Below are 56,593 nucleotides of genomic sequence, written 5' to 3' on the forward strand. Positions count from 1 at the left end.
GTATCTCCTGGGGCCCCGAGGAACTACCGGTGCCAGACCTGTGGCAGGCCCGGGGCGATTCCGTACAAGGAGATCCAGTCGCGAAGTATTGAACTCTGCAACTGGTGCGTCGGTCGCCGCATGTATGAGGACGGTCTGGCGCGGGACCCAGAGCACTGGCTGATGGACCAGAGCGACGTGGCCCGAATGGTCCGCGAAGCAGGTTTTGAGATGGTGGATGGGTCTGGGAGGACGCTTCCCGAGAGTCAAATGGTCAGCCGTATCGGGGAAGTTTGGGAGCCGATCGATGTCGTGTGCGTACTCTGTGCTGCCCCGAACACCTTCAACGCCGTCCACATACTTTCGAGTTCGAGTAAGCCATGGACGCATTGCTATGCATGCTTCACGTCAAAGTTCGCTGGTTGGCAAAAAGAGTTCTATGGCAAGTTCGGATTGATTCGAGAGCACGACGGGTATGCGAAGCTAGCGGATCCAGTCTCTGCGCACTGTGCTGAGCCCGACTGTGGTGCGAGCAGGAAGGTCTCCATCTGCGCGCTCGCTGCTGGCGCCCCTCCTTGCTTGCGGTGCGCAGAGGGGATCGACCCGGATCTCCCTCACTGGGTATATCTGATCCACTTTCTACCCCTTGGGCTGATCAAGGTCGGAATCACGCATAGCGAGCCGAGGGTGTATGACCGCGTCGCTGCCCACATCTCTCGGGGCGGTGTCCTGATTGATCGGTGCCTCGTTCCGAATCGGGAGGCTGCTCGCACTGTCGAGGATTGTGTATTGGAGTTGATGCGCCAGCATCTACGCTCTGGAGATCCGAGAGACTTCCCTCAAGGAGGGTGGACTGAGACCTGGGTCGACAGTGCTCCCTCCTTGGACCTCGGCGCGGTGATTGATGAAATTGCTACCCAGAAGGCTCCTGGATTCGATCGAGGGTCAAGGGTGGAAGACTCCCCTTCTTCGCCGGCAGTGGACGGCAGCATGCACGGTAGGTTCGTGTTCTCTGAGGAGGTTTCGGAGAGTGGAGAGGTCACTCATACCGTGACCTTTTTTCACCCACTGCTTGAGTGATCAATTTCTGTCTTAGCTTCGCTGTATTGGAGTTGGACAGGTGGGGTGGAGTGGTACGAAGTAAGGCGCCAGCATGGGCGTATGACTGATCTTGATCACCAATGAGCGACTCTGTCGGCGATCTTGAGGTTCCCCGGCGGATGAGCATGATCAACCGGCATGCTCGACTCGGTTTCCAAGGTGAACGACCGTCGTCGAGGTGTCTGTTGTCTGTTCGTCCCCGCTCTGGTGTGCAGGTTCCCGCTCTGACCGCGCAGGTTGCCCGTGCAAGCAACCCTCGTGGGACGACGGCGATGTGGGTGCGCGACCGGCTGGACGGCCTGTGGCGGGACGAGGACTTCGAAGCCTGGTACCCGCGTGACGGACGTCCCGGGTTATCGCCTGCCCAGCTCGCCACCGTCTGTGTCCTGCAGTTTCTGCTGAATCTGTCGGACCGGCAGGCGGCGGAAGCGGTGCGCTGTCGCATCGACTTCAAATACGCCCTCGCCCTGGAGCTGGATGATCCCGGCTTTCGCCACAGCGTGTTGGGCGACTTCCGCGACCGGCTGGCCAAGGAGGACCGCGCCGATCAGCTTCTCGACCTCGCCCTGGAGCGGTTGAAGGCCGCCGACCTGGTCAAGGCCCGGGGACGGCAGCGCACCGACTCCACCCACATCCTCGCCGCCGCCCGCGAGCTGACCCGTCTGGAGCTGGTCCTCGAAGCGGTCCGCGCCGCCGTGGAAGAACTCGCCCGCACCGCTCCCGAGCTCCTCGACGGACTGGTCACCGCCGAGTGGGGCGAACGCTACGGACGCCCGGTTCGCATGTGCAGCCAGCCCAGCCACCCGGCCACCCGCCTCACCCAAGCCGGCACCGACGCGGCCGACCTACTCACCCGTTTCCAGCAGCTGCGCCCCGGCCGTGTGCCGGGGCCGCAGCTTCAGGCCCTGCGCCAGATCATGGTGCAGCAGTTCGTCGTCGATGCCCGCGGCCGACTGCGGCCGCGCCGCGAGAAGGACGGACAGCCGCCGGCCGGACTGCAGATCCGCAGCCCCTACGACCTCCAGGCGCGCTTCGTGCTGCGCGGCAACACCCGCTGGACCGGCTACCTCGCACACGTCACCGAGACCTGCGACGACAACAGCGTGAACGTGATCACGGATGTCGCCACCCTGGTCTCCAGCGGTGACAGCCGGGCCCTGCCCGGTATCCACGCCCGCCTCAAGCAGCGCCGACTGCTGCCCGCCGAGCACCTGGTCGACGGCGGCTACACCTCGACCGCCGGGTTCGACGCGGCCTCCCGCGCCCACAAGGTCACTCTCGTCGGGCCGCTGCCCGCGAACAGCTCCCGACAGCGCGAGACGGACAACGGGTTCGCCCGCGAGAATTTCATCATCGACTTCGATCGCCGCGAGGTCACCTGCCCGAACGGCAAGGTCAGCGGGAACTGGAACGAGCTTCCGGCCATGGCCCCGTACACGGTGGTCCGGTTCGACAAGCGGCAGTGCCAACCGTGTCCCGAGCGGTCCTCGTGCACCCGCGGTGCGGCCCGGACGGTCAACTTCCTGCCCCGGCACCTGCACGAGATCCAGGCCCGCAACCGCACCGACCAGCAGGATCTGCAGTGGAAGCGGCTGTATGCCTCCCGTTCCGGTGTCGAGGGCACGGTGCACGAACTCGTCAGCGGCCACCGAGCTCGCCGCTGCCGCTACCACGGCACGGCCAAGACGCATGTGCAGCACGTCCTGACCGCGATCGCCATCAACATCGAGCGCCTCAGCGGACAAGAACCCGAGGGCTCCACCTACCGCCCGCGACAGCCCACAGCCTTCCAGCAGTACCTCGACGCCCACGGGCTACCCCGCCCCCTGTGGTGGCGTCAAGGAAAATGACCTTGGAACCTCAAGATCGCCGACAGAGTCACTCAATCGTGGTCCTCGCCGTCGACGCGGTGAGGAATCCGACGTGTGCGTCACGATGGGCTGCGGCCACACCTGCCCGTCTTCCCCGGCAAGCGTTACCTCGACTGGAAGTTGGACGGCCCCTGCCGGCCAGGGCGTCGAGGCCGCATGTCCCATCCGCGACCAGATCAAGACGATGGTCGTAGACCTGATCACCGGGATCGCGCTGGCGAAACCGGAGGCCACCGCGTAGGCGCCTTACACGCGGCACTGACCGGATCGGTTGGGCAAGTGCAAGCCAGCAACGTCGGCTCTTGCCAGTGTGGTTCGGGATGCAGACCCACGATGCCTTCCGGAACACATACAGCACACATGAGGCCGGGAAGCGCTGCGAACATGCGAGAACTGGCGAGGTGTGTTTCCGCAGGTCAACCGCGCTTCTTTGATAATTTACGCAGGTCACAGCCTCGCCCAAAGAAAACTCCTAAAGCGGGTGTCGCAGGTTCGAATCCTGCCGGGGGCACAGAGCAAAGGGTCGGCTCGGGAGGAGGTTCCTCCCGAGCCGACCCTTCGTCGTGTCCGGGGTCGTGCCACGTCGGCTTCGCTGTCAGTCCCGGCACGTACGGTCCCGCCCATGGCTGAGAGACCGACTACAGGCTGGCGTCACGGCATAGCGGAGGAAGCCGCGGAGATCGCCGCCGGCACCCTGGACCCCGAGTGCGCCTGCATGGCTGGGCTGTTCCCCGAGAAACTACTCAGGGCCACCGATGCAGTCCTCGACACCTTCGAGGACCGGCTTGCCGAACTTGGCAATGCCGGTGACGAGCAGGTCTTTGCTGTGGTGGAGCGCGTCGTCCTGGCCCTCAACGCAGTGGACGAAGCCCACAACGGAAGCGCCTTCGAAACCGACGAGCGCGAGGAGCTGTGCGACTACATCGACCAGTCGCTCACCGAGCACGGCGTCGACGTCGTCGCACTGACCGCCCGCCACGGACTGGGCCGCTACCAGCTCACAGACAAGTGGCGGAAGTGGTAGGGACGCACACCCTGCTGGGCGTCGTACTACCACCCCACCACAAACGCACCAGGTCGAGCGGGAAACAGCGGGCACCCACGGTCAAAAGCAGTCGGCCGCGAGGACGCCTCACCGCTGCTGTACACCCAGGTAAGCGACCGAACCGTCCGTGTGGGATCGCAGGCTCCCCAGCTGAGGTTCCCGGTATGCCGGCGCAGACGGAGCCGTAAGGTTCCACTCATGGTGACTGCGACTGTCCGCGAGTGGCACGACGAGGAAGGGTGGGGCGTGCTCGACTCCCCCGAGACTCCCGGCGGATGTTGGGGCCACTTCTCCCACATCCAGATGAAGGGCTTCCGAACGCTGTCGCCGGGACAGCAAGTGGACCTCCAGTGGGAAGCCCCTGGCTTCGAGCAGGACGGGTACAGCTACCGGGCCGTGAACATCGTTCCTCGACCCGCCTGACCTCCACGGCTGACATCAACGAGCGCGGTCACTGACGACCGGGGCGCCTCTTCCCGCGCAGCCGGTCCATGTGGCTCATGGCCTCGCGCTGGGTGTCCTGCACGACGTGCGTGTACACGTCCATGGTGATGCTGATCCGGGAGTGCCCCAAGATCTCCCTCACGACGCGGGTGAAGGACCGGTGGAGGTTCCGCGGCTCGACCGGGCGCCCGGTGCGGGTGGTGAAGACGTGGTCCGACTCCCGTCAGGTCTCCCCCGCTCTCCCCCGCTCTCGCCCGAGCCGCCACCTGCCGCATCCGGTGCCGACGCCGTTGGGGTTCCGTTTGCGCTGATGGGCCATTAGGTCACCGCCTCCGGTTCGTCGGCGGGGGGCCTGGACGTAGGCCTCGTCGTCGGTCACCCCTGGTCGTGCTTCTGGACGGGGACGGCGTACACCAGCAAGTTCCGCTGGTATCCGCCGCGTTCGCGGTCGTACGGGGGTGCGCAGGTGACCAGGGTCAGGACCGGCCGTCCGTGGCGCCGGAACACCTCGTCGGGGAGCCTGTCCTTGTCGACCACCTCGCGGGCCGTCACCTTGTACCTGACGGGGGGCGCGCCCTCGCGGGCTACGGTGGCGTCGTCGCCCTTGCGGACCTCGTACAGCTTGGCGAAAGCGCCCAGGTCGCCGGTGCGGTCGTCCACATGGCCGACGAGGACGGCGGATCCGGCGGGGGCGCCCGGCGCGGGGCCGTAGCGGTACCAGCCGGCCTGCCCCACGCTGTCGGGGATCTCCGCCGTTCCGTCGTCCTTGACGCCGACGTCCTGGAGCCGGGCGTCCAGAGAGACCCGTGGGATGCGCAGCGCCGTCGGCTCGGGTGCGGGGCCGGACGCGTTCTCCCTCTCGCCCGGTCCCCTGTCATGGCCCCCGAACGAGGGCCCGGCCGTGGGCTCCTGGGCCTGCGGCCGGATGCCGAAGTCCGACGGCACCGAGGCTCCGGACGGCCACAGCGACCGGAGCAGCAGCACCGCCAGGACGACGGCGACCACCGCGGCGGCCCCGACGGCCGCCGCGGAGGGCCGCCCGCCCCTGGGGGAGGAAGGCATGGCCGTCAGTCGCTCCGGGTGTGCCGGCGGCGGGCGGCCAGCAGACCGGCGACCGCGACGGCACCCGTGGTGCCCCAGGCGAGCCAGACGGTGGCGGACTCGTTGTCGGTGGCCATCGCGCCGCTCTCACCGGCGTCCACACCGCGCGGCGCGGAGTCCATGCCGCTGATCGTCTGCGTCTTCAGCGCGAGGTTCTCGTCCTCGGCGCTGCCCCAGGCGTAGACGACCGTGCCGGCGCCCTCGGCGAGGTCGAGGTCGGCGGGGCCGATGACCACGGTGTCGGTCCCGGCCAGGACGACATCGGCGCTCACCGTGCCGGCGGGCACCTCGAGCGACTTCTCGTTCGGGTTGGTCAGGCCCTCGATGACCGGTTCGCCGTTCGCACGGACGTCCACGGCGGGTGCCGCGGCCACGTGACGGACGGTCAGCCGTGACTGACCGGCCGGGACCTTGGAGGTGTCGTTGACGAACGCGGTGAGCACGGGGGTGCCCTGCGCGTCGAGGTGGGCCGCGAGCGTGGCGTTCGCCCCGGCCGGGATCTCGACGCTCTTCTGGATGGCGGGATCGCCACCGGGGCCCTCGCCATCGGCGAAGACTTCGATGTCGTAGGTGCCCGGGTCCAGGGACTGGGGTTCGGTCAGGGTGCCGGGCTCGAAGTCGGGAAGCAGTTCCTTCCCGTTGGCGTACACGTCGACGGTGAGGCCCGGAACGCCGTGGAAGACGGACACGGACGCCTTGCCGTCCTCCTGCGCCGTACCGCCCGCGGAGGCGGGGACGGCCACGGCGAGGGACAGTGCGCAGGCACTGGCGGTGGCGGCGGCGATCTTCCTGCTGCGCGAGTTCGTCATCGGAACTCCCTTCGTGGGGGTGCCCCGGTCACACATGGGGCCCGGCTTCCGGAGGAGCGGCTTCTCGGACTGCGTCACGCGGTGAGTTCTTCGATCGGGTGTCCAGCGATCCCTCACTGGCGTCCCGCGACCGTCGTGCTGTCGCACGCGGCCGCGGTCGGTGTCACGGGTGCTGTCGGGGGTGGTGCCACTGGTGGTGTCGGCTGTGCTGTGGGAAGTGAGGGCGGGCTGCCCGGGCGGGTCCTTGAACGGAGCCCGGTACTTTCGATCCCGGCCGCCGCGGGGCGACGCGGACGCTCTTCATCGAGCGGCCTGCTTCCTGTGACGCCCGATCCAGTGTGGGGTGCCCTGCGAAAGTTCGCCACTTATGCCCCACACGCCCCATCGGGAAGCGGCACGCCGACCCGGCCGGCCCCGCCCGGGACCCGGACCCGGCGGATGGCCCGACCCCTGGGCGAGGCCCGCGGCTGGAGCCGTTGAACCCTCGGCGGCGTCGACGGAGACGCGACGCGCGTCACGCGACACGCGTCACGCGAAAAATTTTCGACCGACTCCGCACGGCCTTGAGCGGGAGGGGTGGCCGGCGTTCTTCACCGGTACGGAAACCCTGCCCCGGCGGACCGTGGACGTGCCTGCCAGGGACGGGGCAGCCGGGGTGGCACTCGTCGTCGATCTGCCGGCTTGTCCGCCTCAGGCCGTCTGCCCCCTGGCCGAAGTGCGCCGACACCGGACATCGCGGAAAGTGGAAGCCAGGAAGGGAGCGTTCCATGAGTTGCTGGTGTGGACACGGCCCCTGGCACCACGCGGGTGTGGACACGGCCCCTGGCACCCCTGTGTCCACACCCGTACCCGCCGCCCCATGACCACTGTCCGGCACCCCGTCCTTGCGCACCGCCGCCGGAGCCTCGCGTCCGCGCCGCAGACGCGGAGGGAAACAGGGACCGCCTGCGACAACTCCAGGACGAGATCGCCGGGTTCCGGCGGGACGTGGAGGAGCCGAGACGCCGGTCCAGCAAGCCGAGGCAGTGACCGTTGCTCGTAGTGGTGGCGTGCCACGTCACTCGGGGAGGGCCACCACCGCGGCGACCGACCTGTATGACATCTCAAGAAAGCAGGCCCTCTCATGGCAGCCACGCCCGTCATGCAACTGCCAGTCATCAGCGAATGCGCAGCCGAGAACTGTGCCTACAACCAAGACCACACCTGCCACGCCGCGGCGATCACCGTGGGTGACGTCAGCACCCCCGTCTGTGAGACGTTCGTGAGCGCGGACATGGAGGGAGGAGAGCCGTCCGTCACCGGCCGGGTCGGCGCGTGCAAGATGGCCGACTGCCGACACAACACCGGGCTGGAGTGCCACGCCCCGTCCATCACCGTCGGTTACGAGCACGAGCAAGTCGACTGCCTCACCTACGCGCGGGCCTGAGCGGCACGGGCCTGAGCGACGGTCGCAGCCATCGCGAACTGCCAGGGTTGCCGTACAGCAGCGAAGCACAGCGCCCCGGCAGCCGTTCCGGTCCGGCAGCACCCGTCGGAAGCCAAGCGCACGGGCCCGGCGCAGTCACAGATCGCGTGGGTGGTCGCTGGGGGCGAAACCGTACGCCGCGCGGAAGCCCCGGTACGGCGCGAAGCGACTGCGGCCGGCCACCCGGGCCAGGTCGTCGGCGGCGATGTTCTCGGCGAATCGTCGCCTCAGCGGACCGCACCCGGTCGTCGGCCTCCGGATCCTGTCCCGCGGCCGTACCGCTACGCAGGGTCCGCCGATGCCCGCTGCAGCGATACCGCTCCGGGCCGGTGTCCGGTCCGGTCGCCGACGTCGCCCTCCACGTGCCGCTCACGGCAGCCGGGACACATCGGCACGGGCTCCGGTACACCGCTGTCCGCCTTCACCGGCCCGGATCGTCGTCCTCGTGGCCGAAGTCGGGGATTTACGGGCCGGCGAGGTCTGGACAGCATTATATCTGCATCCGCGGGGTGAGAATTTCACGGAACCGTGCAGGCAGTTTCCTTGCAGTAACGGCCGGAGCAGAATTATTCCGCGCACACGGACCGCCGCAACGTGCTACTGTCGGTCTCAGTTGCAGTTGTGGTTCCCGAATTCCAAGTTCTTCCCAGTCGGCCTCCGTGCCACGGGAAGCGCCTTTTGGCACCGGTCTTTTTCCGGGCGGGGTGATCATCGCGGCGACACGGCGTCCGCACCGTGCGGATGCCGACTCACTGCCCCGAAGGAGACAAGACATGGCTACCGGCACCGTGAAGTGGTTCAACGCGGAAAAGGGCTTCGGCTTCATCGAGCAGGACGGTGGCGGCGCCGACGTGTTCGCCCACTACTCGAACATCGCCGCCCAGGGCTTCCGCGAACTGCTCGAAGGCCAGAAGGTGAGCTTCGACATCGCGCAGGGCCAGAAGGGCCCGACGGCCGAGAACATCGTTCCCGCCTGACGTCGGCGCGCACTGTACAGCTGGGGCCCGCATCCTTCGGGGTGCGGGCCCCAGCTGCACGCACGTCCCGTAGGGGTTTCACCTGCGGGACGACTGCGGGGAATCCACGGACTCACGCACACGGATTCCCTTTCGGGGATGCCGACGCATCTCCCCTCAATCACATTTTGGCGCACGATTTGTTTTCGTGCCCCACTCGGCCCGTTCTTGCAATTCTCCATGCTGCGCACTGCTGCGGGAATTCCTTGACATGTGCCGCATCAAGGAAGGTCCCGCATGAACCGCACACGCACGAACGACCGCTTCGCCCGCACTCGGAACGGCAGCACCGCCCCCGGGAAGAACGGCAAACGGTTCGGCTCGTCGTCCTCGGGCCGCTCCGGCGGACCGGTTCGTTCCCACGGTCACGGCCGCCGCCCCGCCGCCTCGCAGGGTGAGTTCGCCCTCCCGAAGACGATCACCCCGGCGCTGCCCGCCGCGGCGAGCTTCGCCGATCTCGACATGCCCACGGAGCTGCTGGCCGCGCTCGACTCACAGGGCGTGACCGCACCGTTCCCGATCCAGGCCGCGACGCTGCCGAACTCCCTCGCCGGCCGGGACGTCCTCGGCCGGGGGCGCACCGGTTCCGGCAAGACCCTCGCCTTCGGGCTGGCCCTGTTGGCCCGTACGGCCGGGCAGCGCGCCGAGGCCGGGCAGCCGCTGGGGCTGGTCCTCGTACCGACGCGTGAGCTGGCGCAGCAGGTCACCGACGCGCTCACGCCGTACGCCCGCTCCGTGAAGCTGCGCCTGGCGACGGTCGTAGGAGGGATGCCGATCAGCAGGCAGGCCGGCGCGCTGCGCCGCGGCGCCGAGATCGTCGTCGCCACCCCCGGACGCCTCAAGGACCTCATCGAACGCGGCGACTGTCGACTGGACCAGGTCGTGGTCACCGTCCTCGACGAGGCGGACCAGATGGCCGACATGGGCTTCATGCCGCAGGTCACCGCCCTGCTCGACCAGGTTCGTCCTCAGGGTCAGCGCATGCTGTTCTCCGCCACTCTCGACCGCAACGTCGATCTGCTCGTGCGCCGCTACCTGAGCGACCCCGTCGTGCACTCCGTCGATCCGTCGGCCGCCGCGGTCACGACGATGGAGCACCATGTGCTCCACGTCCACGGCGCCGACAAACACGCGGCCGTCACCGAGATCGCCGCACGCGACGGCCGCGTGATCATGTTCCTGGACACCAAGCACGCCGTCGACCGCCTCACCGAGCACCTCCTGAACAGCGGGGTGCGGGCCGCCTCCCTCCACGGGGGCAAGTCGCAGCCGCAGCGCACCCGTACGCTGACGCAATTCAAGAACGGACACGTCAACGTGCTGGTGGCGACCAACGTCGCCGCGCGCGGCATTCACGTCGACAGCCTCGACCTGGTCGTCAACGTCGACCCCCCGACCGACCACAAGGACTACCTCCACCGCGGCGGCCGCACGGCCCGCGCCGGCGAGTCCGGCAGCGTCGTCACCCTGGTCACCCCGAACCAGCGCCGTGCCATGACCCGTCTCATGGCACTGGCCGGTATCGTCCCGCACACCACCCAGGTCCGCGCGGGCGCGGAGGCCCTGCACCGCATCACCGGCGCCCAGGCCCCCTCCGGCATCCCGGTCGTCATCACCGCACCGGTGGCCGAACGCCCCAAGCGCGGCGCCCCCTCACGCGGTCGGCGCCGCCCCGCCTCGACGACCCGGCGCGCGCCCGCACGACGGTCCGTCTCCGACGCGGCCTAGAACCGTCTTGATCAGGAAACTGACACATCTCTGCAGGAGGCACCTCTTGACGCTGGTCCAGATGCATTCCCGCTCAACCAGCACCAACACCGTGCCCAGGACGGTCGCCGATGCCATGGACCCGGCCGGGCCTCAGGTCTGGGACACCATGACCGTCGAGGTGGCGCTGTCCGTCATGGCCGCCGCCCGCACGGGTCACCTCGTCGTCTGTGACGAGGACGGCCAGTACACCGGCCTGGTCACCCAGGCCCGGCTCACCGCCGTGCGGGACGGTTTCGGATACACCGACCGGCTCCGCCTGCGCGACATCTCCGACAACGACGGACCCTTCGCCTCACCGCTGACCACGGTGGCCGAAGCCGAGCACGTGATGCGCCACCGGCGGCTCGGGGCCCTGCCCGTGGTCGACGAGCACGGCAACGCCCTGGGCGTCGTCGCCCTCTCCCGCTGAACCGCCCCACCACGGTCGGCCCCTTCCCTTCCCCTGGTGAGGCGTCGTGCGTGGTGTCTGAGACTCGGTGGCCGGCCTGATCGGCTGCCGGCCGCGGGCCCGGTGGGCCGCCGCCCGCCGTGCGGGTGCGGGTCAGGCGTCCGTCTTGTGGCTGGACCCGGTCTCACCGCGTCGCAGTTCTTCGTTGATGCGCCGGGCTTCTTCCAGTTGGTCTTCCAGGATGATGATGCGGCAGGCCGCCTCGATGGCGGTGCCCTGGTCGACCATCTCCCGGGCGCGGGCGGCGATGCGCAGCTGATACCGGGAGTAGCGGCGGTGGCCGCCCTCGGAGCGCAGGGGCGTGATCAATCGGGCCTCACCGAGGGCCCGCAGGAAGGCGGGCGTGGTACCGAGCATCTCCGCCGCTCGTCCCATGGTGTAAGCGGGGTAGTCGTCGTCGTCGATCCGGTCGAGCGGTGTGTCTGTGGTCATCTGCACCTCTGATGGGGAATGCGTCGAGGGGCCTTGGTGCCGTACGGCACCAAGGCCCCGAGGGATTTGTAACACCATCGACCGGACTTCTACGATACCGGCCTGCTGTTTCCGCACCGGCCCCCGACGGGGGGCGGAGAGTGCGGGGATCGCGGATGCGTGACCGTGGGACCACCTTCCGTTCCGGGGCCTGCGGTACCCGGGCGGACCCTTCCTGCCCGGGCGATCCTGATGGCGTCCTCCTCCTTCTCTCTTCCTTCTGACGAACCTCTCACTCCTGCGTACTGTCGGCAGCCCTCCTGTGGCCACCGGGCCCGGCGATCAGCGGGGGGACCCGAAACCCTCTTTGGCCCCACCACTCCACCGCCGTGCCAGAACCTCTTTCTCCGTGCGGGCAGTTCGTGTCTGCCACGCCTCACTGACTTCCTGGCTACAACAGACAAGCTAACCTCATCGCGCGTGCATGTCTACAGCAGTCACGACAGATTTCAGCCCGTGCGAGTGAAAGGTCCTCCGCCAGCACCCGTGTGCCGCAGCCGCTCGGTTTCGGCCGGGGCATGACGCGTCGGAACGGCGACCGCCCCCGTCGCACGGCCGCCGCGACGACGTCACCGGCTGCATCCCTGCCCTCGAGGCCGCGCCGGTCGCACGGCCGGCACGGCCGGCGTGCTGACACGGCGGGGCCGACAGGGGTCACGACCGACGCGTGCCACCGCCCCGTCCGTACCCCTGGGGCGAATCCGCTGGCCACCCCACGCCATAGGCGCACGACTCCGGGCTCCGCACCCGACGTCGGTCCGCCGAGCGCGCCTTTGCCGTCGCCCTGAAGCCAAGCCGGGCGGGCCCCTGCACGAGCTCGACGGTCGTCCTCGGGGAGGAGACCCGCCAGGACGGATCCGGCACACAGGAGGCCGGGAAGGCCTGCGAACACGCGAAAACCACTGAAGCGTGTTCGCAGGCTTTCCCGGGCCAGACGCACTCGAGGCAGCGTTCACCCGGGTCAGGGCCTTGACCTGAGAGAACTCCTCAAGCGGGTGTCGCGGGTTCGCATCCTGCCGAGACGTCGCATCCGAACCGGGGCAGGACGAACTGCGGGAGATGGCCGAGAAGTTCGGCTTCAAAGAGGACGTCCACTCCGACGACTTCGGCGACCTGCTCGCCACCGGGAGCCTCTGCCCCGAGAACCTCGACGTGCCCGGTACCGCGCTCACCGGCATGGGACAGGGCGGCCTCGCCAGCACGCCGATGCAGATGGCCATGGTCACCGCCGCGCCGGCCAACGACGGAAAGCTGAGGCAGCTCCCCCTGCGAGGGGCCCGGATACAACCTTCGCGGCCCGTCGTGAGTCAGAGACGCCGCGATGAGGTGAGGGCCTCCGCGTCACCGGACCACAGCAATGGCATACGATGCGCGCGCCCCTCATAAAGATCAGATAAGAGGATGTACACGTCATGGCAATCCGTGCCCCGCACCGTTCCCTTCGCGGCATATCCGCCGTTGTCGCCCTGCTCGCGATCGGCGCGGTGGGGTGCTCGGAGGTCTCCGACGCCGTCGACAGCGCCAAGGACGGCGCGAAGAAGGTGGCGCGTCAGCGCTCGGTGTTCTCGCTGGACGTCGGCGACTGCTACAACCCGAACGGCAAGGCCGAGGGGACGGCGTACGCCGTCGAGATCGTGCCCTGCGACGAGGCGCACGAGGGCCAGGTCGTCGGCGAGTTCGCGATCGACGAGGGCAAGGAGTACCCCGGCGACGACGGGGTCTCGGCGATCGCGGACGAGCGCTGCCCGGTCGAGGCGCAGAAGTACGCCCCGGACACCTGGGCGCTCCCCAAGGGCGTCAGCCTCTTCTACTACACCCCGACCAAGGAGAGCTGGGCGACGGGCGACCGCGCGGTGAGCTGCACCTACACCTCGGAGAAGGGCACGTTCAAGGGCTCGCTGGACACCGCGAAGTCCCTCAAGCCCGAGCAGACCACGTACCTCGAGGGTTCGAACGCGGTCTACGAGGCCCTGTGGGCGAACCAGCCCGAGAAGGACACCGTCGAGGACGACCTGGCCGGCTACAAGGCGCAGGCCAAGGCCGTCGCGGCCGCCCTCGACGCACACGTGAAGGGCCTGGAGGGCATCGAGGGCACCGAGGTCGGCAAGCTCCGCGCGACGCTGACGAAGGCGGCCGGGAACTGGAAGAAGGCCGCGAGCGCCGCCGACGCCGACGCGTTCTACGTCGCCTACGACCCGGCGTTCGACGGCATCGACCCGAACGAGTCGGTCGCCGCCCGCAAGGAACTGGGCCTGGCCACCACCGTTCCGGCCGACGAGGCCGAGGTCTGGGCGGGCTGACGCCCCGTCGGGTGAGCGGGGCCGTGTCCGTCGAGGACCCGGCCCCGCTTCCCGGGACCCGTCCGGTCCCGACGCCGCCGGGGAGGGGGTCCGCCCCTCGTTGGCCGCATCCGGCTCCGGGTTCGAATCCTGCCGCGGGCACAGGGAAAAGGGCCGGCTCAGGAGGGGTTTCCTCCCGGGCCGGCCCTACCGCGTGCCGCAGTCGGTCACCTCCGGCCACCTGAAGCGCTCAGGCACGGACCCACAGCCATGAGCTCGGCGTCGTGTTCAGCTCCGGTCCCGCTCCACCGGGAGCCACAGCTCGGCATCGGCTTCGGTCCCGTCCGGGGACAGGCGGGTGCGCAGGATCTCGGGGCCGGGGCGGCTCCGGTACGGATTGGACGGGAACCACTGGGTGAACACGTCCCGCCACAGTTCCTGGATGGCCTGCGGCGCCGGTCCGGAGGTGGTGAAGACCGCCCAGGCGCCGGCCGGGACGGTAAGCGCCGTGGTGCCCTCGGGGGCGGCCGCTGACGTGATCACCCCGTGGTAGTAGTCGAGTTCGGTGCCCTCGGCGCGACTCGGGTCCAGATCGTCGCAGACCGCGACGATGCCCTGCGGCTCCTGGTCGGACAGCTCCTCCAGACGCTCCAGCACCCGCGGGTCGATCCCGCGGACGAAGTCGATGATCGCCTGGTTCGGTCCCGTGTGCACCAGCGGCACCCGGGCCTTGAGCCCGACGACGCTGAAGTTCGGCCTGTCCACTACGCGGTAACGCATGCTGCTGCTCCCTTCGACGGTGAGACGGAAGGCCAACCGGGGCTGGGAGACGAGCGCGGCACCGGTGCGCCGGGCCTCGCCCGGCCCGATGCCGTGCATGGCACGGAACGCCCGGGCGAACGCCTCGCCCGAGCCGTAGCCGTACCGCACCGCGATCTCCAGCAGCGACTCCTGCCCCGCGAGCACCTCGGCACCCGCGACAGTGAGCCGACGGCGCCGTACGTATTCCGACAGCGGCATGCCCGCGAGCGCGGAGAACATCCGACGCAGGTGGTACTCCGAGGTGGCCGTGATGCGCGCCAACTCGGTCACGTCGACCTCCTGGTCGAGGCGGTGTTCGATGTACTCCAGGCTCTGGTTGAGACGCTCCAGCACGTCCGGTCTCCTTCCCTACGACCACCACGCTAGGAAGCGGACCCTCTTCCCGACCCGACATCCTGTGCCCGATCAGATCGTGCACGGTCGGTCTCCGCTTTCCGCCACCGGGCACGACGTTCACACGGGCCGGACGCTTCGCTCGGTGGTCCAACCGCACACGTGCCGCCGAGGGCCCTCGACAAGGGCCGGGAGCCCGCAGACACTGACCGTCATGGGGGACAGCGCGGTGTGGGTCGCGGCTTTGACCGGCGGTACGGCCGTGTTCGCGAGCTGGGTGACCAACCTGGGGAACGTGCGAGCCGCCCGGGTCCAGGCCGAGGCTTCCGTGCAGGCCCAACACCGGGAACGGGTACGCGAGTCGCGGCGGGCCGCGTACCTGGAGGTGATGGAACACGCCCACGTCATCGGCGAGCTGTACCGGAGAGCCATGGACGCGTTCCACCGGATCGCCGATCCGGACCAGCAGTTGACGCGCTTGGAGGAACTGCGTTCGGAGCTGCGCGAGGCCCATGACCCCCTCATGCACAGCGTCCGTGTCGCCGTCCTGGAAGGACCGTCCCTCACCGCCGAAGCGGCTCAGGCCGTCCTGGACGCGGCATCGAGGACCAACCGGTGCCTGTGGCACATCACCTGCGGTGATGCGGACGCACGTTCCCGCTTCGGCGATGCTCAGACGGCCTACCTGCGGTGCCTGGAACGGTTCGTCGAAGTGGCACGGGCGTCGATGGAGGCGTCCTGATCGGGTGCTCCCGGTGGACATGACCGCAGCACTCACACGTGCCGGCACCCTGCCGGCTGGTCAGGGACGATCCGCGTTCATGGTCGAGCGCACCACAGGTGCACCGGATCGATCGGGGAACGGCGGGGGCACGGTGGGGAAAGACCGGCCCGGAGGGACGGCGGAGCCGCCGTTTGCCCAGCTCGGCTCCCCGGTCGGTCCCGACGCTCCGCGGCTTCCCCCGCTGAGAGCCTGGACCGGCTCCGCCCGGCGACCACCCGGCCGGCGTCTTGGCGGGGGCTGTTCACGGCAGATGCACAAGCGCCCGCGCCCCGCCGGCAGACTGCGGCCCATGAAGCAGCCCGACCGTCTGCCTCTGACCCCGCACCCCCTGCCCCCGCTCCGCGGCGACGAGTCGATCGTCGGCGTCCCGGACACAACCGTGGTCGACTTCCGGCGGTTCGCCCTGCCGGACCTGCGTATGAACAACACGTGCGGTCCGTTCGCCGAATTCCCGGTCCACCGGGCGGTCGGCTCCCACGAGCCCCGCGTGGAATTCGCTCCTCGGCGTCCGGTGCGTCACCCCTGTCCCACGACGTGACCGTGGGAACAGCTCGGCCGTCCCAGCCCGATCGGGTTCGAGGAGAAGCGCTACGCCGACCAGGCAGCGGCCGAACCAGTGAACCTGAAACCACGTCACCCCGCTCTGACCAGCCATGCAGCCACACTCGCGCGGCGGGGGAACCCCGGATCGTCACAGGCGACAAATCGGGATGTACCAGATATTCAGTAAGTCATGCTGCATGCTGAATCGTGCTGCGTCCAACCCCACTCGAGGCCTCTCCGGGCAGGGGTGGGTACGTGTGCGACCGACCGGAGGGCCATGTTCAGCCAGGAACGCAACCGTCAGACCTCTCACCCCCGCCGCGCCGTGCTCGGTGCCGGGATCGCCGCCGCGGGATCCGGCCTGCTCGCCGCCTGCTCGAACGGCACACCGGACCGCCGCGAGGGGGCTCCGGGCCCCGCGCATTCCGCCGCTCCGCAGGACGGCACGCAGGCACGGCCCGCGAAGACTCCGGGCCCCGAAGGGCCGACACGGGAACTGACCCTCACGGCCACCCCCGGCACGGCCGACCTGGGGGGCGGCCACACCGTCAGGACGTGGACGTACAACGACGAGCTGCCCGGCCGCGAGATCCGCATCACCGCAGGTGACACGCTCAAGCTGACCCTGAACAACCACCTGCCGGAAGCCACCACGATCCACTGGCACGGCATCGCCGTGCGCAACGACATGGACGGCGTGCCGCACGTGACGCAGCGGCCGATCACCACGGGCACGTCGTTCACGTACCGCTTCCACGTCCCGGACCCCGGCACGTACTGGTTCCACCCGCATCTGGGCCTGCAGCTCGACAGCGGCCTCTACGCGCCACTGATCGTGGACGACCCCCGTGAGCCCCTCTCCTACGACCGGGAGTGGGTCATCATGCTCGACGACTGGCTCGACGGGGTGAACGGCGCGACTCCGGAGGACGTGTTCGCGCAGCTCCGCAAGGGCAAACCCGCGATGGGGCACGGCCCGGGTCACGACGACGACCCCGACGCCCGTGACGAGCGGGAACGTGACAACCCGCCCTCCCACCCCCGGGGAGGGATCGACGTCGGACAGGGGCCGCCCCGGGGCCATACGCCGAGTCACCAGGACGACGACTCCTCGGCGCCGCACGGTGGCAAGGACACCTACCGGGTGATGAAGCACGCCGTCAGCAAACTGCTCGGCGGTCACGCGGGCAGCATCGACTACCCGCACTACCTGATCAACGGGCGGACCGCGGTCGACCCCGCGCAGTTCAAGGCCAAGCCCGGCGAACGCATCCGGCTGCGCATCATCAACGCGGCCGCCGAGACGGCGTTCCGGGTGGCGCTCGGGGACCACCGGCTCACCGTCACCCACAGCGACGGCTTTCCCGTGCAGCACCACGAGGTCGACTCGCTGCTCCTGGGCATGGCCGAGCGGTACGACGTGATCATCACCGTGAAGAGCGGGGTCTTCCCGTTCACCGCGCTCGCCGAGGGGAAGGGCGGGTCGGCGATGGCCGTCCTGCGCGCGGGCCACGGCGCCACGCCGAAACCGTCCGCGCGCCCGGCGGAGCTGAACCGGAACGTGCTGGTTTCGGCCGAACGGCTGCAGCCGCACGAATCCGTGGCCCTGGACCGGCGCAAACCCGACCGTCAGATCAAGCTCACCCTGACCGGCGGCATGAAGAAATTCGACTGGGGCATCGACCACAGGCCCTATTCGCCGGACCGCATCCACAGGATCGAACGCGGTGAGCGGGTGCGGTTGATCGTCTTCAACGGCACGGACATGTGGCATCCCGTCCATCTGCACGGCCACACCTACGGCCTGGCCGACACCGGCTCCCCCGGTGCCCGCAAGGACACGTCCGTGGTGCTGCCGCACCGCAAGCTGGTGGCCGATTTCGACGCGGACAACCCAGGACTGTGGATGCTGCACTGCCACAACGTCTACCACTCGGAGTCCGGGATGATGACGACGCTCGGCTACTAGGAGCCACGCCGCCGTCCCGTCGGGGGGGGCCGCGTCACCGGGCGAGACGGGTGCCGTCGCTCGGGGCGGACCCCACCGACGGCGGCGTGCACCAGCGCCCCTGTCCGGCCGTCGCGCCAGTCGGCGCGGCGGCCGGAGCGTGCTCGGACCGAACTCCCGAAGCGGGTTCCGCAGGTGCGGATCCTGCCCGGGACGCCAGGAGGAAGGCCGCCGTGCCCTCAGTCGGCGGCCTTGGCGATGATGCGGTCCATCTCCTCCCGGCCGAAGGCCCGCAGGGTCGTCGTACGGACGTTGCCCACTCCGCCGAGCTGCAGGAGCGCCGCGGTGGCGGTCTCGTCGTCGGGTGCCTCGACGATGGCCACGAGGTCGTACGAACCGATGGTCCAGTAGAGGTTCAGGAGCTTCGCCTGGAGCTTCTGCGCCGCTGCGGCGAAGGCCTCGGCACGCTTCGCGGTGTCCTTGTAGTGCCGGATCCCTTGATCGGTCCAGTTCAGCAAAGCGACATATGTCGGCATGGTCTTTCACCTTCTTGAGGGAACACATCGCGAGGTCAATCCTGGACATCACGACTGAAACCCGCACAAGGTGTGCGCCCGAACGAGCAGCGGCAGACGAAGAGGTCGTGCCGGGTCCCGCCGGGCCCGTGCCGGGGCCTGGGGGAAACCGAGGTCCGGACGTCGTCGGGGCCGCCGGCCTCCGGCCGGGGGCGAGTGCCGGTGAGCGGCCTCGGTGGGACGGTCGGGCACGCGCAGGTGCCCGTGCGACGCAAGGCGGCGCGTCGACGAACCGCCGTCCACAACCGATGTGTTGCCGTGTCACGGCTGCGTCATGACGGCGTTCTGGAAGGAAGACGGGCGCGACCTGCGGGCTCCGGGGCTCCTCATAGTCGACACAGAGAGGGAAATCGGCGGAGAGCACCGCCGGTCCCCACCACCCCCCACCCGGAAGGAACCTCCCATGATGAACCGCCACCTGCGCAAGGCCGTCGTCGCCACCGCCGCGATCACCGCCGGGCTGCTGATGACGGCGTGCCAGAACGGCACCGACGACAGCTCGTCCGGCAAGAGCGGAACGGGGACGGCGGTGGTCGCGGAGAACGCGTCGGGCTCCAAGGACGCGAAGGGCGTCAGCGGTTCGTTCAAGAACGGGAAGGTCACCCGTCTCGCCCCGGGCAAGTACCTCGTGTCCGTACCGGGCAAGGGCGACCAGCAGTTCCTGGTCGCCGACGACACCGAGGTCTACGGCGCCGGCACGATCTGCGGCGAGGCGGGGGCCAGGGTGGACGCGCCCTGCACGCTGGACCAGTTGGAGGCGGCCACCCAGAAGGGCGCCGTGAGCGCCGACGTGGAGATGGCGAACGGCATCGCGACCCTGGTGACCGAGCGGCGTGCCGCCCCGCAGGACTCCGGTTCCGGGGCGGGTTCCGGGTCCTCCGGTTCGGGCTCCGGCTCCGGCGAGACCGTCGTCGAGGGCATCGACAAGGGCAAGGGCGTCAACGGAACCTGGTTCGGCAACGTCTCCTACCTGGCGCCGGGCACATACACGGTCTCCGACTTGAAGGGCGTCGAGCAGCAGTTCTTCGTCTCCGAGGAGACCGAGATCTGGGGCTACGGTGACATCTGCGGTGACGCGAACACGGGTGAAGGCGGCCAGGGCGGTACCGAGTGCACCGAGGCCGAACTGGAGGCGGCGGCCAAGAAGGGCTTCAGCGCCGAGGTCGTGATCAGCAACGGCATCGCGACCACCATCCGCGACGACCACTGAGCCGCACCCCACGGTCAGCAGGTGGAGGGCCCCTGCGCCTTGCTGATGCGTGCCCGGCTTCCCCCTGGGCCGCCGTCCGTGGCACGAGGGAAGGGCCGGCCCGGGAGGGGACTCCTCCCGGGCCGGCCCTTCGCCGTTCCGGGCGCCATGCCGCACACGTGCCACCACGTCCGCTCGGCGCCCTCTTCAGCGGAGTCCGACGCCGCTCCCCCAGCACCTCGGATCAAGGCCCCGAGGCGGTGTCGTCATCGCGCCGGTATCCCCCGGAGACGGTTGCCCCGGAGACGGCTGCCCGGAAAACGGCTGTCCCGGGCCGCCGCTGCCCGGCCGGTCAGCACGAGCCGGCCGGTTCGGAGCTCTGGCAGACGTTGTTGATGAACTTGTTGCCCTTCTCCTTGTCGTCGCGGGTGGCCAGGTCCGCCGGCCGGTTGCCCAGCACGAGGTTGTCGCGGATGACGTTCCGCTCATTGGCGACGCCGTCCATGCTGCCGAACACGACGATCCCGCCGGAGTACGGTGAGTCACCCACGTTGTCGTGGACCGCGTTCTGCGTCACCAGCACCTTCTCCGTGCCGACGAGGGCGATGCCGACCCCCTGGAGGTGGGGCAGGCGCGCGGAGGCGGGGCAGTACTCGTTGTTCTCGTAGACCGCGTTGCGGCGGATGGTCAGGTCGCCCACCGTGCGCGGCAGCACGACGAAGACACCCGCGCAGTTGCCGGTGACGACGTTGCGCTCGACGGTGAGGTTCCTGAGCCGGCGGGTGGTCATGCCGATCCGGTTGCCCGTCAGGCGGTTGCCGCTGATCACCGTGCCGCGGGTGTCGAGGGTCTTGCTCTCCGCGTCGGCCTCGAACACGTTGGCCGTGTAGAGCCCGGCGTCGCCGTTGCCGCTTGCGGTGTTGTGGCGGAACGAGGCGCGGGTGGAACGATCCTGCGCGATGCCCCACTGGCCGTTGTCCCGGGCGGTCACCCGCTGGACGTCCAGTCGGTCGGTGCGCGTGGCCGAGACACCGTTCCTCTTGAACCCCTTGACGGTCAGCGACTGGATCCGCGCTCCGGTGACGGGGTGTTCGTCCGTACCGGTGACACAGATGCCGTCCCCCGCCTTGGCGCACGCGCTCTGCGCCTCCTCGTCCGTTCCGGGCACGATCACGGTCTGCTCACCCGCACCTCGGAGGGACAGCTCCTTGGTGATCGTGACGCTTCCGCGGTAGGTGCCCCGCGTCAGGACGATGGTGGCTCCGGGTCTGGCCGCGTCGATGGCCTTCTGGATGGACTGGCCCGGACGGACCACTTCCTCGAGTTCGTTCTGGGCGGAGGCGGCCGGAGCGAGGGCGCCCGCGCCGACGACGAGGGGCGCGATGGCGCAACTAAGGTACATAGTCTGACGTTTCCTCATGAACCCGACGCTATGGACCACTCCACGGTGTCGCCACTCTTGACGACCATATGGATACAGAAAGCCACCGATCGGGTTTGTTGCTCGGCTCCGCCGCCGCAGGGTGCCCGACGGCATCCTCTTCGGGGAGCGCACCGGGATCCCGTGGCGGGACCCGCCGACCCGGTGCGGCAGGTGGAGGCCCGTCTGCGAGCGGCACCGGTGCCGGTCGGCGGAGGACACCCGGGACACGAGCCTGCGGACCGTCAGGCCGACGCGGACGCGGGCGCGGAGACGGACGCGGACGCGGACGGCCGCATCGCCTGGTCCAGGGTGACGTGGCTTCGACCTCTTACCGCCTCTTGCCGCCTCTTGCCGCATTCACCGGCACACCACCGGGTACGGCGAAGGGCATCGCACGTCCCTGGGAATTGACGCCCCGGCAGCACCGCCCCGTGAGTGATTCGGATGCTCCCGGGGCGGGCCGACCTGCAGGGCCCGTCCCGCCGGTGCCGACGGCGCCGGCTCGGGGATCCGGGGGAAGACGCCGACGAGTTCGTCGGAGTCGGCGGCTAAAGTCCGTGCATGCTGCTGCCACGCCCTGTCGAGGGTGCCGAGGGCCCGTACGACGCCGGGTACCTCCCCAGATTGCAGATGACGTTCCACCCCGTCGAGGAGCCCATCACCGAGCCCGTCGCGAAACTGGGCGGTGATCCCGTATGGCTGGGTGAACCCTGTTGGCCGGTGCACCCCGACACCGGGGAGCCGCTGGACTTCATCGGGCAGTTCCCCGTCCCCGCGGAGGTCGGCGAGCCGCGGCGCATGGCATACCTCTTCCTGTCCTACGACGACTACGAGACCGGCGGGAGCGACCCGGAAGACGGCGAATCCGTCCTGCTCATCCAGCCCGGAGGGCGCGTCCCGGCGTTCGCCACCATCGGAGCGGCCGGTACGAAGGGGCGGTCCCTCTGGCGTTTCGGCCCCGACGACGAACAGGTGCCCGTCCAGTTCCGGATCGACATGGTGCCCGTGCCGGAGGAGGCCGGGCGCGGTCCTGGCGACCCCGAGGAAGAGGGACACGGCGCCGTCGGCGTACACGGCCACCTCGGGGGCAGGCCCGCCTATCCGGACTGGGCCGGGGTCGAGGCGCCCTGGCGCTTCTTCTTCCGGATCGGCGGCATGGAGGACGACGGACCGTACTTCCTGAACTTCGCGTACGGCGCCGGCTTCGCCTACCTCAGTCCCGACCGGTTGGAGGGCCGCTTCAGTTGGGAGGCGGCCTGAGGGCACGCGTCACCGGCAGGGCACGCGTCACCGTCTCGGCCCCGTCCCGTCCAGCCCCGTTCCCGGCCGTTCGGGCGGGACCGGAAGCGCGGGTGCCGCGGGTCCGCGTCCTGCCGGGCACGGGGAGAAGGGCCGGCCCGGGTTCCAACGAGTGAATCCGGTCGTCCGCGAGCAGCGGCCGTTGCGACAGCGGGAAGTCCCTTGCACACCCGACAAGCGATGGGCAGGGAGCATTCCTATGCCGAAGTTCCTCATCCAGGCCACCTACACGCCCGAGGGCACCAAGGGGCTGCTCAAGGAAGGCGCGAGCGGCCGTCACGCCGCTGTCGAACAGGTCGTCACCGGCCTCGGCGGGCAGGTCGAGGCCATGTACTTCGCCTTCGGGGAGGACGACATCGTGCTCATCGTCGACTTCCCCGACCCGGTCTCCATGGCCGCCGTCGGCCTCACCGTCAAGGCCAGCGGAGCCCTCCGCACCCGGGCCACCCCTCTCCTCACCCTCGACGAGATCGACGAGGCCGCCCGCCGGCAGGTCGCCTTCCGGGCTCCCGGCGCGTGAGCCCGGAGGTGGGGCCACACCTGCTGCTCTTCGTGGCCGAACGCCTCTGGAGCCGGACGCTTCCGAAGCCCACCGCGCGTCCAGGATCCCAGCCATGAGCAGGGACCGTGCACCCCACTGTGGAATGATCACGTTTCGGAGGAAGGGAGCGGTACATGTCTCAGCACCGGGAGCGGTCCCTCGTCGAAAGCCCCGGCTGGATGGTGCTGTGCATGATCTGGTTCGGGTGGTCGGCCGCCAGTACGGCCAGCGCACCGTGGGTTCGCCTCGGCTGCCTGGTGTTCTTCGTCGCCTGTGCCGCGCTCCTGCTGCGTCATGTGGTCAGGAACCGCCGGAGACGCGAGTCCCACCCCTCCTGAGCTGCGCGACCGACCTCGCCGTCGGCGCACGGCGGCGGGTCGGGGGCACGGAGGGAAGGACCGGCTCAGGAGGGATCCCCTCCCGGGCCGGTCCTTCGTCGTGTTCGGGGGACGGCGGGCGCGTGCGTACCCGCCGCCGGGTGCGCGGTCGGCCCCGAGGGGGCGCCGGAACGGGGCGTGCGGCCGCGGGAGTCGTCGCGCCCGCCGGTCGTCAGTAGCGGTGGCCGGGCCAGTGCGGATCCGTCCAGCGGTCCTCGTCGGTGAGTCCGAGCAGCCGTATCCGGTGCTGCAGGTCCGCCGGTGCGCCCGCCTCGCGGAGCCGCGCCGCGGCGTGGCCGAGGAGCCAGGCGACCAGTTCGGCGCGCGTCTCCTTCTCGTCGTGCTCGTACCAGTCGACGCTCCACGGCAGGCTGTCCCCGAGGAGCTCGTACTCCCATTCCGTGACCGCCTCGATGAGGCGCCGGTCGCTGAGGCGGCCGGTCTGCTTCTCCCAGTCGGCCAGCCAGGGGGCGAGTGTTCCGGACGCCTCGGCACACATCGCGAGGACCTGGTGCGCCGGGACGGCCGCGTCCGGATCGGTGAGGCTCTGCGCCCACCAGGCGTGCAGGAACTCGCGGACCGGACCGGCGTGCGCGTCGGGCCACTGCTGCCAGTGGCCGCGGGCGAAGGAGTGTCCGGCCTCCTCCAGTCCGAACAGGGGTTCCGCGTGGCCGGCGACCAGGACCCTGGCGAACTGCGGCAGGATGCGGCGCAGCACGGCCGCGTGGTCGGTCCAGTCGGTGGCCTGCCAGGCCCGGCGCAGGAGGTCCGGCTCCAGTTCCACGTCCGGCGTCTTCAGGAGGGAGAGTTCCTCCGGACTGCCCCAGTGGCACTCGCAGTTGTGTTCGTCCGGGCGTGCGGTCATGCCGCGGAAGGTGACGGAGAGGTCGTCCAGGGCGGCGTCGAGGCGGCGGCGTGCGGGACGGTCGGCGAGATGCATGAGGGGCTCGGCCTTCGAGGACTCCGTACGGCTTCCGCCGTCCGAAGGTCGCCACCTTACCCGGTCCGCTCTCCTGGCCCTCCTCGTCATGTTCTTCGTACGGGCGTCGTCCGGACGTCCGCCGCTCGGTGGAGGGGCCGTCCCGCGGCATCGGTGGAGGCGGTTCCCCCGGGGCCGAACGACGAGACGCTCCGCGTTCGTTGCCGCGCCGTCCGCCCTGCGGGGAGCGCCGGGCGGTCAGCGCAGGTCGCTGAAGCGTTCGGTCTTCTGTGTGCGGCCGGCCACGATGAGGGTGTCCTCGGATCCGACGACGGTCTCGGGGGTGGCGTAGGTGAAGCCCTCGCCGGGGCGCTTGATGGCCACCACGGTCACTCCGTAGCGGGAGCGGACGGCGCTGTCGGCCAGCCGTTCGCCGATGATGTCGGTGGGCGGGGTGGTCTTGACCATGGCGAAGTCGTCCTCGAACTCGATGTAGTCGAGCATGCGGCCCCGCACGAGGTGCGCGACGCGCTGGCCCATGTCGTGCTCGGGATAGACGACGTGGTGCACACCGAGCTGGGTGAGGATCCGGCCGTGGGCTTCGCTGACCGCCTTCGCCCACACGTCCTGGATGCCGAAGGAGACCAGCAGGGAGGCCGTGAGGATGCTCGCCTCCAGGTCGGTGCCGATGGCGACCACCGCGCGGTCGAACTCGTGGACCGCCAGCTGGCGCAGGATCTCCTCCTTGGTGGAGTCGGCGCGTACCACGTGGGTGAGGGAACCGGACAGGGACTGGACGAGTTCGGCGTCCCTGTCGATGCCCAGGACCTCGGTGTCCTCGCCGACCAGTTCCAGTGCCAGGGCACGGCCGAAGCGGCCCAGGCCGATGACGACCACGGCGTTGCCGTGGGCCATGCGGCGGTTCCTGCGGGTGCGGTTCCTAGCCAATGATGGGTCGCTCCTCGGGGAGGTCGTACATGCGGACGCGGGTGCGCAGGGCGAGCGCGGAGGCGATCGTGATGGGGCCGAGCCGGCCGATGAACATCAGGACGACGAGCAGGCACTGCTCGAAGCCGGGCAGGCCGGCGGTGATCCCGGTGGACAGGCCCGTGGTCGCGAAGGCGGAGATCACCTCGAACAGCGACCGGTCGAGGTCGATTCCGGTGAACACCATGAAGACGACCGTCGACGCGGTGACCACGGCCACCGACAGCAGGACGATGGTCAGCGCCTGGCGCTGGGTGTCCCGGTGCAGGCGCCGGTGGAAGATGTTCACGGCGCCTTCGCCGCGCACCTCGGCGTACATCGCGAAGAACAGGACGGCGAAGGTGGTCACCTTGATACCGCCCGCGGTGCCGGCGCTCGCGCCGCCGATGAACATCAGGACGTCCATGCCCAGCCAGCTCGCCGGTCTCATCCCGCCGATGTCGATGCTGTTGAACCCGGCCGTGCGGGGCATCCCCCCTTGGAAGAAGCCGGCCAGCAGCTTCCCGGGCACGCTCAGGGGTCCGAGGGTCGCGGGGTTGCTCCACTCGAGCGCCGTGATGAACACGCTGCCGCCGACGAGGAAGACACCGCTCGCCCACAGCACGATCCTGGTGTGCATGGACCAGGTCCGCGGCCGGCGCCAGCGGCGCCGCAGCTCGAACAGGACCGGGAAGCCCAGCCCGCCGGCGATGACGGCGAAGGCGATGGGGAGGCAGATCCACCAGTCGGTGGTGAAGCCCGTCAGGCTGTCGGTGTACAGCGCGAAGCCCGCGTTGTTGACCGCGGACACGGAGTGGAACACGCCCAGCCACAGTGCCCTCGGCCAGGAGTTGTCGTAGGCCAGGCCGAAGCGAAGGGTCAGTACCAGTGCGGTGATCGCCTCCAGCAGCAGAATGACCTTGATCACCCCGGTGGCCACCGCCCGCACGTCGCCCAGTTCGAGGGTTTTGGTCTCCGCCGCCGCCGTGAGGCGTGCGCGCAGCCCCATCCGGCGGGACACCAGCATGACCAGCAGGGACGCGAAGGTCACGATGCCCAGGCCGCCCACCTGGATGAGCGCCAGGATCACCACGTGCCCGAAACCGGACCAGTAGGTGGGCGTGTCCACCACCACCAGACCGGTCAGGCACACCGCGGAGGCGGAGGTGAACACCGCCTCCAGCGCCGTGGCTCCGCCGGGGCCCGCCTTCGCGGCCGGAAGCATCAGCAGCACACTGCCCACCAGGATGGCCGCGGCGAATCCGAGGACGACGAACTGGGCCGGATGCCGCGGACGCAACCGCCGCCAACGGCTCACCACAGCCACCCCACCCTCACGGAAGGCCCCGTTCACGATCGACCGCACCGCACGACGATAGCCAACATCCTCGCGGGCGCCCCGGTCGCGGTGTCCGCGGACCGTGTCCGACGAAGCCCGCGGGGCCGCTGGTGTGCGGGCTGCCCGGCACGGGAGCGTCGTCCGGGCCCGGGGCCGCCGTCGGTCGCGACGGACATCGGCGAGGTGGCCCGGGGCGAGACGTGCCGTCAGGCCCCGGCGGGTCCTCGGCGCCGTGCCGCGGAGGCGATCACGGCGGAGACGGCGGTGGTCGCGGCGAGGCCGCCCAGCATGACCATCCCCACGCCGATGACGAAGAGGCCGCTGCCGTCGTCCGACCAGTCGTAGAAGGCGGCGGCGGTCAGGCCGGCCGTGGTGCCGAGCACCGCGCCCACGACGTGGCGCCGGGACGCCGCCCAGTACACCGGTACCAGCAGGGTCAGCACCAGCCCGATCACCTGCCACGCCTCGTACGGGCCGGTCGTCGAACCGTCGGGGTGCACGTCACGGTGCTGGTCCCAGCCGAGCCAGGCGGCCCACAGCGCCGACGTCACCACCGCCGGCACGAGGAACGACAGCAGCGGGTGAACGGGTTTCGTCAGTCCTTGACTCATGGTCCGAGCGTTCCGTCCCGTCCCGCCGCCGGACAGGGCGCACGTACTCAGATCCACCCGAGTACCCGGGCCACGGGCGGGCGGGCCGTGTACTCGGCCGGGGAGCGGGTGCGGGCGGGAAACCGACCGGGCCGCGACGGCCATCGAGGATGATGCCCGTATGCAGAACAAGGACGGAAACAGTGGGGCGGCCGCCAACAAGGCGCTGGCGTCGGGCATATCGGTGGGGCTGGCGCTCGGTACGGCGCTCGGGTTGGTGCTCGGGCTGACCGTCTTCGGCAACCTCGGGCTCGGTCTGGCCCTGGGAATGGCCCTGGGAGTGGGGGCCGGCACCGCCGTGGGGGTGGCGGCGGGGACCAGGGGCGAGGACCGTTCCGAGCGGGAGGACGGCGGTTGAGGAGCCCGTGACCGGGTCGGGGCCGGCACGTCGCGCTCATGCGCTCCCGGAAGCCGGAGGGCGCGCCGGTGCCGTGGGCGGCCCGCCCGCTCGGCCCGCCGGTCGTGGACGTCGGGGGACACGGAGGAGCGGACCGCCCACTCGCGGGGCCCCACCGCCGTGCCCGTCGAGGCCGGTCACGGGAAGGTCACGCCGCGGGGCTAGCATCCGTTCATGGCGAACGCAGAGAACACAGAAAACACAGAGAACGCAGAGAACGCAGCGAACAACGGCCGCGACGGCGCCTCCCCCCTCGATGTCGAGATCGGTGCCCTGAACGGTGGCTCCGCCGGGCTCGCGCAGTACGCGGGGCGGGCCGTGCTCGTCGTGAACGTGGCCTCCAAGTGCGGGCTGACCCCGCAGTACGCCGGGCTGGAGCGGCTGCACGAGCGGTACGCGGAGCGCGGCTTCACGGTGCTGGGCGTGCCCTGCAACCAGTTCCTCGGGCAGGAGCCGGGCAGCGCGGAGGAGATCGCCGAGTTCTGTTCGGCGACGTACGGCGTGACCTTCCCGATGACCGAGAAGGTCGAGGTGAACGGGGAGGGCCGGCACGCCCTGTACCAGCGGCTGGTCGGCTTCGCCGACGCCGAGGGGCACGACGGGGACGTCCGCTGGAACTTCGAGAAGTTCCTGATCGGGCGGGACGGTGAGGTCGTCGCCCGCTTCTCGCCGCAGACCGAGCCGGAGTCGGCCGAGGTCGTGGCGGCGGTGGAGAAGGCGCTCGGCTGACTTCCGGCACCCCGTTGACCTTGCCCCTGGGACAGGGCAGAGCCTCGGTGTCGCCGGGCGGAAGGGCCGCCCGGCGACGGAGGATGACGGGGTGGACGAGGAACTGCTCGGGATCGGCGCGTTCGCGGCGCGGGCGCGGCTGTCGGCCAAGGCCCTGCGGCTGTACGACCGTCTGGGGCTGCTGGCCCCGGCGCGGGTCGACGGGGGGACCGGTTACCGGTTCTACCGGGCCGGTCAGGTCGGACGGGCCCGGACGATCGCACTGTTGCGGCAGCTGGACATGCCGCTGGCGGTGATCGCCGAGGTCGTCGACGCGGACGACGGTGCGACGGCGGCCGACCGGCTCGACGCCTACTGGGCGAACGTCGAGGCGCGGGTCGCCGGGCAGCGGACGCTCGCCGCGTACCTCCGTGGACGGTTGTCGGGGAGGAGCTCCGAGATGTACGGGAAGTTCGTGGTCGAGACGGTGGACGTGCCCGAACAGGTGCTGATCACCGAGACGCGGCACACGCTGGTGGACGAGTTGCCGGCGTGGATCGGGGCCTCGCTGGGGCGGCTGGAGGAGGCGGCCCGGGAGTGCGGGGGCATGACCGGGGAGCCGTTCGTGGTGTACCACTCCGAGGTGTCGATGGAGAGCGACGGCCCCGCCGAGGCGTGCGTCCCGGTCGCCGACGAGGCGGCGGCGCGGGAGTGGGCCGCGCGGCGGGGCCGGTCCTGGGAGACGGCGGTACGGGTGGAGCCGGCCCGACGGCTGGCCCGCACCCGGATCACCAAGGCGCAGGTGGCGCATCCGCAGATCATGGCCGCCTTCGAAGCGGTGGAGCAGTGGATGGCCGCCGAGGGGCTGTCACCGGCGGGCCCCTGCCGGGAGGTGTACTTCGCGGACTGGGACGCCGCCGGGGCCGAGGACCCGGTGTGCGACGTGGCTTTCCCGGTGAGCTGAGCGGCAGGAGGCCGGGCCGCGCACCGGGGCCCTCTCGGCTAGGACGGCGAGCTGGTCGAGAGGGCCCTTTCGGCGGTACCGGTACCCGTGGTACCGGTACCCGTGGTGCGGGTGCCGACGACGTCCGTGCCGACGGCACCGGTGCCCGGGGCGTCCGTGCCGGTGGCTCCGGCACCAGTGGTCCGTGGGGCGGTCGCCGGTCCGATCAGTCCTTCACCGAGGCCACGAAGGCGCTCCACGCGTCCGCGGGAAAGGCCAGCTTCGGACCCTCGGGGACCTTGGTGTCCCCGAGTTCCAGCGCTTCCCGGTGGGTCGACCTGACCATCACGCACGCGCCGTTGTTGTTGGTGTAGGTGGATGTCGTCCACGTTTCCGTGGCACCCAGACGAATTGCCATGTTCGCTCCGTAGCCAGTTGCTGAGTTGCCGTCCCGGGCTGCGCATTCCGGCATGGACCCGCAGAACGGATTGCGCCACCCCCCACTGGTGGGTGGCGTGATCGACGCTACTCGCCACCATCCTCTTCCGAAGCGGCCATTCACTCGACCGGATGGCATATTCCGGACGAGTCTTCCCGACGGTCATGCCAGAGGTGTAAGGTTCGCCTCCACATGACGGCGGATCAGCGTGCGTAGTCCTTCGCGATGCGCTCGACGAGCTGACGGGACTGATCCACGTTCAGGGACTGGGCCCGCAGGTGCTCGTACATCACGGTGTACTTCTGCACGTCGTGCGGCTTCTCCAGGTACAGGTCACTGGTCACGCCCTCGATGTACACGACGCTCGAGTCGGCCGCGTCGGCGAACTCCAGGATCGAGTACTGGCCGTTGATACCGGCGTGCGCGCCCACCTCGAACGGCAGCACCTGCACGGTGATGTGCGGGAGCTGGGACAACTCCATGACGTGCTCGAGCTGTTCGCGCATCACCTGCCGGCTTCCGACGACCCGCCGCAGCGACGCCTCGTCCAGCACCACCCACAGCCGCAGCGGGTCCTTCTCGGCGGTGATGCGGCTCTGCCTGCGCAGGCGGACCTCGACCCGCTTGTCGTTCTCCTGCTCGGACGACTCCGGCGAACCGCCCTGGACGATCGCCTCGGCGTACGCGCGGGTCTGCAACAGGCCGGTGATGATCTGGGGTTCGTAGACCCTGAGCGACTCCGCGTCCGTCTCCAGGCCGATGTAGACGCTGTACGGGATGTCGCCGAAGGCGTGCCACCAGCCCTGCTGGCGCGAGTCCTTGGCCATCTGCATCAGCGAGTCGACGATGCGCTGGTCCTCCACCTCGTAGACCCCGCACAGGTCGCGGACGTCGCGCTGGCTGATGCTGCGCCGGCCGTTCTCCAACCGGCTGATCTTCGACTGCGACACCAGCAGCCGTTCCGCCACTTCCTCGGCGGTCATGCCCTTGAGTTCGCGGAGCCTGCGCAACTCCTGGCCCAGCCGGCGCCGCCTGACGGTGGGATTGACATTGGATGCCACGGGACGTGCACCTCCGGCTGCATGCCTCATACTTGCCACTTTGCGTATCTGCTGTCGAGCAGATTGCCACCAAGGTGCTTCCTACCGCTGGGAAACGGTGGATATACGGCGGGTACGCGCCGGTTCGCGAAACGGTGACGGCACGGACGCCGGTTCCGGGCACGCCTAGCGGGGCGGAGGGAGTCCCGTGTACTCCCTCCGCCCCGCTCGGACAGCGGCTCCCGTGACCGGTTCCGCGGTGTCGTGCCGTGCGTCCGCGGTGCGTCGTGGGCCCCTCGGGGGACGTGCGGTTCAGTGGGCCACGACACGCGCCATGGATCCGCGGTGCGGTTGCGCCGGAACGCCTCGGGCGGGTTCCGTCGCGCCCCGGCCCCCGGCGGGGGCCTGACGGCCGGCCGCGGCGGGGCTGCGGCGCGGCTGGGCCGCCACGCCGTTCTGAACGTCCATCACGGCGTGCGCCACGAGGCCGCCCATCGGGTCGTGCCGGATCAGGTCCCGCAACCGGGAGCGCGAGGAGCGTCCCTCGTTCCCCGGGTACAGGTGCTTGCCGAGGCCGACCGCGTGCGCCAGTGCGGCGAGCGCCGCGGTCCGCGGGTCCGGCGGAACGCCGGTGCGGATCGCGGAGTCCAGCCGGGCCCTGATCTCCCGGCTGATCTCGGTGTCCGTCGCCTGGTAGCGAGTCGTCGGCAAGACCCCGCACATCTGTCCCGCCACGGCGTGCACCATGCCGCAGCGCTCCAGATGCGAGAGGTAGGTCTGGCGGAGCCCGAGACGCGGCCCGCCGATCCAGTGGACGGCCCGTACCGGAGCGCCGCGCCTTCGCAGCAACTCCAACGCGCAGTCCAATGTCGGATCTCCAGTCGGCCGTGGCACCACCACGGCGATACGATCCCCGTCTGGGGCTATCCGTCCGGCCAGCGCCAGCTCCACTAGCTGTGCTCCGGCCAGACCGAGGTCGAGCGACTGCGGCTGTGCGGTGGTACCCGTGGTCGGGTCCAACGCCAGCAGCAGAAGCTCCTCCGGAAGTGTTCTGCGGCTCCTGCCCATCCATGCCTCCCCGCGTGGATGAATGACAGGGTGACCCCTCTCACATTGGTCTGTCGAGGGTGCGTGACCGGTTCGTAAGGGAACCGGTAGGTATGTCGTTCTCGTCTAGCACGTGGGATCGGCCCGCAACACAGGACACTGGTACAGGGTTCGGACAACGCGCGGAGCGTTGTCGCGGGCGATGGTTCACGGTTGGGTTGGCGCACGCGGGGCGTGCGGCACATGCGAGGAGGCATCGGTGGCGGGCGAGTCCCCCGACAGGTCGAAGCAGCGCGAGTCGTCGGCAGGACCGACGTCGGGGAGCGCGGGTCCGGTTCCCGAGGCGAGGAACTCCGCCGAGGAGCGGGACCCCCGGTTGGCGGTGGCCCGCGAGGCCGCGTCTTCCAAGAACCGCGGGAGCGGCGACACGGCCACCCGGGTGCTGTCGGTGCGTGAGGCGACGGAGGACGCGGCGGCCGACGACGCGTCCACCGGGGGCCGTGACGATTCTGCTGCGGAGGGTGCCGGTCGGCTGAGCGAGGCGGTGGCCTCGTGGGTGCGCCCGGCGGAGCCCGGTGCGGGCACCGGCGGGGCGGCGGAGTCCGAGGACGGGGCCGAGGACGCCCCGGCCGACGGCGGGAAGGCCACCGCCCAGGACGGCGCCGGCGCCGGTGCGGGGACCGGGAGCGACGCGGGAGACGCCTCGGAGCGGGCGACCGCTCCTGCCGGGGGCCCGAAGGCCGACGACGAGGACGACGACGAGGACGGGAACAAGGGCGAGAACAGGGGCACGGACGCCGACGAGGGCGCGTCCGACGCGTCCGGGTCCGAGGCGGACGGGCCGTCCCGGGGCGCCACCGCCGACGCGGGCGACGCGGGGCCCGGGGAGGCCGTGCGGGAAGCCCCGGAGGCCGGTCCGGCCCCGGACGCGACCGGTGGGGCCGAGGGCGCCGCGGACGACGCGTCCCACGGCGAGGACGGGGACGAGCCCCGCGGCGGCGCCCCCACGGCGACGGGCGACGCGGACGACGCCCCCGAGGCGGGTCCGTCCGGGGACGACGACGCGTCCCCGGACGCGGACCCGTCCACGAGCTCCCCGAAGACCGCTCCCGCCGACCGGACCGCCGACGGCGGCTCGGCCTCCGACGACGCCGACGATTCCGACGCCGACGACGACGCGGACCCGTCCACCGACTCCCGTGAGGCCGGTGCCGGGGCCGCCCCCGAGGCCGGCGGCCCGAAGGCCGACGACGACGATCCCTCCGACACCGACACCGACACCGACACCGAGTCCGGCTCCCGGACCAAGGCCGAGGGCCCCGTCGATCAGCCCACCGCCGTCTTCAGGACCAGGCCTCCCTCCGCGCCCCCCGTCGACCAGCCCACCACCATGCTCAAGTGGGGCGACGCGGGCGCCAAGGCCACGTCCGACAGCGCGTCCGAGTCCAAGCCCGAGGCCGCGGCCGAGCGGACCAGCAAGTTCGTCGCGCTGAAGGAGTTCGACGACCCCGGCACCCGCAAGCCGCCGCGTGGTGAGGACGCCACCACCGCGCTGCGCACCGCGCCGCCGGCCGCGCGTCCCCCCGCGCCCGCCGGCGCGACCGCCGCCCCCGCCCCGCAGGTCGAGCCCGAGCGGACGACGCAGCAGCCGCTGCCGCCCAAGCCGCCGCTGGACCTGCTGGCCGAGCTGACCAACACCCCGCCGCCGCCGGAGACCCCGCTGCGGACGGCCGTGCGGCGGGTCAAGATCTGGACGCCGCTGGTCCTGCTGCTGGTCATCGTCTTCGCGATCGTGCAGAACGTCCGCCCGCTGCCGGCGCCCACGCTCGAGCTCACCGCCCAGGACAGCTACACCTTCGAGGGCGACAAGGTCGACATCCCGTGGCCGGCGTCCGGGCAGGCCGCGCTCGACGTCCAGGGCATCGGCACGTTCGGCTCCTCCGGCGAGCAGAAGCCCGTGCCGATCGCCAGTGTCGCCAAGGTCATGACCGCGTACCTGGTCCTGCGCGACCACCCGCTCAAGAGCGGCGCCGAGGGGCCGATGATCAAGATCGACGAGCTCGCCGAGAAGCAGTCCGACGCCGGTGACGAGTCGACCGTCGACGTCACCGCGGGCGACGAGATCTCCCAGCGGGAGGCGATCGAGGCCGTCCTGATCGCGTCCGCGAACAACGTGGCGCGACTGCTCGCCCGTTGGGACGCGGGGTCCGAGGAGGCGTTCGTCGAGAAGATGAACGAGGCCGCGAAGGACCTCGGCATGACCGACACGACGTACACCGACCCCTCGGGGCTGAACAACACCACCGTGAGCACGGCCGTGGACCAGGTGAAGCTGGCCAAGGCCGCGATGCAGCAGCCCGTGTTCCGCGAGGTCGCCGCGATGATGTCGTACGACGACTACAAGGGCAAGAACTGGCCCAACTGGAACCAGCTGGTCGGCAGCAACGGCGTCGTCGGCATCAAGACCGGCACCACCACCTCCGCGCTCGGCAACCTCGTGTTCGCCGCGAAGAAGGAGGTCGACGGCGAGACCCGGCTCATCATCGGCGCCGTGGTCCGCCAGCCCGCGGGCGGCAAGGAGAACACCATCCTGTCCGCCGCCCTCACCTCGAGCGACCTGCTGATCCGGGCCGCGCAGGGCGCGTTGGAGTCGGCGACGATCCTGAAGAAGGGCACCGTGGTCGGGTACGTGGACGACGGTCTCGGCGGCCGCACCCCCGTCGCCGTCACCGAGGACGTCGAGGCCGTCGGCTGGGCGGGGCTGTCGGTGAAGCTGACGTTCGCCGCGGACGACGACCTGCCGCACCAGGCGGAGGCCGGCACCAAGGTGGGCACGCTCACCGTGGGGGACGGCACGAGCAGCGCCGTCAAGGTGCCGGTCGCCCTCCAGGAGGACCTGGTGGAACCCGGCTTCACGGACAAGCTGACGCGCGTCTCCTGATCCGGGACGCGCGTGCGCGGCGCGCACGCTTGCACCCCGTCGGCCGTCCCCGCCCGGGCGACGGCCGACGGGGTGCGTGCTAGCGTCACGAAACGGGCAGGCCGCCGGTCACCGGAACGCGGCCGCGCACAGGAGACGGGACACGGGGAGTGCCTTCAGGTGGCCACTGCGGAGCCGACACGCGCCGACGACGCCGATCCGGGCCGGGGCACCGGCTCGGGAACCGGACCGCGAATACGCGTGCCCGACGCGCAGCACCCGGGGGACCCCACGGCGCACCCGCAAGACCCCACGGCGCGTCCGGAGGCCCCCACGGTCCCCGCCCCTGACGGCACCGGCGGCGGCCCCCGCACCTCCCGTGCCGGGGCCGCCGTCCTCGCCGTGCGCGCCCGTGTGCTGCGGCACCCCGTCCTGTCCGTCACCGCCCTCGCCGGTCTCCTGCACGTCGTCTGGTTCTTCACGTTCGCCAACAGCGGCGGCGACCTGGCGGCGCAGGACGCGTGGGCCGAGTTCGTCGGCCGGCACCCCGACTCCGCGTACAACCTGGCCTGGTACGGCGGTATGCACCCGGTGTCGTACAGCGTGGTGTCCCCGTACCTGATGTCGCTCCTCGGGGTGCGGACGACGATGATGATCGCGGGGACGGTGTCGGCGGGGCTGCTGACGCTGGTCCTCATGCGCAGCCGGGGTGTGCGCAATCCCCTGTGGGCGGCGCTCGCGGGCGTGTTCGCGCTGCTGTGCAACGCGGCATCGGGACGGGTGACGTTCGGGCTGGGCACCATGTTCGCGCTCGGCGCGGTCGCGGTCGTCTTCTGCTGGCCGTACCGGTGGCGCTACAAACGCTGGGCGAAGGCCCTGTGCGCGGCCCCGCTGGCGGCCCTGGCCACGATGGCCTCGCCGGTCGCGGGGTTGTTCGTGGGTCTGGTGGCGGTGGCGCTGTTCTTCCAGAAGCGCCTGCCCGGGGCGTGGGCGCTCGGGCTGGCGCCGAGTGCGGTGGTGGCGGTGTCGGCCTGGCTGTTCCCGTTCTCGGGGACGCAGCCGATGGGCCTCGGCTCGGTGGTCCTGCCGCTGCTGTACTCGGTCCTGGTGGTCGTCCTGGTGCCCCGGGAGTGGAAGACCGTCCGCATCACGTCCGCGGTGTACGGGCTCGGGGTGGTGCTGGTCTGGCTGATCAGCTCGCAGATCGGCTCGAACATCACGCGGCTGGCGATGCTGTTCGCGGGCGTGGCGCTGGTGGCCGCGCTGCCGTTCGCGGCGCCGAGGTCCCGCAAGTGGTACGCGATCGTGGTCGCCTCCGTCTTCTTCACCGGCTGGATCGGCTTCAAGTCGGTCGACGACGTCGTGCACACCACCCCGCGGGCGTCCTGGGCGCGCGAGCTGGCGCCGCTGGTGAACGAGCTCCAGGAGGTCGGCGCCGAGCGGGGCCGGGTGGAGGTCGTCCCGGCCCGCTCGCACCGCGAGGCCTCCGCCCTCGCCCCGTACGTCAACCTGGCCCGTGGCTGGAACCGGCAGGCCGACATGGAGCGCAACCCGCTCTTCTACGACGACACGCTCAACTCGGCGAACTACCACGCGTGGCTGAAGCGCTGGGGCGTGCACTTCGTGGTGCTGCCGAAGGACGAGCCGGACGGTGACGGCGGCCAGCGGGAGCGGGAGCTGGTGCAGCGCGGGCTGCCGTACCTGAAGCAGATCTGGGGCGACGCCAACTGGCAGCTGTTCGAGGTGAGCGACCCGACCCCGCTGGCCGAGCCGGACACGGTGGTGGAGCGGGCCGAGCAGGGCGGGATGACGCTGCGCGTGGAGAAGGCGGGCCGCGTCCTCGTCCGCATCCCGTACTCGCCGTGGCTGAGCATCGTCGACGCCGAGGGCGACAAGCTGGATCCGCCGCAGGAGACGGAGGAGTCGAAGAACCGTCCCGAGGGTGCGCCGAAGACGTACGAGAACGTCCACGGCTGCCTGAGGGAGACGGAGGAGGACGCGAACGGCGACCGGTGGACGATGCTGCTCGCCCCGAAGGCGGGCACGTACCGGCTGGAGGCGCCGTACCAGTGGTCGCGGGGCACGCCCTGCCCGGACGAACTGCGCTGAGACGACCCGTCCGACCGGCCCCCGGGCGCCCTTCCCGCCGGTTCGCGGTGCGGATTCCACGACACCCTCCTCGTTCACATACATGAACCAAGGTCACCTAGTCGAACATTTTTGCCTCCTCTTGACCTGACCCTTTCTTGTCGCGCCCACGCCACCCCACCCACGATGAGCGGGCACTTCGCGGCGCTTCTCGCCCCTACCCCACTCAGGCGAAGTGCCAACCGGGTGAGTGGAGTTCACAAGGCGGACCCCGGAAGGGGGGACATGAACAGTCTCGACTGGGCGGTGCTCATCGGCTACTTCGCCGTGATGATCGCCATCGGCATCTGGTCCCACAAGCGGGTGGACAACGTCAGCGACTTCTTCACGGCCGGCGGCAGGATGCCGTGGTGGCTCTCCGGGATCTCCCACCACATGTCGGGCTACAGCGCGGTGATGTTCACCGGGTACGCGGGCATCGCCTACACCTACGGCGTGACGTCCTTCGTCACCTGGTCCTTCCCCATCGCCCTGGGCATCGCCATCGGGTCGAAGCTGTTCGCCCCCCGGATCAACCGGCTGCGCTCCCGGCTCCACGTCGCGTCCCCGCTGGAGTACCTGAAGAACCGCTACGACCTGAAGACCCAGCAGGCGCTGGCCTGGTCCGGCATGCTGCTGAAGATCGTGGACGTGGGCGCGAAGTGGGCGGCGATCGCCACCCTGCTGTCGGTGTTCACCGGCGTCTCGCTCAACCAGGGCATCCTCATCACCGGTGCGGTCACGGCGGTCTACTGCACCATCGGCGGCCTGTGGGCGGACGCGCTGACCGAACTCGGCCAGTTCGTCATCCAGTTGCTGGCCGGGCTCGCGATGCTCTTCGCCGTCCTCGCCGAACTCGACGACCACGGCGGCTTCTTCGGCGCCTGGGACGAGCCCGAACTCCAGGGTCACGGGGAGCCGCTGGTCGGCCCGTACGGCACGGTCTTCCTGCTGGCGTTCCTCTTCATCAAGCTGTTCGAGTACAACGGCGGCATGCTCAACCAGGCCCAGCGCTACATGGCCACCCCCACCCCCCGGGAGGCCGAGCGTTCGGCACGGCTCTCCGCGGTGCTGTGGCTGGTCTGGCCGCTGGTGCTGTTCTTCCCGATGTGGATGTCGCCGCTGCTGGTGGACTCCCGGAAGGCGGACGGCTCCGACTCCTACGCCCTGATGACCGAACAGCTGCTGCCGCACGGCCTGCTGGGCCTGGTCATCGTCGGCTTCTTCTCCCACACGATGGCCATGTGCTCCTCGGACGCCAACGCCATCGCGGCCGTCTTCACCCGCGACGTGGCACCGGTGCTGTCGGCCAGGGCGCGGGCGTGGGGCGAGCGTTCGGGCCTGATCGCGGCGCGGGTGACGACGGTGGTCTTCCTCGGCCTGTCCATGGCGGTGGCGACCCAGGTCGACTCGCCGACCTTCAAGGACATCATCACGGTCGTCATCAAGTGGGTGGCCGGACTGATGGGCCCGATCGCCATCCCGATGATGCTGGGCCTGCTGCGGCCGTTCCGCCGCTCCGGCCCGACGGCCGCGCTCACCAGTTGGGCGACCGGCCTGCTGGCCTTCTGGCTGGTGAACTACCCGATCCACTGGTCCGTCGACGGCGGCGTGCCGCTGGAGTACCAGGTCTCGATCCCGCTGGCCGTCTCCCTGGTCCTGTACGTCCTCATCGGCTACGCGAAGCCGGAGGACACCCCGGAGCGGCTGGCGCTCATCGAGCGCATCAACACCGACGGCGACGGCTCGGCCGCGGCGGCGGTGCCGGCGCAGGACGGGGCGCCCGCGCCGATGAAGGACTGACCCGCGCCCCGCGGGGCCTCAGGCGCCCCGCGGGTAGCGCGCCAGCCACGCGGGGGACGAGCCGCCGGGCCCGTGCAGGGCGGGGCCCTGGGTCATCTCCATGGCGAAGTCGTCGGCGAGCTCCAGGATCGTGGGGCGGCCCTCCAGTTCGACCAGCCAGGCCGGCGGGAGTGCCGTCTCGCCGTGCAGGGCGCCGAGCAGACCGCCGGTGAGGGCGCCGGTCGCGGCCGAGGGCCCGTCGTGGTTGACCGACAGCCGCAGCCCGTGCCGTACGTCCTCGCCCACCAGGGCGCAGTACACGGCGGCGGCCACGGCGCCCTCGGCGGTCGCGGCGCCGACCAGCTGGGTCACCCGCTCCGGCGTGGGCACGCCCTGCCGCACGGCCCCCAGCGCCTGCTGCAGTGCTTCGGACACCGGCTCGTGACCGGGCCGCGCGGCCAGCAGCGCGAGCGTCTGCTGCACCGCCGCGTCCAGGTGCTCGCCCCGGGCCAGCGCGTGCACGATCACGGCGTACGCGCCCGCCGCGAGGCAGGCGGTGGGACGCCCGTGGGTCTGTGCCGCGCACTCCACCGCGAGCTGGGCGACGAGCTGCGGCTCCCAGCCGACGAGCAGGCCGAACGGCGCGGAACGGGCGGCGGCCTCCGGTCCGGCCTCGGCGGGGTTCTTGGGCGCCGCCGGCGTCCCCATCGTCTCGTCGCCGAGCCCGATCAGCAGCGCGCGGGCCGGGTCGCGGCGGGCGTACAGCCACTCCTCGCGGGCCAGCCAGCCGTCTTCCTCGCGGCGCTCGTCCGGGCCCCAGTCGCGCTGGGTGGTGGCCCAGCGCAGGTACGCCCGGTGCAGGTCGGTGGGTGGGTGCCAGGCGCCGGTGTCGCGCCGCACCTGGGCGCGGATCAGGCCGTCCACGGAGAAGAGGGTGAGCTGGGTGTGGTGGGTGACGGCACCGCGCCGGCCGTAGGCGGGGGCGAGGTCGGCGAGGCCCCCGGCGCCGTGCGCCCGGCGGATCGCGTCGAGGTCCAGCCCGTCCACGGGCGCGCCGAGCGCGTCCCCGACGGCCGCCCCGAGCAGCGTCCCACGCACCCGGCTGCGGAAGTCCTGCTGCTCACGGCGCCCCCACACGGGCCCGGCAGTCGCCCCCACCCAGACCTCCCAGGCACCGTCCGTACGTGCGACGCCCAGCACTGTAATCGAACCGGGAGGTCCGGTTCAGGAGCAGGGAGGTATGGGAGAAGTGACCGAAGTGGTCGGGTCCGGCCACACGTGGCCGCCCGGATCGGCGTCGGACGCCCGCCCCGGGCCACCGTGCCGGCCGCCCGCTCCGGGCGCCCTGCCGGACGCGTGGCGGGCGTCCGCCGGACGCGTGGCGGGCGGGAGGCTCCGGGCCCGTGCGGCTACTCCACGACCCGGACCGTCGTCCCCGCCGTGCCGAAGGCCCACAGGGCCTCTCCGTCGGCCTTGGCGACGCGGATGCCGCCGGTCCGGGCGCCCGAGGCGGGGGGCGGGGGCGAGGAGCCGTCCACGGCGTTGGAGAAGGCGACGGAGACGCCGGACTTCGCGGTGAAGTAGAGGATGTGCTCGATCTCCACGCCGTCGCTCCCGGTCGTGGCCTCGGTGCGGGTGCCGATCGTGTAGGAGCCGGGGTCCGGGGGGACCGTCCCCGGCCACACCGTGAAGGAGCGGCGGGCGGCGTCGCTGGCGTCGACCAGCCACACCCGCTGCTGGCCGAGGGAGTAGACGATCCGGCGGCCCGTCCCGGAGCCGTCCGGTACCGCCACCGGCTTCCTCTCCGCCTCCGGTTCCGCGGACGACTCCGCGGACGGCTTCGCGTCCGCCGTCGCCGACGCACTCGGCCGGCTCGTGGCGGCGGTGGGCTTCGCCCCCTGGTCGGCCTGCACCGCCAGGACGGCCACCACGGCTATCGCCCCCGTGGTCAGCCCGGTCACCCAGGCCCACGAAGGAAGACGGGCTGGCACCGGTACGCATCTCCTCGGTCGGACGGAGTTCCGATCCCCGACAACAGGGGTCGGATCATCCTACTGCCAGCCCGTGCCCTGCCTCGTCCCCGCCGCCCCCGCACTTCCTGCCGTTCCCGCACTTCCTGCCGTCCCCGCCGTCCCGCCGTTCCCGTCCAGCACCGGCAGCAGCTCCGGCAGGTGCCCGTCCGAGGCCTCGGCCGCGCGCCGGCGTTCCTCCGGGACCTCGCCGTACAGGGTGGTGCGGGGCTTCGCCGGGCGGCCGGCGGCCTCCGCGACCGCGATCAGGTCCTTGACCGACTTGTAGGAGCCGTAGGAGGAGCCCGCCATGCGGGAGATGGTCTCCTCCATGAGGGTGCCGCCGAGGTCGTTCGCGCCCGAGCGGAGCATCTGAGCCGCCCCCTCCGCGCCCAGCTTGACCCAGCTCGTCTGGATGTGGGGGATGTGCGGGTGGAGCAGGAGGCGGGCCATCGCCGTGACCGCGCGGTTGTCGCGGACCGTCGGACCGGGACGGGCGATGCCGGCCAGGTAGACCGGGGCGTTGGTGTGCACGAAGGGGAGCGTCACGAACTCCGTGAAGCCCCCGGTCCGCTGCTGGATCCCCGCCAGGGTGCGCAGGTGCCCGAGCCAGTGGCGGGGCTGGTCGACGTGGCCGTACATCATCGTCGAGCTCGACCGGATGCCCAGCTCGTGGGCCGTCTCGACGACCTCGATCCAGGTCGCCGCCGGCAGCTTGCCCTTGGTCAGGATCCAGCGGACCTCGTCGTCGAGGATCTCCGCCGCCGTGCCCGGGATGGTGTCCAGGCCCGCCTCCCGGGCCGCCGTCAGCCACTCGCGGATCGACAGGCCGGTGCGGGCCGCGCCGTTCACCACCTCCATCGGGGAGAAGGCGTGCACGTGCAGGCCGGGGACGCGCTCCTTGACCGCCCGCGCGATGTCGAAGTACGCGGTGCCGGGCAGGTCGGGGTGGATGCCGCCCTGCATGCAGACCTCCACCGCGCCCACGTCCCACGCCTGTTGGGCCCGGTCGGCCACCTGGTCCAGCGAAAGCGTGTACGCGTCGGCGTCGGTGCGGCGCTGGGCGAAGGCGCAGAAGCGGCAGCCGGTGTAGCAGACGTTGGTGAAGTTGATGTTGCGGGTGACGATGTAGGTGACGTCGTCGCCCACCGCCGACTTGCGCACGTCGTCCGCCACCCCGCACAGCGCGTCCAGCGCCGGGCCGTCCGCGTGCAGCAGGGCGAGGGCCTCGGCGTCGGTCAGCCGCGTCGGGTCGTCGGCCGCCGTGCGCAGGGCCGCGCGCACATCGGTGTCGATGCGCTGCGGCGCCATCCCGGGGACGGCGGCCTCGCGCAGGGCCTCCCAGTCGCCGTAGACCTCGTCGAAGTCGTCGCGGCGGTCGGCGGTGCGGCCCTCGGTGTCGATGGTGCGGTGCAGGTCGGTGCGGCCGCTCGCGGTGAACGCCTCGTCCGGCTCCTGCCAGGGGCGGCCCTCGACCACCGCGTCCGGGCGGGCCAGACCCGTGGCCGGGTCGGCGAGCGCGGCCACGTGCGGGCGCAGCCGCGGGTCCAGCCAGGGCTCGCCTCGGGTGACGAACTCCGGGTAGACGCAGAGGCGTTCGCGCAGCTCGAAGCCGGCCGCCCGGGACTTCTCGGCCAGTTCGTCGATCTGCGGCCAGGGCCGCTCGGGGTTGACGTGGTCGATGGTGAGCGGGGAGATGCCGCCCCAGTCGTCGATGCCCGCCGCGATCAGCCGCCCGTACTCGGAGTCGACCAGGTTCGGCGGGGCCTGGAGACAGGCGGACGGGCCCAGCACGTGCCGGGCGACGGCGACCGTGGCGACCAGCTCGTCGAGTTCCGCGTCCGGCATGCCGCGCATCGCGGTGTCCGGCTTGGCGCGGAAGTTCTGGACGATCACCTCCTGCAGGCCGTGGTGGGCGCGGGAGACCCGGCGCAGGGCGAAGAGGGACTCGGCGCGCTCCTCGTAGGTCTCGCCGATGCCGATGAGGATGCCGGAGGTGAAGGGGACGGAGGAGCGGCCCGCGTCCTCCAGCACGCGTAGCCGCACGGCCGGCTCCTTGTCCGGGGAGCCGTGGTGCGGGCCGCCCGGCTCGGACCACAGGCGGGTCGCGGTGGTCTCCAGCATCATGCCCATGGAGGGCGCGACCGGCTTCAGGCGCTGGAAGTCGGTCCAGGTCAGCACGCCCGGGTTGAGGTGGGGCAGCAGGCCCGTCTCCTCCAGGATGCGGATGGAGATCGCGCGGACGTAGGCGATCGTGTCGTCGTAGCCGTGCGCGTCGAGCCATTCGCGCGCCTCGGGCCAGCGGTCCTCGGGCTTGTCGCCGAGGGTGATGAGGGCTTCCTTGCAGCCGGCGGCGGCGCCCCTGCGGGCGATGTCCAGCACCTCGTCCGGCGACATGAACATCCCGTGCCCGGCGCGGCGCAGCTTGCCGGGCACGGTGACGAACGTGCAGTAGTGGCACTTGTCCCGGCACAGCCGGGTCAGCGGGACGAAGACGCTCTTCGAGTACGTGATGACACCGGGACGGCCCGCCGCCTCGAGCCCCGCGTCCCGGACCCGGGCGGCCGAGGCGGACAGGTCCGTCAGGTGCTCACCGCGCGCCTGGAGCAGGACCGCGGCCTCGGAGACGTCCAGGGAGACGCCGTCCCGGGCGCGTTTGAGAGCGCGACGCAGGGAGTTCTCGGTGGGGCCGGTTCCGGAGGCCGCGGAGGTCGTCATCCTTTGAGCATACGTTCGGGGTGATCAGGGCAAAGGGCGGCCGGGCGCCCGACGGGCGCTCACCGGGCGTCGACGAACGGCTGGTACGCGTCCAGCGCCCGCAGCACCTCCGCCTCCCCCGCCGGCGGCAGCTGCACCACGGTCTCCTCGATGCCGAGTTCGGCGAAGTGGGCGAGCTTGCCCGGGGTGGGGAGGACGGCGTACGGCACGACCTGGAGCGCGGCCGGGTCGCGGCCCGCGTCGGCCCAGGCGGAGCGCAGCGCCGGCAGCGACTCGGACAGGCCGCGCCCGCCGATGGGCAGCCAGCCGTCGGCGTACTCGCAGAGGTGCGCGAACAGCCTCGGCCCGGCCGCCCCGCCGATCAGCGTGCGCGGGCCGACGACCGGACCGCGCGGCTTCTGCACCGGCTTGGGGTACGCGAAGCTGGCCCGGACGCTGCCGAACTCGCCCTCGTACGCGGTCGGTTCCTCCGTCCACAGCGCCCGCATCAGGCCCATCCGGTCCCGGACCAGTTCGCGCCGGGTGCGCCACTGCACTCCGTGGTCGGCGGCCTCCTCGACGTTCCAGCCGAAGCCGAGCCCGAGCGTGAACCGGCCGCCGGAGAGGTGGTCCAGGGTGGCGATCTGCTTGGCCAGGTCGATCGGGTCGTGCTGCGCGGCGAGCGTGATGCCGGTGGCGACCCCGAGCCGCTCGGTGACGGCGGCGGCCTGCCCGAGCGCGACGAAGGGGTCCAGGGTGCGGCCGTACTCGCGGGGCAGTTCACCGCCCGCCGGGTACGGGGTGGTCCGCTCGACGGGGATGTGCGTGTGCTCGGGCAGGTACAGCCCGGCGAACCCGCGCTGCTCCAGCTCCCGGGCGAGCCGGACGGGGGTGATCGTCTCGTCGGTGAGGAAGATCGTGACGGCGATGCGCATGGGCGGCCTTTCGTACGCGGACGACGGACCCATCAATACCGCCGCCCGCCCCATCTGTCCATACCGACCGGTCGGCATCGCCTCGGCCCGCCGGAGAGGGCCCTGCGCCGCGGGCCGGGCCTGCGCCGCGGATCGCTCCTCCCCCGCGCAATCCGCCGATTCCCTTGCCTTGCACGGCAGTTCACCGCTCACTACCAAGGTGGCACCGCGCCGTCCCCGCACCGCCCGAGACCTGTCCCCCGCCCGGGATCCGTCACCCCCGAGCCCCGTTCCCCTCCCCCTGAGTCCCGTCACCACCCGACCCCCTGGGAGCAGCAGCATGTGCGAGGAGCACCGCACCGCGCAGGAGCACCGCACCGCGATCGGACGGCGCGCCGTCTTCGCGACGGGTACGGCCGCCGCGATTACGTTGGGAGGCGTGAGCTTCGCTTCCGCGGCGGACCGCGACGGCCGGGGGTCCCCGGGGCCCCGGGAGACGAGGACGGTGCGCGGCACCCTCCCGCCGGGCGCCCCCGACTTCGTGTACGTCCCCGTCGAGGTGCCGGACGGCGTGCGCGAGATCGCCGTCGCCTACACCTACGACCGGCCCGCCGTACCGGCCGGCACCCCCGGCAACGCCCTCGACATCGGCCTCTTCGACGAGCGCGGCACGGAGTTGGGCGGCCGGGGCTTCCGCGGCTGGTCGGGCGGGGCCCGCACCGCGTTCTTCCTCCGCGCCGACGACGCCACCCCGGGCTACCTCCCCGGCCCGGTGCGCGCGGGCACCTGGCACATCGCGCTGGGCCCGTACACCGTGGCCCCGCAGGGCCTGTCGTACGAGATCACCGTCACGCTGACGCACGGCGAACCCGGGCAGACGGCGCGGCCCGTGTATCCGCCCGAGCGGGCCGGGGGCCGGGGGCGGGCCTGGTACCGGGGCGACTGCCATCTGCACTCCTGGCACTCCGACGGCCGCCGCACCCCCGCCGAGATCGCCGCGCTCGCCCGCGCGGCCGGGCTGGACTTCATCAACAGCTCCGAGCACAACACCCACTCCGCGCACGCCCATTGGGCCGAGGCGGCGGGCGACGACCTGCTCGTCCTGCTGGGCGAGGAGGTCACCACGCGCAACGGGCACGTCGTGGCGCTCGGCACCGACCCCGGCACCTTCGTCGACTGGCGCTACCGCGCCCGCGACGACCGCTTCGGCCGGTTCGCCCGGCAGATCCGCCGCGCCGGCGGCCTGGTCGTCCCCGCCCACCCGCACGCCACCTGCATCGGCTGCGCCTGGAAGTTCGGCTTCGGCGAGGCGGACGCCGTGGAGGTGTGGAACGGTCCCTGGACGCCCGACGACGAGGTGGCGCTCGCCGACTGGGACGGCACGCTGGTCGCCTCGGTGCGGGACGGGCGCGGCTGGATCCCGGCGATGGGCGGCAGCGACGCCCATCGCGACCCGGACGTCGTCGGCCACCCGCAGACCGTCGTCCTCGCCGACGACCTGTCCCGGGCGGCGGTCCGGGAGGGCATCCGCGCGGGGCGCTCGTACGTGGCCGAGTCCCGGCACGTCTCCCTCGCCTTCACCGCCTCCGGCGGGCGCGGTGAGCACGCCGGGATCGGCGAGCGGCTGAGGGTGGACGGGGACACCCCGGTCACCGTCCGCCTGGAGGTGACCGGCGCCCCGCGCTGCACGGTCCGCCTCGTCACCGACCAGGGCGTCCTGCACACGAGCGCCCCGCTGCCGGTGTCCGGCTCGGGGGTGGTGGAGTGGCGGACCACCCCGTCGTACGCCGCCTACGTGCGGGCCGAGTTGCGGCACGAGACGGCGGCGGGCCCACTGCCGGGGGCGCTCGCCGCCTTCACCAACCCGATCTTCCTGGGCCGGCGGTAGGCTCGCCCGCGATGACCCCTCGGACCCCTCGGCCCTCCCGCGCCGAACGCAAGTACCGGATCGCCACCGCCTTCCAGCGCCGGATCAACCCCGTCCTGCGCCGGCTGCCGTTGCAGACCGTGCTGGAGACCACGGGCCGGGTCTCCGGCCTGCCCCGCCGGACCCCGGTGGGCGGGCGGCGGACCGGGGGCTCCTTCTGGCTGGTGTCGGAGTTCGGCGAGCGGTCCCAGTACGTCCGCAACATCCAGGCGGACCCCCGGGTGCGGGTGCGCCTCCGGGGCCGCTGGCACACCGGCACCGCCCACCTGCTGCCCGACGACGACCCCGTCGCCCGGCTGCGCGCCCTGCCCCGCTTCAACAGCGCGGCCGTACGGACCCTCGGAGCGGGGCTGCTGACGGTGCGGGTGGACCTGGACGACTGAGCGGGGCGGAATACGCCGCCGTCGCCGCCCGGTTCCCCTGGCGGTGCGTCGGTTCGGCGACGACGGTGACACCCGCGCGTACGTGGACGCAGAACGTGTGGGGACCCTGTGACGGACCGCCCCGCACCCATGTGATCGCCGTCTCGCACGGCTGACGCATCTGCCGTGAACAAGGCAAACTGGCGTAGTTGCTCAGGACACATAGGGGGACGACTGCATGGACGGTGTACCGCGGGTGCCGGAGCAGCGACGTCCCGGCTCCCCGGCGGAGCCCGCGGCGCTGCGCTTCAGTGTGCTCGGGCCGGTGCGCGCCTGGCGCGGCGACGAGCCGGTCAACACCGGAAGCCCTCAGCAACGCGCCCTGCTCACCGCCCTGTTGCTGCGTGAGGGCCGTACGGCCACGGCGGCCGAGCTGATCGACGCCCTGTGGGGCGAGGAGCCGCCCCAGCAGGCGCTGGCGGCGGTCCGCACCTACGCCTCCCGGCTGCGGAAGGTGCTGGACCCCGGGGTCCTGGTCAGCGAGTCCGGCGGGTACGCGGTGCGCGGGCTCGGCGAGGGCGCGCTGGACCTGGCGGTCGCGCAGGAACGGGCGGCACAGGCGGAGAAGGCGAGGAACACCGGGGACCTGTGCCACGCCCGCGAGGTGCTGGGCCGGGCCCTGTCCCTGTGGGACGGCGAGACGCTGGCGGGCGTGCCCGGCCCGTACGCGGAGGCCCAGCGCGTCCGCCTCGAGGAGTGGCGGCTCCAACTGCTGGAATCCCGCCTGGACATGGACCTGGACCAGGGCTGCCACGCGGAGGCGGTCTCGGAGCTGACGGCCCTGACGGCCGCGCACCCGCTGCGCGAGCGGCTGCGGGAACTCCTCATGCTCGCCCTGTACCGCAGCGGCCGCCAGGCGGAGGCGCTGGCGGTGTACGCGGACACGCGCCGCCTGCTCGCCGACGAACTCGGCGTCGACCCGCGCCCGGACCTGCAGGAACTCCAGCAGCGCATCCTCCGGGCCGACCCGGGGCTGGCGGAGCCGTCGACCCCGTCGGCGGAACCGGCGGCGGCGCTGGTGCGTCCGGCCCAGCTTCCGGCGACGGTGCCGGACTTCACGGGCCGCGCGTCCTTCGTGCGGGAGCTGGGCGAGGTACTGGCGTCGGCGTCCGGTTCCGAGGGCCGGGTGATGGCGGTGTCGGCGCTGGCGGGCATCGGTGGCGTCGGCAAGACCACGCTGGCGGTGCACATGGCCCACGAGGCGCGGTCCGCGTTCCCGGACGGGCAGCTGTACGTCGACCTCCAGGGCACCGGCCCGAGGGCGGCGGAGCCGGAGACGGTCCTCGGCTCCTTCCTGCGCGCCCTCGGCACGGCCGACTCGGCGATCCCGGACTCCCTGGAGGAGCGGGCGGCCCTGTACCGCTCGGTGCTGGACGGCCGCAAGGTCCTGGTCCTGCTGGACAACGCGCGTGACGCGGCGCAGGTGAGACCCTTGCTGCCGGGGACGGCGGGCTGCGCGGCGCTGGTGACGTCGCGGGTCCGGATGGTGGACCTGGCCGGGGCGCACCTGGTCGACCTGGACGTGATGGCGCCGGACGAGGCGCTGACCCTGTTCACGAAGATCGTGGGCGAGGAGCGGGTGGCCTCCGAGCGCAAGGCCGCCCTGGACGTGGTGGCGGCCTGCGGTTTCCTCCCCCTGGCGATCCGCATCGCGGCCTCCCGCCTGGCGGCGCGCCGCACCTGGACCGTCTCGGTCCTCGCGGCCAAGCTGGCGGACGAGCGCCGCCGCCTGGACGAGCTCCAGGCCGGCGACCTGGCGGTGAAGGCCACCTTCGAACTGGGCTACGGCCAGCTGGAGCCGGCCCAGGCCCGCGCGTTCCGGCTCCTCGGCCTGGCGGACGGCCCGGACATCTCGCTGGCGGCCGCGTCCGCGGTCCTGGACCTCCCCCCGGAGGACACCGAGGACCTGCTGGAGTCCCTGGTGGACACGTCGCTGCTGGAATCGGCGGCACCGGGCCGCTACCGCTTCCACGACCTGGTACGGCTCTACGCGCGTGCGTGCGCGGAACGCGACGAACACCCCCCGAGCGAACGGGAGGCCGCGTTGTCGCGGCTGCTGGACTTCTACCTGGCCACGGCGGCGGGGGTGTACGCGATCGAGCGGCCGGGGGACCGGCTGGTGGACGACCTGGAACCCACCGAGTACCCGGGGCTGCGCTTCGCCAACGGATCCGCCGCCCTCGACTGGCTCTACAGCGAAGCCTCGCCCCTGCTGGCCTGCGTGCGACAGGCCACCGAAGCAGGCAGGTTGAGACGAGGAGTGGACCTGCTCTGGGCGGCCAAGGACCTCACCGAGTCGGGGGCCAACTCGCACCAGTACGAGACGACGGCCCGAGCGATGTGCGACGCGACGCAGGCCGCCGGTGACGCCCGCGCGGAGGGGAGGGCGCGGACGACCCTCACCAACGTCCTCCTGGTCTACGGGCGCATCCAGCAGGCCGGGGAAGAAGCGCGGCGCGCCATGGAACTGGCGGTCTCCGTGGGGGACGCGACCGCGGTCAGCTGGGTCGCCAACGACCGGGGACTCATCTGCCTGCACCAGGGCCACTACTCGGAGGGCGAGACCTTCTTCAACCAGGCGATCGAGGGACACCGCGCCGCGGGCAACCGGCTCGGTGAGGCCGTCACTCTGGCCAATCTCTCACGGGCCTACCTGGAGCTGGGCAGTGTCTCCAGGGCCGTCGACATCGCTCAGCACAGCCTCGCCCTCCACTCGGAACTGGGCAGGCCCATGCGGCGCGCCAGCGCACACTTCGCGCTGGGCCTGGCGCTGGCCAAGGCCAACCGTCACGCCGAGGCGCTCAGCCAGTTCGTCGACGCCCAAGGCATCTTCACCGAGCACCGGCAGCGGCTCTGGGTCGGCAACACCCACTTCCGTATGGCCGAGGTGCACCTCAGTGCCGCTCGCCCCGCACAGGCCGCCCAACACGCCGAACAGGCCCTCGCGCTGGGCTGCGTGGGGGGCGACAGGATGCGGGGCAACGTCGTGGCCCTCCTCGGCCGCGCCCTCTCCGAACTGGAGCAGGCGGACCGGGCGAAGGCCTGCTGGCAGGACGCCCTCAACCTGTACGAGCAGTGCGGGGCCGTCGAAGCCGCCGGTGTACGCGCCCTGTTGAACGGCACGCCGACGGCGTGACGAGCCGCCCGGCCGTCGACCGCGCGCAGGCGTTCAGCATTCGTTTATCGGGGTCCGGCACTCTCGAAGCAGTCGGACCGTCGCGTCGGGGGGCAGGCGGTCGGACAGGAGCCCGACCCGTTACTGTGCGGCTCCGAACGCCCGTCCGGCGGTCCTCGGGGGAGCTTCCGGGCGGGCGTTCCCTGCTCGTCACCACACGGAGGAAGTCACGCCATGAGCGACACGAAGAAGAACGCGGACGCCACTCCGCAGGACAACAGCATGCCCGCGCCGCCGAAGGACGGGGGCGCCACCACGCAGGACAACAGCATGCCGAGCGAGCCCGCCGCGGGCGAGGCCATCACCACGCTGGACAACAGCATGCCCGCCCCGCCCGCCCTGGACCTGGACCGGGGCGGCAGGTAGCCCTTCCTCCCGCACGGGGGAGTCGGCCGCGGCGGCGCGGAGGGGGAGCCGTCGCGGCCGAGGTGTGCCCGCGGGGGTTCTCCGGTCGGCCTCCGACCGGACGCCCCGACGCATCGACCGATCACCGACGAGGCCGAGGTTCTCCTCGGCCTCGTCGTCGTACGACCGTGCTCCACGCACCGTCCGGCGGTGCACCGGCCGGGCCTCAGCGGGTGGCCGGGGCCAGGGGTTCGGGGGCGCAGTCGGTGATCCGGGGGGCTCGCCCGGTGTCGTCGATGTCCACCCGGGCGGTCGCCGTGTCGTCGCCGGCCACCTCGACCCGCTGCGACCGGGAGACGACCTTCGCGCCGGACGCGTCCTCGAAGACCACGGTGACGGTGAAGACGCCGGTGACGGCGTTGGGGTTGGTGACCTCGACGGTGGCGTACGGGGCCTTCTTCGAGGCGCAGCTCAGCAGCTCCACGGTGGCGTCCTGCAGGGACGAGGACCCGTTCCCGCTGCCGCTGCTCCCGCCGGAACCGCTGCTTCCCTCGTCGTAGTCGTTGTCGTAGTGGTTGCCGTTGCCGTTGCCGTAGTAGTCGTCGTCGTCATCGTCGTCGTCGTACCGGTGCGAGCCGCCGCTCGAACCCGACGACGAGTCGTGGTTCTGGCTGGAGCTGCTGCACCCGCCGCCCCCGTCGCCGCTGCCGCCGTGGCCGCGTCCGGTCGAGAAGCCGGTGAGGCTGAGGACGACGAGTGCCGAGACCGCGGTGAGCTTGAGTGTGTTCCCCCGAGGATTCATGGCCGTCAGGCTATCGACCTCCGTGTCACGGACATGTCGCTGTCTGGCGACCGTCGCGTACCCGGCGTAGCGTCTGCGGTGGGAGCGGTGGGCGGACCGTTCCCCGCAGTGACGGCCGCCGTCCGACCCCTTCCGTTGCACCGGCACGACGGCCGTCCCGCACCGCCCCGCAGCGGACCGCGCCGGACCGCGCCGTCCTACGCGGTCCGCGCCGTCCCCGTCCCCTTCTCCGCGTCCAGCGCGTACACGCAGCGGTCCTTGCTGCACGCGTAGACGACGCCGTCCCGCACGACCGGGGAGCCGGTGATCTCGCCGCCGGTGGCCAGCTTCCACCTCAGGCGGCCGTCGTCGGCCTTGAGGGTGTAGAGGAGGTGGTCCGTGGAGCCGAAGTGGATGCGGCCCTCGGCGACCGCCGGGGAGCCCACGATGTCGCCGCCGGACTGGAAGCGCCACTTGGGCGTGCCGGTGACCGCGTCCAGGGTGTACAGGCCCTTGCCGCTGCCCACGTGGACGTGGCCGGCGGCGACCAGGACCGGCTCGACGGAGGCCCGGGACTCGGTGGCGATGCGCCAGCGGTCGCGGCCGTCGGTGGCGTCGAGGGCGTAGACGGTGCCGAGGTAGTCGGCGAGGTAGACGCCGCCGCCGGTGACGGCCGGGCCCGGGACGAAGGCGGGCGGGGAGAGGAAGACCGCCGGGGCCTCGAAGTGCCAGCGGACGTGTCCGCCGGCGACGTCGAGGGCGATGACGCGCGTGCCCGCGGAGACGTAGACGTAGCCGTCGGAGGCGTGGGTGAGACGGATCGGGACGCCGCCGCAGGAGGCCGCGTCGCCGATGGGGTACGACCAGCGCTCGTCGCCGGTGCGGGCGTCGAGGGCGCGCAGACGGGCTTCCTGCCAGACGTAGACGGTGCCGTCGTGGACGGCGGGGCCCGCCTCGGGGGACTCGAAGTCGGTCTGGCAGCCGGTGATCTCCCACAGCTTCCGGCCGGTGGACGCCTCCCAGGCCTGGACGCCGCCGCCGCGGGTGCCGGTGACGACGGTGCCGCGGTCGGCCTGGAGGGAGTACACCCAGGCGTCCGTGGACAGCCGCCACAGGTCGCCGCCCTCGCGGGCCTCCAGGGCGTAGAGGGTGGGGCCGTCGGAGGCGTGGATGCGGCCCTCGGCGACCGCCATCGACCAGGCGACGTCCCGGGTCTTGAAGCGCCGGCGGCCGGTGGCCACGTCGAGGGCGTGCACCTCGAAGGAGGTGACGTAGACGAGGTCGCCGTCGACCGCCGGAGTGCCCCACACGTCGTTGGACATGCGGAAGCGCCACGGCCGCCAGCCGGCCGGGTGCTCCGGCGGGGCGGCGGGCGCCGTGGTCGCCGGTACGGCGGGGTCGGCGCCGTTGACGCCGGGGCGGGGCTTGGCCCAGGAGGCGGCGAGGGCGGCCTCGGGCGGGGGCGCCTTGACGGCGGCGGCGCGGACGTCGGCGACGCGCGGGCCGGGGCCGATGGGCACCGCGGCGCCGGCCAGCCGCACGGGGCCGGTGTCGGGAGCGCCCGCGAGGGCGCCCACCGGCGCGGGCAGGGACGGGGGCGGCGGCGGGACGACGGGGTCGTGCGGGGGCGGCGGCGGGATGTGGGGAGGGACGCCCCCGCCGCTGAGGCCTCCTCCGTGGGCGGGCTTGGGCGCCGGACGGCCGCCCCGGCGGGCCTCGATCAGGCTCACCGCGCGCTCGGGCAGCCAGGCGGAGGCCGTGCCGCTGTCGTCGGAGCCGGAACCGAACAGGTGCGGGGCGAGCTGGGCCTGGAGGTCGGCGGGGCTGGGCCGGGCCGAGGCCTCCATCTGCATGCAGGCCTCGATCAGCGGACGCAGCTCGTCCGGGAGCCCGTCCAGGTCCGGGCCCTCGCGCAGCAGCATGAAGACCGTCTCGACCGGGTTGGCGCCGTGGAAGGGGGCGTGGCCGGTGGCGGCGAAGACGAGCGTGGAGCCCAGGGAGAACACGTCGCTGGCGCCGGTGACGCTGCGGGAGTCCTTCGCCTGCTCCGGGGACATGTAGGCGGGGGTGCCGACGGCGACGTTCGTCATCGTCAGACGGGTGTTCGACACACCGGAGGCGATACCGAAGTCGATCACCCGGGGGCCGTCCTCGACGACGAGGACGTTGGAGGGCTTCAGGTCGCGGTGGACCAGCCCGGCACCGTGGATCGACTGGAGCGCCTCCGCGACGCCCGCCGCGAGCCAGCGCACCGCCTGGGCCGGCAGCGGGCCGCACTCGTTCACTATCTCCTCGAGGGAGGGCGCGGGAACGTACGCGGTGGCCAGCCACGGCACGGCGGCACGCGGGTCGGCGTCCACGACGGCCGCCGTGTAGAAGCCGGAGACCGCCCGGGCCGCCTCCACCTCGCGCGTGAAGCGGACCCGGAACAACTGGTCCTCGGCCAGTTCGGTCCGGACCGTCTTGATCGCCACGCGCCGCCCGGACGCCGAGCGCGCGAGATAGACCAGCCCCATGCCGCCGGCTCCCAGCCGTCCCAGCACCTCGAACGGCCCGATACGCCGCGGATCGTGCTGCGTCAGCTGATCCACCACTTGCCTGCCACCTCCCCGTACGAGTCGCGCCACCGCCTTGTGCACGCGACCGAAGTGCAGCGTCTCACCACCGCACCGCCGCGGCGGCACGCACCCCGATTCTTCCTGGCCGGGCCTCCGGTTGCGAACCGGCCGACAAATAGGGTGTCCAGGTTTACATACGGCACAGGGGGACGGACGGGTGGCCGGTGGACCGCCCGGCGGGCCGGGTCAGCGGCGCAGCAGCGCGAAGGACGCCCCCTGGTCGTCGGTGACCACGGCCGCCGTGCCGTACGACGTCTCGAAGGGCGGCACCTGGACCCGGCCGCCGAGCCGGGTCACCCGCTCCATGGTGGCCGCCGGGTCCTCGACGGCGAAGTGGACGAGGAAGTGGGGCGGCATCTCGGCGGGGAAGACGTCGGAGATCGGCGCGCGGCCGAAGTCCGGGTCGGCGCCCGGACCGAACAGGGCGTCGTGGAAGAGGTCCCCGTAGAAGGCGTTGGCCGCCTCGGTGTCCCGGGTGTAGAGCTCGACCCAGGCGAAGGTGCCCGGTTCGCGGCGGCGGCCGAAGCCGGGGTGGCCGACCGGCTGCCAGAGGCCGAAGACGGCTCCCCCGGGGTCGGTGACGAGCGCGGCGACGCCCAGCTCGCCGACCGGCAGCGGCGCGGAGACGATCTGCCCGCCGGCCGCGCGGATCCGCCCGCACAGCGCCTCGGCGTCCGGGGTCGCGAAGGACACCGTCCACACCGTGGGCATCCGGCCGTCCGTCTTGTGCGCGAGGGAGGCGACGGGCTCGCCGCCCTTCAGCGCCCGTACGGCCCCCGGGGACCGGGCGGGCTGGTCCTGGAAGGACCACCCGAAGAGCTCGCCGTAGAACCGCTTGCCCGCCTCCACGTCGGGCAGCTGCGCGTCCACCCAGCACGGGGTGCCCTCTGTGTACTCCGGTGCCCTGTTTTCGGCCATGCCGCCAAAGTAACCGCGTCACCCGCACCCCGCAGACCAGGCACACCAGCCTCCTTGTGCTCACGCACCCCATTTGCAGTCGGCCGAATCGCGCTCCCATCACCCCTCGGTAAGCTGACGACATGACAGGACAAGTGCGTACCGTCGACGGCCGCGTGGCCGGCCGGCGAGGGCAGGCGACCCGGCAGAAGCTGCTCGACTGCCTCAGCGAGATGCTCAGCTCGTCACCCTATCGGGACGTCAAGGTCATCGATGTCGCACGCAAGGCGGGGACTTCCCCGGCGACCTTCTACCAGTACTTCCCCGACGTCGAGGGCGCCGTCCTGGAGATCGCTGAGCAAACGGCCGCCGACAGCGCCGGGTTGACCGAGCTCCTGGAGGGCCGCTCCTGGGTCGGCAAGGCCGGCTGGCAGACGGCTCAGGAACTCGTCGACGGTTTCCTGGAGTTCTGGCGGAAGAACGACGCGATCCTGCGCGTCGTGGACCTCGGCGCGGCCGAGGGCGACAAACGCTTCTACAAGATCCGCATGAAGGTCCTGAACTCCGTGAACGCCTCCCTGGCGGACTCCGTCGCCGCGCTGCAGGCCAAGGGGCGGGTCGACAAGGACGTGAACCCGGCGGCGGTCGCCGGTGCCCTGGTCACGATGCTCGCGGCCGCGGCCTCGCACCAGAAGGGCTTCTCCTCCTGGGGCGTCAAGCAGGCCGAACTCAAGCCCAACCTGGCTCTGTTGGTGCACCTGGGCGTCACCGGCAAGAAGCCGACGAGGTAGGCGCCCGGCGAATCGTTCCTCCGACCACGCGTCCTGTCCGGCAGGCGGCGGTCCACCCCGGTGGACCGCCGCCTGTCGCATGTCCGGGCACCGTGCGCTAGGCGGGCAGCGGGCGGTCCTTCACCACGTGCTTCATCACCAGCGTGGACGTCAGCCGCTGCACCCCCGGCAGCGTGGCCAGGCGTTCGTCGTAGAGCCGCTGGTAGGCGGCGAGGTCGGCGGCGACCACCCGCAGCAGGTAGTCCGGCTCCCCGAACAGCCGCTGCGCCTCCAGCACCTCCTCCACCTCGCCGACCGCCCGCTCGAACTCCGCGACCGTGTCGCGGTCCTCCTGGCGCATGGAGACGAACACCAGCGCCTCGAAGGTCAGCCCCACGGCGGCCGGGTCCACCACCGCCCGGTAGCCGCTGATCGCGCCCGACCGCTCCAGCTCCCGCAGCCGCCGGTGACAGGGCGAGACGCTGAGCCGCACCCGCGCGGCCAGCTCCGTCACGGTCAGCCGCCCGTCCTGCTGCAGCTCGGCAAGAATCTTCCGGTCCATGTCGTCCACGGGGTGGATCCTGCCTCGAAACGCGGGAAAACGGGAAAAATACGGGAACACATTCGGCGCCTTCCCTCCTAATCTCGCCATCATGGACACCACGGCCCTCCTCTCCTTCCTCGCCCTCGACCTGATGCTGGTGTGCGTACCGGGTGCCGACTGGGCGTACACGATCTCGGCCGGGCTGCGGGGACGGTCGGTGGTCCCGGCGGTCGGGGGTCTGGTGGCCGGGTACGCGCTGCACACGGTGCTCGCCGCGGCGGGGCTGGCGGTCCTGGTCGCGGGCTCCCCGGCCCTGCTCACCGCGCTGACCGTGGCGGGGGCCGGGTATCTGGTGTGGCTGGGCTGGAGCGTGCTGCGCCGCCCCGGCGCCCCGGCCGCGGACGGGGCCGCGGAGGAGGAGAACGGCGTCCGGGCCTTCCGGCGCGGGGCCGCGATCAGCGGCCTGAACCCCAAGGGCCTGCTGCTCTACCTCTCCGTCCTGCCCCAGTTCCTGGTCACGGGCGACGGCGCGCGGCTGCCGGTGCCGGCGCAGACCGCCGTCCTGGGGCTGCTGCACATGGCGT

General features: G+C 71.5%; 48 protein-coding genes and 3 pseudogenes (1 of these 51 running past the window's edge). 29 read left to right on the forward strand and 22 right to left on the reverse strand.

The features are described 5' to 3' along the window. Positions 1–1,352 precede the first annotated feature (1,352 nt). From CP969_RS17320 to CP969_RS17335, 4 genes and pseudogenes are all read left to right on the forward strand, one after another. Positions 1,353–2,930 (forward strand): IS1182 family transposase, encoded by a 1,578-nt coding sequence (locus tag CP969_RS17320; RefSeq protein WP_016825817.1) that lies wholly within the window; start codon positions 1,353–1,355, stop codon positions 2,928–2,930. Between the two features lie 41 nt (positions 2,931–2,971). Continuing rightward, positions 2,972–3,192: pseudogene (locus CP969_RS33855) on the forward strand (phosphotyrosine protein phosphatase); the annotation flags it as partial. A gap of 381 nt (positions 3,193–3,573) precedes the next feature. Further along, positions 3,574–3,975 (forward strand): hypothetical protein, encoded by a 402-nt coding sequence (locus CP969_RS17330; RefSeq protein ID WP_016825816.1) that lies wholly within the window; start codon positions 3,574–3,576, stop codon positions 3,973–3,975. Between the two features lie 219 nt (positions 3,976–4,194). Beyond that, positions 4,195–4,419, forward strand: a complete 225-nt coding sequence (locus CP969_RS17335) for a cold-shock protein (RefSeq protein WP_016825815.1) — start codon at positions 4,195–4,197, stop codon at positions 4,417–4,419. 28 nt (positions 4,420–4,447) lie between these two features. On the opposite strand, the pseudogene CP969_RS17340 reads toward CP969_RS17335, so the two are convergent. From CP969_RS17340 to CP969_RS17350, 3 genes and pseudogenes are all read right to left on the reverse strand, one after another. Next, positions 4,448–4,727, reverse strand: a pseudogene (locus CP969_RS17340) (site-specific integrase); the annotation flags it as partial. A gap of 88 nt (positions 4,728–4,815) precedes the next feature. After that, positions 4,816–5,502 (reverse strand): class F sortase, encoded by a 687-nt coding sequence (locus CP969_RS17345; protein WP_016825813.1) that lies wholly within the window; start codon positions 5,500–5,502, stop codon positions 4,816–4,818. Positions 5,503–5,507: 5 nt separating this feature from the next. Next, positions 5,508–6,350, reverse strand: coding sequence for a DUF4397 domain-containing protein (locus tag CP969_RS17350; protein WP_016825812.1), 843 nt, complete (start codon positions 6,348–6,350; stop codon positions 5,508–5,510). Between the two features lie 1,123 nt (positions 6,351–7,473). Here CP969_RS17350 and CP969_RS17355 point away from each other — a divergent pair. From CP969_RS17355 to CP969_RS17375, 4 genes are all read left to right on the forward strand, one after another. Continuing rightward, positions 7,474–7,776 (forward strand): DUF1540 domain-containing protein, encoded by a 303-nt coding sequence (locus tag CP969_RS17355; protein ID WP_208868488.1) that lies wholly within the window; start codon positions 7,474–7,476, stop codon positions 7,774–7,776. Positions 7,777–8,588: 812 nt separating this feature from the next. Next, positions 8,589–8,792 carry a cold-shock protein gene (locus tag CP969_RS17365; RefSeq protein WP_004986771.1) on the forward strand — a complete coding sequence of 68 codons (204 nt, stop codon included), beginning with the start codon at positions 8,589–8,591 and terminating at the stop codon, positions 8,790–8,792. Between the two features lie 276 nt (positions 8,793–9,068). Continuing rightward, positions 9,069–10,559: a DEAD/DEAH box helicase gene (locus tag CP969_RS17370; protein WP_016825811.1), complete on the forward strand. Its 1,491-nt coding sequence runs from the start codon at positions 9,069–9,071 to the stop codon at positions 10,557–10,559. Between the two features lie 46 nt (positions 10,560–10,605). Next, positions 10,606–11,010, forward strand: coding sequence for a CBS domain-containing protein (locus CP969_RS17375; RefSeq protein WP_016825810.1), 405 nt, complete (start codon positions 10,606–10,608; stop codon positions 11,008–11,010). A 132-nt stretch (positions 11,011–11,142) separates the two neighbouring features. On the opposite strand, the gene CP969_RS17380 is transcribed toward CP969_RS17375, so the two are convergent. Beyond that, the gene (locus tag CP969_RS17380) at positions 11,143–11,481 is read right to left on the reverse strand and encodes a MerR family transcriptional regulator (protein WP_016825809.1); all 339 of its coding nucleotides are present in this window, start codon (positions 11,479–11,481) and stop codon (positions 11,143–11,145) included. Between the two features lie 1,059 nt (positions 11,482–12,540). On the opposite strand from CP969_RS17380, the pseudogene CP969_RS33860 reads away from it, so the two are divergent. Together CP969_RS33860 and CP969_RS17390 are read left to right on the forward strand one after the other, a co-directional pair. Continuing rightward, positions 12,541–12,780 (forward strand): annotated as a pseudogene (locus CP969_RS33860) (penicillin-binding transpeptidase domain-containing protein); the annotation flags it as partial. Between the two features lie 152 nt (positions 12,781–12,932). Next, positions 12,933–13,820, forward strand: coding sequence for a septum formation family protein (locus CP969_RS17390; RefSeq protein WP_016825807.1), 888 nt, complete (start codon positions 12,933–12,935; stop codon positions 13,818–13,820). A gap of 267 nt (positions 13,821–14,087) precedes the next feature. Here the strand turns inward: CP969_RS17390 and CP969_RS17395 are convergent, their stop codons facing one another. Beyond that, positions 14,088–14,954 carry an AraC family transcriptional regulator gene (locus tag CP969_RS17395; RefSeq protein WP_016825806.1) on the reverse strand — a complete coding sequence of 289 codons (867 nt, stop codon included), beginning with the start codon at positions 14,952–14,954 and terminating at the stop codon, positions 14,088–14,090. Positions 14,955–15,168: 214 nt separating this feature from the next. Between CP969_RS17395 and CP969_RS17400 the strand changes: the two genes are divergently transcribed. The 3 genes from CP969_RS17400 (at position 15,169) to CP969_RS17410 (ending at position 18,250) form a co-directional block, all read left to right on the forward strand. Beyond that, positions 15,169–15,696, forward strand: a complete 528-nt coding sequence (locus CP969_RS17400; RefSeq protein WP_016825805.1) for a hypothetical protein — start codon at positions 15,169–15,171, stop codon at positions 15,694–15,696. 331 nt (positions 15,697–16,027) lie between these two features. Beyond that, on the forward strand, positions 16,028–16,276 hold the full coding sequence (locus CP969_RS17405) for a hypothetical protein (protein ID WP_144055265.1): 249 nt from the start codon (positions 16,028–16,030) through the stop codon (positions 16,274–16,276). A 282-nt stretch (positions 16,277–16,558) separates the two neighbouring features. Next, positions 16,559–18,250 (forward strand): multicopper oxidase family protein, encoded by a 1,692-nt coding sequence (locus CP969_RS17410; RefSeq protein ID WP_016825803.1) that lies wholly within the window; start codon positions 16,559–16,561, stop codon positions 18,248–18,250. Between the two features lie 218 nt (positions 18,251–18,468). Here the strand turns inward: CP969_RS17410 and CP969_RS17415 are convergent, their stop codons facing one another. Next, on the reverse strand, positions 18,469–18,765 hold the full coding sequence (locus CP969_RS17415; protein WP_026085103.1) for a GYD domain-containing protein: 297 nt from the start codon (positions 18,763–18,765) through the stop codon (positions 18,469–18,471). A 442-nt stretch (positions 18,766–19,207) separates the two neighbouring features. Between CP969_RS17415 and CP969_RS17420 the strand changes: the two genes are divergently transcribed. Further along, on the forward strand, positions 19,208–20,014 hold the full coding sequence (locus CP969_RS17420) for a hypothetical protein (RefSeq protein WP_016825801.1): 807 nt from the start codon (positions 19,208–19,210) through the stop codon (positions 20,012–20,014). Between the two features lie 331 nt (positions 20,015–20,345). On the opposite strand, the gene CP969_RS17425 is transcribed toward CP969_RS17420, so the two are convergent. Further along, a complete protein-coding gene (locus CP969_RS17425) occupies positions 20,346–21,395 on the reverse strand; it encodes a right-handed parallel beta-helix repeat-containing protein (RefSeq protein WP_016825800.1) in 1,050 nt (349 codons plus the stop codon). A 582-nt stretch (positions 21,396–21,977) separates the two neighbouring features. Here CP969_RS17425 and CP969_RS17435 point away from each other — a divergent pair. The 3 genes from CP969_RS17435 to CP969_RS17445 all read left to right on the forward strand — a co-directional run bounded on the left by CP969_RS17435 (position 21,978) and on the right by CP969_RS17445 (position 23,594). After that, positions 21,978–22,676, forward strand: coding sequence for a hypothetical protein (locus CP969_RS17435; protein ID WP_016825799.1), 699 nt, complete (start codon positions 21,978–21,980; stop codon positions 22,674–22,676). A gap of 238 nt (positions 22,677–22,914) precedes the next feature. Next, complete coding sequence (locus CP969_RS17440) at positions 22,915–23,235, forward strand: GYD domain-containing protein (protein ID WP_004986755.1); 321 nt, start codon at positions 22,915–22,917, stop codon at positions 23,233–23,235. Between the two features lie 155 nt (positions 23,236–23,390). Further along, complete coding sequence (locus tag CP969_RS17445; RefSeq protein WP_004986754.1) at positions 23,391–23,594, forward strand: hypothetical protein; 204 nt, start codon at positions 23,391–23,393, stop codon at positions 23,592–23,594. 211 nt (positions 23,595–23,805) lie between these two features. On the opposite strand, the gene CP969_RS17450 is transcribed toward CP969_RS17445, so the two are convergent. The 4 genes from CP969_RS17450 to CP969_RS17465 form a co-directional block, all read right to left on the reverse strand. Continuing rightward, positions 23,806–24,573: a hypothetical protein gene (locus tag CP969_RS17450; protein WP_016825798.1), complete on the reverse strand. Its 768-nt coding sequence runs from the start codon at positions 24,571–24,573 to the stop codon at positions 23,806–23,808. Positions 24,574–24,810: 237 nt separating this feature from the next. After that, positions 24,811–25,467, reverse strand: coding sequence for a potassium channel family protein (locus CP969_RS17455; protein WP_004986751.1), 657 nt, complete (start codon positions 25,465–25,467; stop codon positions 24,811–24,813). A gap of 25 nt (positions 25,468–25,492) precedes the next feature. Next, positions 25,493–26,839, reverse strand: coding sequence for a TrkH family potassium uptake protein (locus tag CP969_RS17460; RefSeq protein WP_004986750.1), 1,347 nt, complete (start codon positions 26,837–26,839; stop codon positions 25,493–25,495). Positions 26,840–27,063: 224 nt separating this feature from the next. Then, complete coding sequence (locus CP969_RS17465; protein WP_016825796.1) at positions 27,064–27,468, reverse strand: hypothetical protein; 405 nt, start codon at positions 27,466–27,468, stop codon at positions 27,064–27,066. Between the two features lie 160 nt (positions 27,469–27,628). On the opposite strand from CP969_RS17465, the gene CP969_RS17470 reads away from it, so the two are divergent. From CP969_RS17470 to CP969_RS17480, 3 genes are all read left to right on the forward strand, one after another. Further along, entirely contained in the window at positions 27,629–27,865 is a 237-nt protein-coding gene (locus CP969_RS17470) for a hypothetical protein (protein ID WP_016825795.1), read from the forward strand. A gap of 213 nt (positions 27,866–28,078) precedes the next feature. Further along, positions 28,079–28,633: a glutathione peroxidase gene (locus CP969_RS17475; RefSeq protein WP_016825794.1), complete on the forward strand. Its 555-nt coding sequence runs from the start codon at positions 28,079–28,081 to the stop codon at positions 28,631–28,633. Positions 28,634–28,724: 91 nt separating this feature from the next. Continuing rightward, positions 28,725–29,576, forward strand: a complete 852-nt coding sequence (locus CP969_RS17480) for a MerR family transcriptional regulator (RefSeq protein WP_016825793.1) — start codon at positions 28,725–28,727, stop codon at positions 29,574–29,576. 205 nt (positions 29,577–29,781) lie between these two features. Here CP969_RS17480 and CP969_RS17485 read toward each other — a convergent pair whose 3' ends face one another. From CP969_RS17485 to CP969_RS17495, 3 genes are all read right to left on the reverse strand, one after another. Then, positions 29,782–29,973, reverse strand: coding sequence for a DUF397 domain-containing protein (locus CP969_RS17485; RefSeq protein ID WP_026085099.1), 192 nt, complete (start codon positions 29,971–29,973; stop codon positions 29,782–29,784). A 224-nt stretch (positions 29,974–30,197) separates the two neighbouring features. Continuing rightward, positions 30,198–31,055 (reverse strand): helix-turn-helix domain-containing protein, encoded by an 858-nt coding sequence (locus CP969_RS17490; RefSeq protein WP_004986744.1) that lies wholly within the window; start codon positions 31,053–31,055, stop codon positions 30,198–30,200. Positions 31,056–31,346: 291 nt separating this feature from the next. Then, positions 31,347–32,102, reverse strand: coding sequence for a GOLPH3/VPS74 family protein (locus CP969_RS17495; protein WP_004986743.1), 756 nt, complete (start codon positions 32,100–32,102; stop codon positions 31,347–31,349). 238 nt (positions 32,103–32,340) lie between these two features. On the opposite strand from CP969_RS17495, the gene CP969_RS17500 reads away from it, so the two are divergent. The 3 genes from CP969_RS17500 (at position 32,341) to CP969_RS17510 (ending at position 38,931) form a co-directional block, all read left to right on the forward strand. After that, positions 32,341–35,022: a D-alanyl-D-alanine carboxypeptidase gene (locus CP969_RS17500; protein WP_026085098.1), complete on the forward strand. Its 2,682-nt coding sequence runs from the start codon at positions 32,341–32,343 to the stop codon at positions 35,020–35,022. Between the two features lie 159 nt (positions 35,023–35,181). Further along, a complete protein-coding gene (locus tag CP969_RS17505) occupies positions 35,182–37,110 on the forward strand; it encodes a membrane protein (protein ID WP_016825788.1) in 1,929 nt (642 codons plus the stop codon). A gap of 264 nt (positions 37,111–37,374) precedes the next feature. Then, entirely contained in the window at positions 37,375–38,931 is a 1,557-nt protein-coding gene (locus tag CP969_RS17510) for a sodium:solute symporter family protein (RefSeq protein WP_016825787.1), read from the forward strand. A gap of 18 nt (positions 38,932–38,949) precedes the next feature. On the opposite strand, the gene CP969_RS17515 is transcribed toward CP969_RS17510, so the two are convergent. The 4 genes from CP969_RS17515 to CP969_RS17530 form a co-directional block, all read right to left on the reverse strand. Next, the gene (locus tag CP969_RS17515) at positions 38,950–40,068 is read right to left on the reverse strand and encodes an ADP-ribosylglycohydrolase family protein (RefSeq protein ID WP_026085097.1); all 1,119 of its coding nucleotides are present in this window, start codon (positions 40,066–40,068) and stop codon (positions 38,950–38,952) included. Between the two features lie 251 nt (positions 40,069–40,319). Beyond that, positions 40,320–40,901 carry a hypothetical protein gene (locus CP969_RS17520; RefSeq protein WP_078495396.1) on the reverse strand — a complete coding sequence of 194 codons (582 nt, stop codon included), beginning with the start codon at positions 40,899–40,901 and terminating at the stop codon, positions 40,320–40,322. Positions 40,902–40,961: 60 nt separating this feature from the next. Then, positions 40,962–43,637, reverse strand: coding sequence for a bifunctional FO biosynthesis protein CofGH (locus CP969_RS17525; protein ID WP_016825784.1), 2,676 nt, complete (start codon positions 43,635–43,637; stop codon positions 40,962–40,964). A 59-nt stretch (positions 43,638–43,696) separates the two neighbouring features. Continuing rightward, entirely contained in the window at positions 43,697–44,551 is an 855-nt protein-coding gene (locus CP969_RS17530) for an LLM class F420-dependent oxidoreductase (protein ID WP_016825783.1), read from the reverse strand. Between the two features lie 319 nt (positions 44,552–44,870). Between CP969_RS17530 and CP969_RS17535 the strand changes: the two genes are divergently transcribed. The 4 genes from CP969_RS17535 to CP969_RS17550 all read left to right on the forward strand — a co-directional run bounded on the left by CP969_RS17535 (position 44,871) and on the right by CP969_RS17550 (position 50,420). Then, the gene (locus CP969_RS17535; RefSeq protein WP_016825782.1) at positions 44,871–46,418 is read left to right on the forward strand and encodes a CehA/McbA family metallohydrolase; all 1,548 of its coding nucleotides are present in this window, start codon (positions 44,871–44,873) and stop codon (positions 46,416–46,418) included. Positions 46,419–46,429: 11 nt separating this feature from the next. Further along, positions 46,430–46,840 carry a nitroreductase/quinone reductase family protein gene (locus CP969_RS17540; RefSeq protein WP_016825781.1) on the forward strand — a complete coding sequence of 137 codons (411 nt, stop codon included), beginning with the start codon at positions 46,430–46,432 and terminating at the stop codon, positions 46,838–46,840. Between the two features lie 217 nt (positions 46,841–47,057). Further along, on the forward strand, positions 47,058–50,015 hold the full coding sequence (locus CP969_RS17545) for an SARP-family global regulator AfsR (protein WP_016825780.1): 2,958 nt from the start codon (positions 47,058–47,060) through the stop codon (positions 50,013–50,015). Positions 50,016–50,228: 213 nt separating this feature from the next. After that, positions 50,229–50,420 carry a regulatory protein AfsS gene (locus tag CP969_RS17550; protein ID WP_004986731.1) on the forward strand — a complete coding sequence of 64 codons (192 nt, stop codon included), beginning with the start codon at positions 50,229–50,231 and terminating at the stop codon, positions 50,418–50,420. Between the two features lie 205 nt (positions 50,421–50,625). Here CP969_RS17550 and CP969_RS17555 read toward each other — a convergent pair whose 3' ends face one another. The 3 genes from CP969_RS17555 to CP969_RS17565 all read right to left on the reverse strand — a co-directional run bounded on the left by CP969_RS17555 (position 50,626) and on the right by CP969_RS17565 (position 54,716). Further along, positions 50,626–51,201, reverse strand: a complete 576-nt coding sequence (locus CP969_RS17555) for a hypothetical protein (protein ID WP_016825779.1) — start codon at positions 51,199–51,201, stop codon at positions 50,626–50,628. Between the two features lie 197 nt (positions 51,202–51,398). After that, positions 51,399–53,774 carry a protein serine/threonine kinase AfsK gene (locus CP969_RS17560; protein WP_150474943.1) on the reverse strand — a complete coding sequence of 792 codons (2,376 nt, stop codon included), beginning with the start codon at positions 53,772–53,774 and terminating at the stop codon, positions 51,399–51,401. A gap of 210 nt (positions 53,775–53,984) precedes the next feature. Next, positions 53,985–54,716, reverse strand: coding sequence for an AfsK-binding protein KbpA (locus CP969_RS17565; protein ID WP_078495394.1), 732 nt, complete (start codon positions 54,714–54,716; stop codon positions 53,985–53,987). A gap of 134 nt (positions 54,717–54,850) precedes the next feature. Between CP969_RS17565 and CP969_RS17570 the strand changes: the two genes are divergently transcribed. Next, positions 54,851–55,486, forward strand: a complete 636-nt coding sequence (locus CP969_RS17570; protein ID WP_016825778.1) for a TetR family transcriptional regulator — start codon at positions 54,851–54,853, stop codon at positions 55,484–55,486. Positions 55,487–55,583: 97 nt separating this feature from the next. On the opposite strand, the gene CP969_RS17575 is transcribed toward CP969_RS17570, so the two are convergent. Next, positions 55,584–56,036 (reverse strand): Lrp/AsnC family transcriptional regulator, encoded by a 453-nt coding sequence (locus tag CP969_RS17575; RefSeq protein ID WP_016825777.1) that lies wholly within the window; start codon positions 56,034–56,036, stop codon positions 55,584–55,586. A gap of 82 nt (positions 56,037–56,118) precedes the next feature. On the opposite strand from CP969_RS17575, the gene CP969_RS17580 reads away from it, so the two are divergent. Then, positions 56,119–56,593: the 5' portion of a LysE family translocator gene (locus tag CP969_RS17580; protein WP_004986725.1), read on the forward strand. Its footprint extends 152 nt past the window's final position; only the first 475 of its 627 coding nucleotides appear in the window; it begins with the start codon at positions 56,119–56,121; the stop codon falls past the right edge of the window.

Origin of the sequence: Streptomyces viridosporus T7A (assembly GCF_008704515.1) — a bacterium.
Classification (GTDB): Bacteria; Actinomycetota; Actinomycetes; order Streptomycetales; family Streptomycetaceae; genus Streptomyces; species Streptomyces viridosporus.

What these genes read in the sequence shown, in the direction of transcription:
- CP969_RS17320 (WP_016825817.1), top strand. Translation starts at nt 1,353, where the DNA reads ATGTGGGTGCGCGACCGGCTGGACGGCCTGTGGCGGGACGAGGACTTC.
- CP969_RS17330 (WP_016825816.1), top strand. Translation starts at nt 3,574, where the DNA reads ATGGCTGAGAGACCGACTACAGGCTGGCGTCACGGCATAGCGGAGGAA.
- CP969_RS17335 (WP_016825815.1), top strand. Translation starts at nt 4,195, where the DNA reads ATGGTGACTGCGACTGTCCGCGAGTGGCACGACGAGGAAGGGTGGGGC.
- CP969_RS17345 (WP_016825813.1), bottom strand. Translation starts at nt 5,502, where the DNA reads ATGCCTTCCTCCCCCAGGGGCGGGCGGCCCTCCGCGGCGGCCGTCGGG.
- CP969_RS17350 (WP_016825812.1), bottom strand. Translation starts at nt 6,350, where the DNA reads ATGACGAACTCGCGCAGCAGGAAGATCGCCGCCGCCACCGCCAGTGCC.
- CP969_RS17355 (WP_208868488.1), top strand. Translation starts at nt 7,474, where the DNA reads ATGGCAGCCACGCCCGTCATGCAACTGCCAGTCATCAGCGAATGCGCA.
- CP969_RS17365 (WP_004986771.1), top strand. Translation starts at nt 8,589, where the DNA reads ATGGCTACCGGCACCGTGAAGTGGTTCAACGCGGAAAAGGGCTTCGGC.
- CP969_RS17370 (WP_016825811.1), top strand. Translation starts at nt 9,069, where the DNA reads ATGAACCGCACACGCACGAACGACCGCTTCGCCCGCACTCGGAACGGC.
- CP969_RS17380 (WP_016825809.1), bottom strand. Translation starts at nt 11,481, where the DNA reads ATGACCACAGACACACCGCTCGACCGGATCGACGACGACGACTACCCC.
- CP969_RS17390 (WP_016825807.1), top strand. Translation starts at nt 12,933, where the DNA reads ATGGCAATCCGTGCCCCGCACCGTTCCCTTCGCGGCATATCCGCCGTT.
- CP969_RS17400 (WP_016825805.1), top strand. Translation starts at nt 15,169, where the DNA reads ATGGGGGACAGCGCGGTGTGGGTCGCGGCTTTGACCGGCGGTACGGCC.
- CP969_RS17405 (WP_144055265.1), top strand. Translation starts at nt 16,028, where the DNA reads ATGAAGCAGCCCGACCGTCTGCCTCTGACCCCGCACCCCCTGCCCCCG.
- CP969_RS17410 (WP_016825803.1), top strand. Translation starts at nt 16,559, where the DNA reads ATGTTCAGCCAGGAACGCAACCGTCAGACCTCTCACCCCCGCCGCGCC.
- CP969_RS17415 (WP_026085103.1), bottom strand. Translation starts at nt 18,765, where the DNA reads ATGCCGACATATGTCGCTTTGCTGAACTGGACCGATCAAGGGATCCGG.
- CP969_RS17420 (WP_016825801.1), top strand. Translation starts at nt 19,208, where the DNA reads ATGATGAACCGCCACCTGCGCAAGGCCGTCGTCGCCACCGCCGCGATC.
- CP969_RS17425 (WP_016825800.1), bottom strand. Translation starts at nt 21,395, where the DNA reads ATGTACCTTAGTTGCGCCATCGCGCCCCTCGTCGTCGGCGCGGGCGCC.
- CP969_RS17435 (WP_016825799.1), top strand. Translation starts at nt 21,978, where the DNA reads ATGCTGCTGCCACGCCCTGTCGAGGGTGCCGAGGGCCCGTACGACGCC.
- CP969_RS17440 (WP_004986755.1), top strand. Translation starts at nt 22,915, where the DNA reads ATGCCGAAGTTCCTCATCCAGGCCACCTACACGCCCGAGGGCACCAAG.
- CP969_RS17445 (WP_004986754.1), top strand. Translation starts at nt 23,391, where the DNA reads ATGTCTCAGCACCGGGAGCGGTCCCTCGTCGAAAGCCCCGGCTGGATG.
- CP969_RS17450 (WP_016825798.1), bottom strand. Translation starts at nt 24,573, where the DNA reads ATGCATCTCGCCGACCGTCCCGCACGCCGCCGCCTCGACGCCGCCCTG.
- CP969_RS17455 (WP_004986751.1), bottom strand. Translation starts at nt 25,467, where the DNA reads ATGGCCCACGGCAACGCCGTGGTCGTCATCGGCCTGGGCCGCTTCGGC.
- CP969_RS17465 (WP_016825796.1), bottom strand. Translation starts at nt 27,468, where the DNA reads ATGAGTCAAGGACTGACGAAACCCGTTCACCCGCTGCTGTCGTTCCTC.
- CP969_RS17470 (WP_016825795.1), top strand. Translation starts at nt 27,629, where the DNA reads ATGCAGAACAAGGACGGAAACAGTGGGGCGGCCGCCAACAAGGCGCTG.
- CP969_RS17475 (WP_016825794.1), top strand. Translation starts at nt 28,079, where the DNA reads ATGGCGAACGCAGAGAACACAGAAAACACAGAGAACGCAGAGAACGCA.
- CP969_RS17485 (WP_026085099.1), bottom strand. Translation starts at nt 29,973, where the DNA reads ATGGCAATTCGTCTGGGTGCCACGGAAACGTGGACGACATCCACCTAC.
- CP969_RS17495 (WP_004986743.1), bottom strand. Translation starts at nt 32,102, where the DNA reads ATGGGCAGGAGCCGCAGAACACTTCCGGAGGAGCTTCTGCTGCTGGCG.
- CP969_RS17510 (WP_016825787.1), top strand. Translation starts at nt 37,375, where the DNA reads ATGAACAGTCTCGACTGGGCGGTGCTCATCGGCTACTTCGCCGTGATG.
- CP969_RS17525 (WP_016825784.1), bottom strand. Translation starts at nt 43,637, where the DNA reads ATGACGACCTCCGCGGCCTCCGGAACCGGCCCCACCGAGAACTCCCTG.
- CP969_RS17530 (WP_016825783.1), bottom strand. Translation starts at nt 44,551, where the DNA reads ATGCGCATCGCCGTCACGATCTTCCTCACCGACGAGACGATCACCCCC.
- CP969_RS17535 (WP_016825782.1), top strand. Translation starts at nt 44,871, where the DNA reads ATGTGCGAGGAGCACCGCACCGCGCAGGAGCACCGCACCGCGATCGGA.
- CP969_RS17540 (WP_016825781.1), top strand. Translation starts at nt 46,430, where the DNA reads ATGACCCCTCGGACCCCTCGGCCCTCCCGCGCCGAACGCAAGTACCGG.
- CP969_RS17545 (WP_016825780.1), top strand. Translation starts at nt 47,058, where the DNA reads ATGGACGGTGTACCGCGGGTGCCGGAGCAGCGACGTCCCGGCTCCCCG.
- CP969_RS17550 (WP_004986731.1), top strand. Translation starts at nt 50,229, where the DNA reads ATGAGCGACACGAAGAAGAACGCGGACGCCACTCCGCAGGACAACAGC.
- CP969_RS17555 (WP_016825779.1), bottom strand. Translation starts at nt 51,201, where the DNA reads ATGAATCCTCGGGGGAACACACTCAAGCTCACCGCGGTCTCGGCACTC.
- CP969_RS17565 (WP_078495394.1), bottom strand. Translation starts at nt 54,716, where the DNA reads ATGGCCGAAAACAGGGCACCGGAGTACACAGAGGGCACCCCGTGCTGG.